Source organism: Methylobacterium crusticola, assembly GCF_003574465.1.
In the GTDB taxonomy this organism is placed as follows: Bacteria; Pseudomonadota; Alphaproteobacteria; order Rhizobiales; family Beijerinckiaceae; genus Methylobacterium; species Methylobacterium crusticola.
Map to the genome: position 1 here is coordinate 1 of NZ_QOWC01000029.1, position 49,950 is coordinate 49,950.

Here is a 49,950-nt window from a genome sequence, read left to right on the forward strand (position 1 = left end):
GGACGGGCGCCGGCGCCTCGGCGGCCGGCGCGGCGGCCGGGGGCGCGGGGGCGGCCGCCGGCGCGCCGCCGAACAGGTTGCCCAGGAGCTTGCGGTAGGAGGAGGCGTCGTCGTCCGCGCTCGCCACCGTGACGGGGCCGGCGAGGGCCTGGGCGGCCTCCTTGGTGGGAATCGGGGCCGGGGCGGCGGCGGGCGCCGCGAAGGCGAGCGCCGTCGGCCGGGCGCCCCTGCCCGGCGGAGCCTTGGCGGCGAGCCTGACATCCGCGGGCTTCGCGGCCCGGGCCTCCCCGGCCTGGGCCTCAGCGGCCTTGAGGTCGGCGGCCTTGGGCTCGGCGGCCTTGGCCTCCGCGAGCAGGATCGGCTTGCCCTTGGCGTCGACCGGGATCTCCTCCGGCCCGGCCGCCAGGGCCTCGGGCCGGCTCACCGTGCCGAGGGCCGGGCGGGGCGCCGCCTGCTCGGCGAAGAGCTGCGTGCTCGGCGAGGACTGGCTGAAGAACGGGTGCTGCCCGCCGTCCTGGTAGACCACGCGGGTCGCCGGCGTGCCCTTGGCGACGAGTTCGGCCACCTCCTGGTCGTCCTTCTGGCGCTTGGCGAGCACCACGGGCTCGACCTGCGGCGCGCAGGAGCCGGCGCCGGCGTCCTGGCCGCCGAAGACGTAGCGGCTGCCGCAGACCCCGACCCGGGGCTCCTCGTTCAGGGCCTCGAAGTAGTCCGACCCCTCCTTGAGGTTGCGCCAGAACGCGATGTTCGGGTCGTTGCGGAACTTGGCGAGGTTCTGCGCCGTCATCCGGAACGGGTAGGACTGGAACTGGAACGCCCGCTGCCCGCCCGCGAAGGCCTCGCGGGCGATGGCGTAGATCTCCGCGATGGCCTCGTCCGTCATGGCGAAGCAGCCCGCCGACGAGCAGGTGCCGTGCACCATCAGGTAGGTCCCGGTGCGGCCGTTCGCCCGGTCGAAGCTGTTCGGGAAGCCGGTGTCGAAGGACAGGTAGTAGGACGAGTTCGGGTTCATCTGGCCCGGGGTGATCGGGTAGAAGCCCTCGGGCGCCTGGCGGTCGCCCTGGCGCACCTTCGGGCCGAGCTGGCCCGACCAGCGGCAGATCGGGAAGGTCTTCAGGAGCGCGTAGCGGCCGTCGCCCCCGCGCTTCCAGACCTCCATCTCCGATTCCTTCTTGAAGGCCCGGATCAGGATCGGGTCGCGCGTCGACATGGCCTTGGTCGACATCAGCGCCAGGGTCTTCTGCGGGATCGGCGCCAGGTGGCGGGTCGAGCCGCTGCCCACGAAGCCGTTGTCCTGGCAGGCCGCGAGGGACAGCGCGAGCAGGACAGCCGCCGCCAGCACCGGACGCTTCGCCATGGGATCCCCGCTTCCTTCGCCACCGGCCGCCGGCCGCCCGACGCGGCGGACCGACACCTCCAACCCCATAGCTTCGTTAAACTTACCCACCCCTTACCGCAAGAACGGCCAAGGTTGCGCGGGCTCGCTCAACCGGGCTGCGCCGGGTTCGACTCCGGCTCGGCCCTGATCAGCTCGGCCACGAAGGCATCGTCGGCCTCTTCGGCGAAACGAAGGCCGAGCGACGGGGACCGGGTGTGGATGTCGTGGAAAGCGAGGGCGGCGCGGCCGAGATCGACGCGCCGGGCCGTCGTCCGGGCGGCGCCGGCCGTCACCTGCAGGACCGTGAGGTGGTTCCACGACGGCTGCCGCGATAAAGCGTCGCAGATGCCGCGCACGTCGTCGGGCGCGACCGTGAAGGTGGCGAGCAGGTAGTGCCGGTTGCGGGCCCGGGGATCCGCGAGGGCGGCGCGCAGGCGGCGCACGCCCTCCTGGAGGAAGCGGTAATCCGCCTCGCTCGTCGCCGGGTCATGGTGGTTGAAGACGCACGGCACCGCGTGGCGGTCGCGGTAGTAGCGGTGGCGGCAGCGGGTGATGTCCGGCCCGAGGCGCTCGGCCACCGGGACGCTCTCGTGCTCGGCGCGGTCGAGGAGGCGGGCGAAGTCGGTCTCGAGGCAGTCGCGCACCATGCCGGGCGAGGAGAAGAGCCAGTCGAAGGGCCCCGACCAGCCCCGCAGGCCCCGCACCTTGAGGAGGTGGGCCATGTGGCAGTGGCTGCCGAGGGAGATGTGGTTGACCCGGCCGGGCTCCCGCGGGCCCCTGAGGGCGCGCAGGCTGCGCCGCAGGCGGGCTCCCAGGCCCGCGGGCCCGCCCGGTGCCGTCACAGGCTCCGGCCGATCTCGAGGAACTTCGCGGCCCGGCGGTCGCGCAGGGCGGCGGCGTCGAGGCCCGACAGCGCGTCGAGGGCGGTGGCGAGGGCGTCGCCCGCGGAGCGGATCGCCGCGTCCCCGTCGCGGTGCGCGCCGCCGGTCGGCTCGGGCACGATGCCGTCGATGACGCCGAGGCGCAGCAGGTCCTGGGCGGTGATCTTCATGGCGGTGGCGGCGTCCTGGGCGCGCCCGGCGTCGCGCCACAGGATCGAGGCCGCGCCCTCGGGCGAGATCACGCTGTAGATCGCGTGCTCCAGCATCAGGACCGTGTTGGCGGTGGCGAGGGCGATCGCGCCGCCCGAGCCCCCCTCCCCGATCACCAGGGCGACGTTGGGCGTGCCGAGCCCCAGGCAGGCCTGCGTCGAGCGGGCGATGGCCTCGGCCTGCCCGCGCTCCTCGGCCTCGATGCCCGGATAGGCGCCGGCCGTGTCGACGAAGGTCAGGACCGGCAGCCCGAAGCGGTCGGCGAGGTCCATGAGGCGCACCGCCTTGCGGTAGCCCTCGGGCTTGGCCATGCCGAAATTGTGCCGGATGCGGGCCTCGGTGGTGGCGCCCTTCTCCTGGCCGATGACGCAGACCGGCCGGCCCCGGAAGCGGCCGAAGCCGCCCACCACCGCCTCGTCCTCGCCGAAGGCCCGGTCGCCCGCGAGCGGCGTGAAGTCCGCGATCAGGCCGGCGCAGTAATCGACGAAGTGGGGCCGCTGGGGGTGGCGGGCGACCTGGGTCTTCTGCCACGGGGTCAGGCCGGCGTAGAGCTCGACGAGCGCCGCCGCGGCCTTGGCCTCCAGCCGCCCGACATCGTCGCTGATCGCCACCGCGCCGTCGCGGGCGCCCAAGGCCCTCAACTCCTCCAGCTTGGCCTCGAGCTCGGCGACGGGCTTTTCGAAATCGAGGTAGGAGCGCATCAGGTCCTGTGCAGTCTCGGGACGCCGCCGCCGCGGGTCCGACGGCAGGTCGTCGTCAGCCGTGCCGGCGTGGCAGCCGGCTTGCTTCGCGCCCGGCCGTGCGGCGCGGAGGCTTGGCGGAGGCCCCGTCCCGTGTCAACCCGCGCGCCGGGCGGCCCGCGCCCCGCACGGGCCGGGGTTGCCCTCGGTCACGGCCGCGTCATCATCGCGGCGGAAGACGGGCCCGGCCGCCCGTCATGGGCGGACGACGGGCACGATCGCCCGTCACGGGCGGACGACGGGCACGATCGCCCGTCACGGGCGGACGACGGGCACGATCGCCCGTCACGGGCGGACAACGGGCATGGCTGCCCGTCATGGAGGACCTGTCGATGCCGGAACGGGACGAGAGCCGGGTGCTGGTGCTGCAGGGCGGCGGCGCGCTGGGCTCCTACCAGGCCGGCGTGGCCGAGGCGATGCAGGAGGGCGACCTCGCTCCCGACTGGATCGCCGGCATCTCGATCGGGGCGATCAACGCCGCCCTCATGGCCGGGAACCCGCCCGAGCGCCGCATCGAGCGCCTGCGCGCGTTCTGGGAGCGGGTCTCGTCGGGCATCCGGGTCACCCCGTGGTGGCCCGGGGAGCAGGCCCGCGAGATGTTCAACGCCTGGAGCGCCGCCTGGGGCGCCACCGTGGGCGTGCCGGGGTTCTTCGCGCCCCGCGTCCCGCCGGCAGCCCTCTACCCGGCGGGGGCGCCGGAGGCCCTCAGCCACTACGACACCGCGCCCCTGCGCGAGACGCTGGAGAGCCTGATCGACTTCGACCGCATCAACCGGCGCGAGACCCGCCTCAGCGTCGGGGCGGTGAACATCCGCACCGGCAACTTCGCCTACTTCGACAATCACCGCCAGCGGATCGGCCCCGAGCACGTCATGGCCTCCGGCGCCCTGCCGCCCGGCTTCCCGCCGGTGGAGATCGACGGCGAGCACTACTGGGACGGGGGCCTCGTCTCGAACACGCCGCTGCAATACGTCCTCGACGAGGAGCGGGTGCGCGACCTCGCGATCTTCCAGGTCGACCTGTTCAGCGCCCGCGGCCCGATGCCCCGCACCCTCTCGGAGGCCTCCGAGCGCGAGAAGGACATCCGCTACTCCAGCCGCACCCGGCTCAACACCGACGACCAGATCCAGATCCACAAGGCCAAGACCGCCTTCCGGCGCCTCGCCGAGAAGCTGCCGGCCGAGCTGGCGCAGGACCCCGACGTGGCCTTCCTGTCGGAGGTCAGCCACGAGAACGCGGTGACGATCCTGCAGCTGATCTACCGGCGCAAGAACTACGAGAGCGATGCCAAGGACTACGAGTTCTCGCGCCAGACCATGCTGGAGCACTGGGCGGCGGGGCGCAGCGACGTGCGCCGCTCCCTGCGCCACCGCGACTGGCTCGCCCGCTGCCGGCCCGACCAGGGCGTGGCGGTGTTCGACCTCACCCGCGACGCCCGCGACTGAGGGCCTGCGGCACGACCCCTTCGCCGAGGAGTGGATGCACGATGAACCGCGACGAGATCCTGGCGGCCCCCTCCATGCCCGCCTTCAGCCCGAGCTACCCGCGCGGGCCCTACCGCTTCATGCGGCGCGAGTACCTGATCATCACCTACGAGACGGATCCGGACGCCCTGCGCGCCGCGCTCCCCGAGCCCCTGGAGCCGGCGCCCGGCAACCTCGCCTTCTACGAGTGGATGAAGATGCCGGATTCCTCCGGCTTCGGTGACTACGAGGAGAGCGGCTCGGCCATCGTGGCGACCTACAAGGGCGAGCCCTGCAACTACTCGGTCCAGATGTACCTCGACGACGAACCCCCGATCACCGCGGGCCGCGAGATCTGGGGTTTTCCGAAGAAGTACGGCGTGCCGCGCCTCAAGGTCACGAAGGACACGCTCACCGGCACCCTGCACTACGACGAGGAGCGGGTGGCAATGGGCACCATGACGTACAAGCACCGGAGCCTGGGAGACCAGCTCGACAAGGTCCGGGAGGGGATCGGCCACCTCAACGTCAACCTGAAGCTGCTGCCGGACGTCGACGGCGGCGTGAAGGTGGCGCAGCTCGTCGGCTACCGGCTCCAGGACGTCACGGTGCACGGCGCCTGGGAGGGCGACGCGCGGCTGCACCTGATCCCGCACGTCAATTGCCGCGTCGCCGACCTGCCGGTGCGCCGGATCGTGCGCGGCCGCCATCAGATCGTCGACTTCACCCTGCCGTACGGCCACGTGCTGCACGACTACCTCGCCTGACGCGCCCAGGCCCGCCCGACGCATCCCTGGAGGCTCCATGACCCTTGCATCCAACACCGCCCTCGCATCCAAGACCGCCCTCGCATCCAAGACCGCCCTCGTCACCGGCTCGACGAGCGGCATCGGCCTCGCCATCGCGCGGGGCCTCGCCGCGCAGGGCGCCAACGTGGTGATCAACGGCTTCGGCCAGCCCGAGGAGATCGAGCGCGCGCGGGCCGCCATCGAGGCCGATCACGGCGTCAGGGCGCACTACTCGGGCGCCGACATGACGCAGCCCGAGGAGATCGCCGGGATGATCGCCGAGGCGGAGCGCGCCTTCGGCGGGCTCGACGTGCTGGTCAACAACGCCGGCATCCAGTTCGTCTCCGCCATCGAGGCGTTCCCGGTCCAGAAGTGGGACCAGATCATCGCCATCAACCTGTCCTCGGCCTTCCACACCATGCGGGCGGCGATCCCCGGCATGAAGGCGCGGGGCTGGGGCCGGATCATCAACACCGCCTCGGCGCATTCCCTCGTCGCCTCGCCCTACAAGGCGGCCTACGTGGCGGCCAAGCACGGCATCGCGGGCCTGACCAAGACCGCGGCGCTCGAGCTCGCGACCCACAAGATCACCGTCAACTGTATCTCGCCGGGCTACGTCTGGACGCCGCTCGTCGAGGCGCAGATCCCCGACACCATGAAGGCCCGCGGGCTCACCAAGGATCAGGTCATCGACGAGGTGCTGCTCGCCGCCCAGCCGACGAAGGAGTTCGTCACGGTGGAGCAGGTGGCCGCCATCGCGGTGTTCCTGTGCTCGGACGCGGCGAGCCAGATCACGGGGGCGAACCTGTCCGTGGACGGGGGCTGGACGGCGCAGTAGGCGGCGCGTCCCGCGTCCCCGGCGCCGGACCGACATCGGCCGAACGGTTCTTTCCAGGGCTCCGGGCCGCCGTCGGGCGCTCCGGGACCCGGTGGGCTGGTCCTCGGGCCGGCGCCCGCCCGGCGGAACTCCGGAAGGAGGCGCGGAGCCTGTCCGCGCCTCCCGGGCGGTCCCGTGAGCGATGTCCGGCGACGCGGCGGCCGCTTCGTCGCGGAGCCGGCGGCCCCACGAAGGCGCGGCGCCGGCTCCGAGGTCGCGGTCGGGACCGGGGCCGCTCAGCGGCGCCCGTGGACCAGCAGGGCGAGGCCGTAGCCGACGGCTCCCGCGATCATCAGCGCGACCAGGGGGCTCTCCTCCACCTGGTGCGTGACCGTGCGGGCGCCGTGCCGGAGGCTGCGCCGGCCGCGCGCGTAGGCGTCGCCGGCGTAGTCCGCGGCGTCGTCGGCGACGTCCCGCAGGGCATCCCGCGCCTCGCCGACGAGGCTCTCGCCGCGGCCCTGCGCCGCGCGGAACCGGCCCTCGAGCCCGGCCCGGTGGTCCCCGACGAGGTCGCCGACCGCGCCCTGAACCTTGCCGCCGATCTCGCGGGCGGCGCCCGTGATGCGATCCGTGTCGACCATGTGTGCTGCTCCATCGCGTGAGGCCCCCCGGCGGCGAGCCGCGGGGCACGGGTCGGGCCCCGGCCAGGCCTCCGCACGCGGCGGGCCGACCCGCCGGGCCGTCACGCGGCACCAGATGGTGTGCGATGTGATCGTCGCAATAGTTAATCTGCACTAGTCGATCGGGTATTTCGGACCAGTCGGCCCGCGGCCGGACCGGGCCGGGGCGCGCCGGGGAGCGCCGATCCCGGGACGCGGGTGCCCGGGAGGGCGGCGAGGCGCGCGAGCCGTCGCGGTGCCTCCCCGCGGCCCCGGCACCGAGGGTTATCGTGCGGGGCGGGGCCGGTCAGGCCTGGGCGGGGGCGGGCCTGCCGCCCTCGTCGCCGTCGAGGCCGGTCTGGGCCGGGAAGCCGCGCTCGCGCCCCCAGATCACCGCCTCGCTGCGCCGGTGGACGCCGAGCTTGTGGTAGAGGGCCGCGACGTGGTTGCGCACGGTGTTGTGGGCGAGCGACAGGCGCTTGCCGATGAGGGCGTCGCTCAGGCCCTGGCAGATCAGCCCGAGCACCTGCCGCTCCCGGGCCGTGAGGGCGTCGAGGCGCGCGTCCGGAGCGGTGCGGCCGGGCTGGCGCAGGGAGGCGAGCTTCTCGATGATGCTGCGGCTGAACCAGGAGGTGTCGGCCATCACGGCGTCGATGGCGGCGATCAGCTCCCGCTCCGAGCGCTTGCGGGCGGTGATGTCCTGGATGACGCCGAGGACGCAGACCTCGCCCGCGATGGTGACGGTCTCGGCCGCCACCAGGCAGTCGAGCTCGCCGCCGTGGCGCGGCGTCAGGCAGACCTCGGCGTTCTGCACGCCGCCGTCGCGCAGGATTTCGCGCTCGAAGCGCCCCTGCGCCTTGCCGTCGACCCAGAGGCCGAGTTCGCCGGGGCTGCGCCCCAGGGCCTCGGTGGCGCCGTAGCCGAACACGGCCGTGAAGGCCTCGTTGATCCCGAGGAGGCGGAAGCCGTCGCGCCGCGCCAGCAGCATCGGCACCGGGGCCATGCGGAACGCCGTCTCGAAGCGCTGCTCGCTCGCCCGCAGCGCCGTCTCGGCCTTCCGGCGCGGCTCGAGGTCGGCGAAGGTGAACAGCATGCAGGGGTCGTCGGCGATCTCGATCGGCTGGCCGGCGACGATGACCGCCCGCTCCGCCCCGTCCGCGCCCCGCAGGGACGCCTCCATCTGCGGGATGGTCTGCCCCGCCTTGAGGCGCTCGACCGCCCGGTCGCGGTCGGGGGCGCCGGCGAGCACGTCGACCTCGTAGAGCGTGCGCCCGACCAGGTCGTCGCGGGCGTAGCCCGTCAGCTCCGAGAAGCCCTGGTTGAGCTTGACGTAGCGCAGGTCGGCGAGCCGGCAGATGATCGCGGGTGCCGGGTTGGCCGCGAAGGTGCGCTCGAAGCGCTCCTCGGCCTCGAACCGCTCGGTGACGTCCTGGACGATCATCACCAGGGTCTCGGGCGACCCGTCCGGGGCGGTGGTGACGAGGCTGCGGATGCGGTGGACCCAGGTGGTCTCCCCGGCGCCGGGATCCGCTGGAGCCGGGGAGGCCGCCCGGGCGGCCCGCGCGACGTCGACGTAGACGTCCTCGAACACCTCGCCGGCCGCCGCGCGCTCGATCGGGTAGCGGTCGAGGCTGACCGGGTGGCGGTTGCGGTAGCGCAGGACGAACAGGTCGCGGTAGCCCGTCACCGTACCGCCGAGATCCTCCAGACGGGCCGCCCCGTGCATCGCGAGCGCCGCAGGGTTCGCCCAGCTGATGCGGTGGTCGGGCGTGATCAGGATCACCCCGTCGGTCAGGTTGGCGATGATCTGGTGCTGCTCGGAGCGACCGATATCCTGTGTCAAGACGGCTCCGACGCGCGACGAACGCCCGCCGCGCTGCCGCCGCGGGCAGAATCCACAACACGCCCGCGGACGGGAAGTTCAGCCGCGGACGGGCCCGCGCGCCTCGGCCGCGCCGCGCCGCGCCTCCACGGTGAGCAGGCGCGCCACCTCCGCGAAGGCGGCCGCGAGGCGGTCCTGCGCCGCCCGGGCGCCCGCCCGCGGCGGGAGCGGGATGTGGAGGAACAGCACCGGCACCGGCTCGGCGAGGGCCCGGTAGTAGGCGGCGTTGCAGAGGTAGCGCCCGGCATCCCGCGACAGGCGCACCCGCAGGCCGTGCCGGCGCAGCAGCGTCGCGGCCTTCCGGGCGAGGGCGCCGGCGCGGCGCAGGAGCGGACCCTCCGGGTCGAGGGCGAGGCCGGCCGGGAGGCGCCCGGACGCGTCCGGGAAGAGCCGGCTGCCCCGGTTGAGCGCCCGGGCCTCGACGCGCACCGAGCGCGCCCGGCCGGCGACCCCGAGCATCAGCACGGCCCCCGGCCCCGCGGCGAGCGCCGGCGCGAGCGCGCCCTCGACCGACGCGTAGGCGGTGCGCAGCACGAGGAGGTCCGGCCGTCCGCCGAGGGCGAGGGCGAGGCGCCGCGAGGCCGCGAGCCGCTCCGCCAGGGCGGCGCTCGGGTTGACCGGCACGCGGGGGAAGGGCCCGAAGCCGGTGATCAGCAGGCGGGACGGGGTCGGCATCGCGCTGGGGTCTCCCGCGTTCGGTGGTGCGGGCCGGCGCCGCGCCGGCCGCGGGTCCGCCGCGGGCGACCGCGTCCCGGCCGGGGACCGGGGCTGCGCCTCAATCCCGGTCGAGGATCTCCTTCGTGGCGACGGTGGTGTCGTCCTTGAGGCGGTAGACCAGGGGCACGCCGGTGGCGAGTTCGAGGCCCGGGATCGTCGCGGTGGTCAGCCCGTCCAGCACCATCACGAGGGCGCGCAGCGAGTTGCCGTGGGCCGCGACGAGCACCCGCTCGCCCCGCATCACCCGCGGCAGGATCTCCCGCATGGTGTAGGGCAGCACCCGGGCCACCGTGTCCTTCAGGCTCTCGCCCCCGGGCGGGGGCACGTCGTAGGAGCGGCGCCAGACGTGGACCTGCTCCTCGCCCCACCGGGCGCGGGCATCGTCCTTGTTGAGCCCCGAGAGGTCGCCGTAGTCGCGCTCGTTGAGCGCCGCGTCGGCGACGGTCTCGAGGCCGGGCTGGCCGAGCTCCTCCAGGATCAGCGCGCAGGTGGCCTGGGCGCGGCCGAGCGCCGACGTGAAGGCGATGTCGAAGCGGACGTCCCTCGCCTTCAGCCGCCGCCCCGCCGCCCGGGCCTCCTCGACGCCGAGGGCGGTGAGCCCCGGGTCCTTCCAGCCGGTGAACAGGTTCTTGAGGTTCCACTCGCTCTGGCCGTGTCGCGCGAGGACGAGAAGGCGCTCCATGATGCGTATCGCTCCGTTGTCGGGAAGGGGGTGCTCAGAGCCCCAGCACGTCGTCCATGCCGTAGAGGCCGGGCTCGCGCGGAAAGGCCCAGAGGGCGGCCCGGAGGGCGCCGGCGGCGAACAGGCCCCGGTCGCTCGCCCGGTGGGTCAGCTCGATGCGCTCCCCGCCGCCCGCGAAGATCACGCTGTGCTCGCCCACCACGCTGCCGCCCCGCAGGGTCGCGAAGCCGATGTCGCCGGGGCGGCGCGGGCCGGTCTGCCCGTCGCGCACCGCGACCTTGCGGGCGTCGAGCGCGACGCCGCGGCCCTCCGCCGCGGCCTCGCCCAGGAGCAGCGCGGTGCCGGAGGGCGCGTCGACCTTGTGGCGGTGGTGCATCTCCAGGATCTCGATGTCGAACCCCTCGTCGAGCGTCGCCGCGACCTTGCGCACGAGGCTGGCCAGCAGGTTGACGCCGAGGGACATGTTGCCGGACCGGACGATGCGGGCGTGCCAGGACGCGGCCTTCAGCTTGGCGAGGTCCTCCTCCGACAGGCCGGTGGTGCCGACCACGTGCACGATCCGTGCCTGCGCGGCGAGCGCGGCGTAGAACACGCTGGCGGCCGGAGCCGTGAAGTCGAGGACGCCGTCGGCGTCCGCGAAGGCCGGGAGCGGGTCGTCGCCGACCGGGACCCCGAGCGGCGCCAGGCCGGCGAGGATTCCGGCATCCTGGCCGAGGACGGGGGACCCCTCGCGCTCGATCGCCCCCGCGAGCGTGCAGCCCTCCGCGCCGGCGACCGCCTGGATCAGCATCCGGCCCATGCGCCCGGAGGCGCCGACGACGACGAGACGCATGGGGCTCGGGCCTCCTGGTGGCGGCGGCTCGGGTGGACCGCCCGCGCCTCCTACAGGCCGCGGGCGGTGCTGCCAAGGCGCAACGGACGCCGCGCCGCGCCGGAGCGCTCAGCCCCTGCGGCCGGCCAGGAGCGGCCCGAGCACGTCGACGACGCCCGTGACGGTGATCTGGGTGCCGACGCACAGGAGCAGGAAGGCGGCGAGCCGCCCGAGCACCCGCACCCGGGCGTGGCCGAGGCGCGCGACCAGCCGGTCGGCGGAGGCGTAGGCGAGGAGCACCAGCACGGCGATGACGAGGGACGCCGCCGAGGCGCCCGCGAAGTAGCCGAGCCGGGCCGCCTCGCCCTCGGGCCGGCCGGCTCCGAGCGCGATCGCCACCGAGATGGTGCCCGGGCCGGTGGTGAACGGCAGGGTGAGGGGGAAGAACGCGATCTCGTCGAGGCTGCCGGGCTCGGGCGCGTCCTGGACGGGCTCGGCCTGGGCCGCCTTGCGGGCCTCGCGCTCCTCGGGGGCTGCGAGCAGGGTCCAGGCCTGGGCCGCCACCACGAGGCCCCCGGCGATGCGCAGGGCCGCGAGGGAGATCCCGAAGAAGCTGAGGACCGAGGCCCCGACCCAGAGCGAGACCAGCATCACGATCGCCGCGTAGAGGCCGATGCGGCGGGCGAGCATCACGCGCTCGCCGTGGCTGCGGTTCGCCGTGACCTGGGCGAAGATCAGCGCCGCGCCGAGGGGGTTGACGATCGAGAACAGGGCCGAGAGGGCGAGCACGAAGCCCTGGAGCGCCGCCTCGGCGCCGGGGACCGGCACCGGCTCACACCCCGCCCGGCACCGGCGCCGGGACCGGGGCCGGCACCAGCACCCGGGTGCTGAGCCGGGCGGCGCGGCGGGCCTGCACGGTGACCGGCCGGTAGAGCTGCTTCGTCGCGTCGACGACGTGCAGCCCCGCGAAGGGCAGCGACAGGCCGGTCCCGACCCGCTCCCAGGCGCTGGCGGTGCGCAGCGTCAGCCAGCTCTCGAGCGGCGGCACGTAGAGGGTCTCGGCCCAGTCCTCGGGGGCGAACAGGGTGTCGCGCATCAGCCGGCCGAGCTGCGAGCGGCTGTAGGGCTGGCCGTGCCCGAAGGGCGTGGCGTCGCGCCGGGCCCAGAGGCCGCGGCGGTTGGGCACCGCCACGATCAGGCGCCCGCCCGGGGTGAGGATGCGCCAGACCTCCTGCAACAGCTCGGCCGGGCTCTCGACCGCCTCGATGGCGTGGATCAGCATCACCCGGTCGACCGCGGCGTCGGGCAGCGGCATCATGGTGGGCTCGACGAGCGCCGAGGCCGAGCGTCCGGAGCCGGGCCAGTTCACCACCCCCTGGGCCGCCGGCATGAAGGCCAGCGTGCGCTCGGCGGCGTGCCGCACCGGCCCGAGATACGGCACCGCGTAGCCGAGGCCGAGCACCCGCAGGCCGGAGACCGAGCCGAGCATGCGGTGGACCGTGCGGCCGACGAGCCGCTGCGTCACCCCGCCCAGCGGGCTGGCGTAGAAGGCGCGCAGATCGGTGACGTCGAGGCTCATGACTTCCGGATCACGCTCACGCCCGCCGAGGGACCGGGGTGAACGCCGCGCCGTCCCGCCGGGTCCCTCCCGGGGGCCATCAATGGGGGCTGGCGGGCCTTGCGGCAAGGCGTCATCGTGCGGCGGCGGGCGGCCGCCCCCCGCTAATCCGGGGTGCGCCGGCCGGGTCCCCGCGGGCGCCCCAGCGCCCTAGGTTGAGGCACGAGTGCCGTTCCCAAGGCCGCGAGCACAGAGGCGAGGCGCCCATGTCCCTGACCCCCGAGACCTCCCCGAACTCCGAGACCTCCCGGGGCGCCGGGAAGCCCCCGAGCCCGGAGATCCGCGCCTTCCTGTGCCGGAGCGACAACATCGGCGTGCTGATGCGCGATCCCGCGACGGGCGCCTGCGCGGCCATCGACGTCCCCGAGGCGGCGGCGGTGCTGAGGGCGCTCGACGAGACCGGCTGGCGCCTCACCGACATCCTGGTCACGCACCGCCACCTCGACCACGTCGAGGGGATCCCGGAGGTGAAGGCCCGGACCGGCGCCCGGGTCACCGCCCCGGCCCGGGCCGGGGACGCGGTGCCGGAGGTCGACGCCCGCGTCTCGGAGGGCGACGTCGTGACGGTGGGGTCCCTGACCGGCACGGTCTGGGAGACGCCGGGCCATTGCGACGACCACGTCACCTACTGGTTCGAGCGCCAGCGCCTGGCCTTCGCGGGCGACACCCTGTTCACCCTCGGCTGCGGCCGGGTGGTGGAGGGCGCGCCCGAGGTGCTGTGGCGCTCGCTCTCCCGCTTCCTGCCCCTGCCCGACGAGACCGTGGTCTACTCGGGCCACGACTACGTGCTGGCGAACGCCCGGTTCGGCCTCGCCGCCGAGCCGGAGAACCGCAACCTCCGCGACCGGGCCGCCCTGGCCGAGCGCGCTCGCGCCGAGGGCCGCTTCCTCGTGCCGACGACGATCGGGGAGGAGAAGGCCACGAACCCGTTCCTGCGCGCGACCGAGCCGGCCCTCGCGCGCGCCGTGGCGATGGCGCCCGGCTCCGACCCGGCGGCCGTGTTCACGGCCCTGCGCGCCTGGAAGAACCGGTTCTGACATGCCCGCCGACTGGCGCCCCCGGGCCGTGCCGGACCTGCCCGACGGCCTGATCCTGTACGACGGCGTCTGCGTGCTGTGCTCGGGCTGGGTCCGGTTCGTGATCGCCCGGGACCGGGCCGAGCGCTGGCGCTTCGTGCCGATCCAGTCGCCCTACGGCCGCGACCTGGCGCTCCGGCTCGGCATCGACCCCGAGACCCCGCAGACGAACGCGGTCGTGCGCGACGGCGTCGCCTACCTGAAGCTCGACGCGGGCCTCGCGGTGCTGGAGGCCTGGCCGGCCTGGGCCTGGGTGCGGGTCCTCCGGCTGCTGCCCCGGCCGGTCCGCACCTGGCTCTACGACCGGGTGGCGCGCAACCGCTACCGCGTGTTCGGCCGCCACGAGACCTGCGGGCTGCCGCCGCCGCACCTGGCGCGGCGCTTCCTGACCCGCGCCCCGTGAGCGGCCCCTTGAAGCGCGTGCTGGTGGTGGGCGGCGCCGGCGCCTTCGGGCAGCGCCTCGTCGCGGGCCTCGCCGCCGGGGGGGCCTGCGCGGTGCTGGTGGGAGGGCGCGACCTCGCCCGGGCCGAGGCGGTCGCCGCCGGCATCGCGCGGGCGCATCCGGGGAGCCGGGTCGAGGCGGTCCGGCTCGACGCCGGGACGGTCACCGCGCAGGCCCTCGCGGACCTGCGCCTCGCCGGGGTGGTGGACGCGGCGGGACCGTTCCAGGAGGCCGCCGGCGGCGCGTCCTACGGGCTGGCGCGCGCCGCCATCGCGGCGGGGCTCCCCTACGTCGACATCGCGGACGGGCGCGACTTCGTCGCCGGCTTCCCGGCCCTCGACGCGGCCGCGCGGGCGGCGGGCGTCGCGGCCCTCACGGGCGCGAGCTCGACCCCGGCCCTGTCGAACGCCGTGCTCGACCGGATCACCGCCGGGTGGAGCGCGCTCGAGTCGGTCGAGGTCGTGATCAGCCCCGGCAACCGGGCGCCGCGGGGCCTCTCGGTGATGCGGGCGATCCTGTCCTACGCCGGGCGCCCGGTGCGGGTCCGGCGCGACGGCGCCTGGGAGGACCGGGCCGGCTGGGGCCTCCTGACCCGCACGCGCATCGCCGGGCTCGGGCCGCGCTGGGTGTCGCTGTGCGAGACGCCCGACCTCGACATCCTGCCGGCCCGCTCGCCCACGATCCGCACGGCCGTGTTCCGGGCCGGGCTGGAGCTCGGCGCCCTGCATCTCGGGCTCTGGCTCGCGAGCCTGCCCGTGCGGGCCCGGCTCCTGCCCTCGCTGGTGCCGTTCGCCGGCCTGTTCCTCACCCTCGCCGGGTGGCTCGGCGGCCTCGGGAGCGACCGGGGCGGCATGCGGGTGCGGGCGGAGGGGCGCGACGGGGCGGGCGCGCCGGTGCGGGCGACCTGGACGCTGGTGGCGGAGGCCGGCGACGGCCCCTTCGTGCCGACCCTGCCGGCGCGGGCGGTGGTGCGGCGCTGGCTCCACGGCCCGCCGATCCCCCCCGGCGCCCGGGCCTGCCTCGGCGTGGTCGATCTCGCGGCCCTCGAGGCCGAGATGGCGCGCCACCGCATCGCGACCGCGACCGCCCGCGAGGCGCCCGGCGCCCCGCTCTTCGCCCGGGCGCTCGGCCCCGCCTTCGCGGACCTGCCGGCGCCCGTGCGGGCCCTGCACGGCGGGGACGGCCCCGGGACGTGGTCGGGGCGCGCCGCCGTGACCCGGGGGACGAGCCCCCTCGCCGGGCTGGTCGCGCGGGTGGTCGGTCTGCCGCGGGCCGGCGCCGACCAGCCGGTGCGGGTGAGCGTCGCCCGCCGCGGCGCCGACGAGGTCTGGACCCGCGACTTCGCCGGCCGCCGCTTCCGCAGCCGGATGCGCCCGGCGGGACCGGGCGCGGTGATCGAGCAGTTCGGCCCCCTCGCCTTCGTGCTCGCGCTGCCGGCGGACGCGGAGGGTCTCGGCATGCGCGTCGCGGGCTGGCGCCTCGGGCCGCTGCCGCTGCCGCGCGCCCTGGCGCCGGTCTCGGCGGCCCGCGAGTCGGTCGACGCCGAGGGGCGCTTCCGCTTCGACGTCGCGGTGCGGCTGCCCCTCGCCGGGCTGCTCGTGCATTATCGCGGCTGGCTGGCGCCCGACCCCGTGCCGGCCCTGCCCGCCGACAGCCCGAGGGATGCCCCGCCGTGATGCCTTCCGTGCCGGCCACGCTCACCGCCGCCGAGGTGGTGCGGCTCCTCGCCCTGAGGCCGCACCCGGAGGGCGGGCACTACCGCGAGACCTTCCGGGACACCCGGGAGGTCGACGGGCGCGCCGCCTCGACGGCGATCTACTACCTCCTCGACGTCGGCGAGACCTCGGAGTGGCACCGGGTCGACGCCACCGAGGCGTGGTTCTGGCACGCCGGCGCCCCCCTGGTGCTGACCGTCAGCCCCAACGGCCACGACGCCGAGGCGCGCCACCTCGGCCCGGACCTCGCCCGCGGGCAGCGCCCGCAGATCGTGGTGCCGGCCGGGCACTGGCAGACCGCGACGAGCCTCGGCGCCTGGACGCTGGTGAGCTGCACGGTCGCGCCGGGCTTCCGCTTCGAGGGCTTCGAGCTCGCCCCGCCGGACTGGCGGCCGACGCCGCGGGCCTGAGGGAGGCGGCCGGGGCACCTCCCGGCGCGCTCAGGGCGCGCTCAGGGCGCGCTCAGGGCGCGCCGGGACCGCGCCCGTCCGCCGCCGCGTCGCCCCCGGGCCGCGGGTGCCCCGCCCGCGCCGCCAGGAGCGCGCCCGCGACGATGAGACCGCAGGCCGCCGCGAGGGCCCAGGTCGCCGGCGCGTAGCCGGAAGCGACCAGGATCAGGGTCGAGAGCACCGGCGCCGCGTAGGAGCCGACGCCGAGGAGCCGGATGTCGCCGCGCTTCACGCCGATGTCCCAGAGGTAGAACGCCGCCCCGACCGGGCCGAGGCCGAGCGCCGCCACCGCGGCCCATTGCGAGGCGCCCTCGGGCCAGGCCGTGCGCTCGAAGGCGAGGTGGCAGGCGAGGCTGAGCGCCGCCGTGGCGAGGCAGAAGCCCGCGACCGCGTCCGTCGGCACCACGCCGACCCGGCGCGACAGCACCGAGTAGCCCGACCACAGGAACGCACAGGCGAGCGCGGCCGCGTAGCCCGGCAGCGACGCCGCCTCGAAGCTCAGGGAGCCGCGGCCGAGGAACAGCGCCACCACCCCGCACAGGCCGAGGAGCGCCCCCGCGAGATGGGCCGCCCGCAACCCGCCCTCGCCCGGGAGCAGCGCCGAGAACAGCACGATCAGGAGGGGCCAGAGGTAGCTGATGAGCCCGGCCTCCGCCGGCGGCGCGAGGCGCAGGGCCGCGAAGTAGAGCGCGTGGTAGCCGAACAGCCCGACGATCCCGAGCGCCCAGACCGCGGGGGGCTGGCGCAGGGCCGACAGGCCGGACGGGCGCACGAGCCAGCTCGCGCAGCCGAGGAGCCCGCCGACCAGGAACGTCATGGCGGCGAGCTGGAACGGCGGCACCCGGCCCGAGGCCGCCGTGAAGAGCGCGAGCAGCGACCAGAGCAGGATGGCGCCGGAGCCGATCAGGGTGGCGGTGCGCACCGACATGGCGGCGGCGGGCTTGGCGGCGGGCTCGGCGGCGGGCTTGGCGGCGGGTCTGGCGGGGTTCATGGCCACGCCCCTACCATGCCCGCCTCCCCGCCTCACCCGCGAATCGGGTAGGAGGCGGGGAACCGCCACTGGAGTCCCGTCCTGATCGCACTCGCTCCCGGCCTCGTCCACCACCCGGGCTACCTCGACGCCGCCGCGCAGGCCGCCCTCGCGGCCGGCCTCGCGCACGTGCTGCGGGAGGCGCCCCCGTTCACGCCGCGGATGCCCCGGACCGGCGCGCCGCTCTCGGTGCGGATGACGAATTGCGGGCCCCTCGGCTGGGTCGCGGACCGCGCGGGCTACCGCTACCAGGCGAGCCACCCCGAGACCGGCCGGCCCTGGCCGGCGATGCCGGCCCTGCTCGGCGAGGCCTGGGCGGCGCTCGCGGGCGCCGGCGCGCCGCCCGAGGCCTGCCTCGTCAACCTCTACGCGCCCGGCGCCCGGATGGGCCTGCACCAGGACCGGGACGAGGAGGATGTCTGCGCGCCGGTCCTGTCCCTGTCCCTCGGCGCGACGGCCGTGTTCCGGTACGGCGGCACCCGGCGGGGCGACCCGACCCGCTCGGTCCGGCTCGCGAGCGGCGACGCCCTGGTGATGGGCGGCCCCTCGCGGCTGATCTTCCACGGCGTCGACCGCATCCTGCCGCCGGTGCCCGGCCTGCTGCCGGGGCTCCCCGGCGCGCCCGCCCTGCCCGAGGCGGTGCCGCCGGGCGGGCGCCTCAATTTGACCCTGCGCCGCGTCTCGCGGGCCGTCCCCGCTTGACAGCCCGCCTCAGCGGGCCGACGCATCGCCCCCGAATCGCGTCGCCCGGCCGGACCGGGCGCCCGGAGAGACGAGCCCCATGTCGTTGCGCGCCCTCGCCATCCTGTTGAGCCTCGCCGGTCTGCCGGCGGCGGCGCTCGCGGCCGAACCGGTCTACCCGCCGGGCTCGCGCCTGGGCTTCGAGCCCGCCCAGGGCATGGTGGTGTCGCGCCGCTTCACGGGCTTCGAGCGCGAGAGCGGCGGCGCGACGGTCTCGGTGGTCGAGCTTCCGCCCCAGGCCTACCAGGACCTCAACGCCAACTTCACCACCGAGAACCTGAAGAACCAGGGCCTGATCGTGAAGAACCGCGAGGAGCTGAAGCTCGCGGACGGGCACGAGGGCGTCCTGTTCAGCGGCGAGCAGCCCATCGACCAGCCCCCCGGCATGCCGCCGGTGCACAAGTGGGTGTTCCTCGTCTCCGACCGGACCGTGACCGGCATCGTCATCGGCCAGACCCTGCCGGGCGCCGAGACGGACGAGGCGATGCGGGCGATGCTCACGAGCGTGCGCATCCGCCCGGCCCTCAGCCTCGACCAGCAGGTCGCGGCCCTGCCGTTCCGGGTCACCGAGACCGCGGGCTTCCGGCCGGTGCGGGTGCTGGCCGGCAACTCGGTGCTCTACACCGAGGGGCCGAAGGACCAGATGCTGAACCTCGAGCAGCCGATCCTGGTGCTGGCCGAGGCGGTGCAGCCCGCGCCGTCCACCGACCAGCGCGACGCCTTCGCCAAGCAGGCCCTGTACTCGAACCAGACCATGAAGGACTTCGTCATCGAGCGGGCCCAGTCCTACCGCCAGAGCGGCGCCGACTGGCACGAGATCGTGGCCCGCGCCACCGACGTGCCGTCCGGCACGCCCGTGGTGGTGTCGCAGACCATCCGGTTCCAGCCCGACGGCTACTTCCGCGCCGTCGGCGTGGTGCGGGCGGCCGACCGCGAGGCGATGCTGCCGCGCTTCCGCAAGGTCGTCGACAGCGTGGCGTTCTGACGGGCCGGCGCCCCCGGCCGCCGGGGCTCCCGGCCGGGGGCGCCGGCCCGCCCTGCCCACCCGGGCAGTAGGCGCGCTCCCCGGGCCCGCGCAGAGTGCGGGACCAGCCAGGAGCCCGCCATGCCCGACACGCCCACCCCGCCCGCATCCCCGATCCTGTCCCTCTCCGGCGCGCTCCGGCACGCCGTCGCGGCGGCGGCCCCGAGCGTCGTGGCGGTGCACTCGCACCGCGCCCGCTCGAGCGGCTTCGTCTGGCGGCCCGGCCTCGTCGTCACCGCCGACGAGGCCCTGGCGGAGGAGGGCGACGTCGCCGTGACGGCGCAGGGAGGCCGCCGCCTCGGCGCCACCCTGGTCGGCCGCGACCCCAGCACCGACGTCGCGCTCCTGCGGATCGACGACGACGCCCTGCCCGCGGCCGCCCTCGCGCCGGAGCCCGTGGCGGCCGGGAGCCTCGCCCTCGCCCTCGGGTCCCAGGACGGGGCGCCGCTCGCGGCGCTCGGCCTCGTCGCCCTCGCGGGCCCGGCCTGGCGCTCGATGCGGGGGGGCGAGATCGACGCCCGGATCGAGCTCGACCTCGCCCTGCGGCGGCGCGCCGAGGGCGGGCTCGCCCTCGACGCCGCCGGGCAGGCCCTCGGCATGACGGTGTTCGGGCCGAGGCGGCGCGTGCTGGTGATCCCGGGCGCCACGGTCGCCCGGGTGGCCGAGAAGCTCCTCGCCCACGGCCGCATCCCGCGCGGGTATCTCGGGCTCGGCCTCCAGCCGGTCCGGCGCGACGACGGCGGCGCCGGCCTGATGGTGATGAGCGTGGAGCCGGGCGGGCCGGGGGCCGCGGCGGGCCTGCGGCAGGGCGACGTGGTGGCGGCCATCGACGGCGAGCCGGTCGCGGGGCTGCAAGCGCTCCAGCGCGCGCTCGGGCCGGGCAGCGTCGGGACGCCGGTGCGGCTCACCCTGCGGCGGGCCGGCGAGGCCGTGGAGGCGGCGCTGACGATCGGCGAGAGGCCGCATCCTTGAGCGAGGGCGACGATCCCGGGCCCGTCGTGATCGCCCTCTCGGTGGCCGACCCGGCCCTGGCCGACCGCCTCGCGGCGCTGCTCGCGGGCGTGCCGGGCCTGCGGCTCGCCGCGTCCGGGGAGCGGGCCGACGCCGCCCTCGTGAGCGCGCCGGGCGAGGCCGAGCCGGACGCGGCCCTGACCCCGCGCGAGCGCGAGGTGCTCGCCCTCCTGGCCGAGGGCGCCTCCAACAAGGCCGTGGCCCGGCGGCTCGGCATCTCGGTCCACACCGCCAAGTTCCACGTCGGCTCGCTGATCGACAAGCTCGACGCCACCGGGCGCACCGACGCGGTCGCGCACGCGGCCCGCCTCGGCGTGATCCACCTCTGAGCGGTCAGGCCCTGCGGGCGACCGGCCGGGCCGGGTTGCCCACCACCGTGGCGCCGGCCGCGACGTCGCGGGTGACGACGCTGCCCGCCCCGATGATGGCGTCGTCCCCCACCGTGACCCCGGGCGTCAGGATGGCGCCGCCGCCGATCCAGACGTTGCGCCCGATCCGGATGGGGCGCCCGAACTCGAGGCCGGCGCGGCGCTCCTCGGGGTCGCGCGGGTGGTCGGCGGTGAGGATCTGCACCAGCGGCCCGATCTGGGTGCCGTCGCCGATCGAGACCGCGACCACGTCGAGGATCACGCAGTTGAAGTTCAGGAAGACGCCGTCCCCGATGGAGATGTTGGTCCCGTAGTCGCAGAAGAACGGGGGCCGGATGACCGCGTCGGCGCCCACCGCCGCGAGGCGCTCGGCGAGGAGCGCGCGGCGCTCCGCCGGCGGCAGGCCGAGGGACGCGTTGTAGCGCACCATCCAGGCCTTGGCGGCGGCCGCGTCGGCCTGGATCTCCGCGTCGGCGGCCCGGTACAGCTCCCCGGCCAGCATCTTCTGCTTCTCGCTCCGTGCCATCCGGCCCGCCTCTCCCGCCCGCAACCGGCGCGACCCTAGGGCGGCACCCGATCGCGGTGCAATCCGCGCCGCCCTCAATTCTTGACCTGACGCGCTCGCCCGCGCCGGCCCGCCCGTGCCCGGAGGCTTCAGCGCAGCAGCAGGCCGCGGGCCGCGAGGTTGCGCATCAGGGCCGCCGCCCCGAAGGTCCAGGGCTCGCAATCCCCGCACAGCCGCATCCGGTTCACGAGGGCGCCGAGCTCCGGGCAGCGGATCGTGACCCGGTCGCCGACCTTGTGGGTGAAGCCCTGGCCCGGCGCGCCCCGGTCCTCGACGGGCGCGAACATCGTGCCGAGGAACAGCACCGCGCCGTCCGGGTACTGGTGCGTCGCGCCCATCATGGCCGCCACGAGGTCGGCCGGGTCGCGGCTGATCTCGGAGAGCGGCGAGGTGCCCGAGAGGCGGAAGCCGTCCTCCCCGTCGACCTCGAGGCCGACCACGGTCCGCCGGACGTGGTCGAGGGTGAAGCCGCCGTCGAAGAGCCGCAGGAACGGCCCGAGGGCGCACGAGGCCGCGTTGTCCTTCGCCTTGCCGAGGAGCAGCGCCGAGCGGCCCTCGAAGTCGCGCAGGTTGACGTCGTTGCCGAGCATCGCCCCGACGATGCGCTGGTCCGAGGCGACCGCGAGGGCCACCTCGGGCTCCGGGTTGTTCCAGCGCGAATCCGGGTGCAGGCCGGCATCCTGGCCGCAGCCGACCGACGAGAGCGGCTGGGCCTTCGTGAAGATCTCGGCGTCCGGCCCGATGCCGACCTCGAGGTACTGGCTCCAGGCGCCCTGCGCCACCAGCACCGCCTTGAGGTCGCGCGCCTCCGGCGAGCCCGGCCGCAGGCGCCGCAGGTCGCTGCCGACGAGGCGCTCGACCTCGCCCCGGATCGCCGCCGCGGCGTCGGCGTCGCCGCGGGCGCGCTCCTCGATCACCCGCTCCAGCATCGACACCGCGAAGGTGACCCCGGCCGCCTTCACGGCCTGGAGGTCGACCGGCGCGAGGAGCCAGGGCCGGCCCGGGTCGCGCGCCCCGGGCGGCGTGTTGGCCAGCACCGCGTCGAGGCTCCCCAGGGGCTCCCCGGGGGCGGATTGCAGGGCCGCGGCGGGGTCGCCGGCCTCGCAGAGGTCGCGGACCGTCGCGAACGCCGCCGTGACGTCGACGAGGGCGGGCGCGCCGTCCTGGCCCGGGCGCACCGCCACGACGCTCGGGCCCCCGGCGTCGGGGCGCCAGGCCCGGCCCACGAGCGCGCCGGCGCAGCCGTCGGCCGGGAGGATGGTGCGGGCGTCGAGGTGCTCGGCTGTGAGGGTCATGGCGTCCTCCCGTGTCTCCGCGGATGCTTTACGGCGGCGGCGGCCGTTCGTCGACGCGCCCGGCGCCGCGGCCGGTTCTCACGCAGGCTTGAACGCGCGGCCGCCCCGCCGACCTTGCCGGTCCCACGATCCTTGCATCTATCCCGGTGCGGGCGCGGGCCTGCGACGCCAGGACCGAGAACGGCCGTGCAACGCCGGGTCGTCCCGGCCCGTTCTCGTGCGTCGGGAGAGATGAATGGGCCTCGTCCAGTACGCGCTGAAGTTTCGGATCAGTTTCTACGTGCTCGCGATCCTGATGGTTCTCGGCGGAGCCGGCGCCATCATCGTCGCGCCCAAGGACGTGCTGCCGGCGGTCGACATCCCGGTCGTGGTGGTGGTCTGGACCTATACGGGTCTCGACACCACCGAGATGGCCCAGCGCATCACCACCTACAGCGAGTTCGCGCTCTCCAACAACGTGAACAACATCCAGCGCATGGAGAGCACGACGCTCCAGGGCGTCGCCACCGAGCGCATCTACTTCGACAAGTCGGTCAGCATCGACCTCGCCATCACCCAGGTCGTGTCGGCGATGAACTCGATCCGGGCGGTGATGCCGCCGGGCGTGCAGCCGCCCGTGATCATGCGCTTCTCGGCCTCGGCCGTGCCGGTGATCCAGCTCGCCCTGTCCTCCGACAAGGACAGCCTGACCAAGGTGTTCGATTACGGGCAGTACCGCATCCGCCAGCGCCTGACCCAGGTGCCGGGCTCGACCCTGCCCTCGCCCTACGGCGGCGCCCCCCGGCAGGTGATGGTCGACCTCGACCTGCACGCCCTCCAGGCCACCGGCCTGACGCCCCTCGACGTCACCAACGCCATCACGGCCCAGAACCTCACGGTCCCCTCCGGCCTCGCCAAGATCGGCGAGCAGCAGTACCCGATCCGCCTCAACGCCACCCCGGAGGTGGTCGAGGCCCTCAACCAGATCCCGGTCCGGGTGGTGGCGGGCCAGCCGATCCTGGTGCGCGACGTGGCCCAGGTCCGGGACGGGGCGCCGCCGCAGATCAACGTGGTGCGCTCGGACGGCCAGCACGCCGTGCTGATGCAGATCCTCAAGAACGGCACCGCCTCGACCCTCGAGGTGGTCAACAACGTCAAGCGGGCGCTGCCGGACATCCGGGCCGCGGCGCCCGAGGGGATGCGGATCGAGACGCTGTTCGACCAGTCCGTCTTCGTCTCGGACGCGATCAAGGACGTGGTGCGCGAGGCCGTGATCGCGGCCGGGCTGACCGGGCTCACCATCCTGCTCTTCCTCGGGTCCTGGCGCTCCACCATCGTGGTGCTGATCTCGATCCCGCTCTCGATCCTCACCGCCCTCGCGGTCCTGGCCGCCCTCGGCGAGACCATCAACATCATGACGCTCGGGGGCCTCGCCCTCGCGGTCGGCATCCTGGTCGACGACGCCACGGTGGCGATCGAGAACACCTACCGTCTGTTCGAGGAGGGCGAGCCCTTCCGCAAGGCGGTGGTGGAGGGCGCGGCCGGCATCGCCAAGCCGGCGCTCATCTCGACCCTGTCGATCTGCTCGGCCTTCGTGTCGGTGTTCTTCCTCACCGACACGCCCCGCTACCTGTTCACCCCGCAGGCGATGGCGGTGGTGTTCGCGATGCTGACCTCCTACCTCCTGTCGCGCACCCTGGTGCCGATCCTGATCGACGTGCTGGTGGCGCGGGAATACGCCGCCCACCACGGCGGTCCCGGGGAGCCGGAGCGCCCCGCCGCCGGGGCGCCCCGCACGAGGGCCGGGCGGGCGCGCGCGGCCCTCGGCCGCGGGCTCGCGCGGGCCGGCGCGCCGCTCCTGCGCCTCGCCGGCCGGTTCCGGGCCGGGTTCGAGGCGCGCTTCGCGCGCTTCCACCGCGGCTACGTCGGGCTCCTGCACGTGGTGATCGGCCACCGCCTCGCCACGGCCGCGACGGTGCTCGCCGTGCTCGGCCTCAGCGGGATCCTGTTCACCTTCGTGGGCCAGGACTACTTCCCGCAGATCGAGTCGAGCCAGATGACCCTGCACGTGCGCACCCGGCCGGGGATGCGGATCGAGACCGCCGAGCAGGTCTTCGCCGAGGTGGAGCAGGTGGTGCGCGAGGTGGTGCCCGAGGACGAGCTCGGGATGATCCTCGACAACATCGGGCTGCCGGCCACGAACTACAACTTCGCGTTCCTGGACGCCTCGTTCGTCGCCTACAACGACGGCCAGATGCTCATCACCCTGAAGGGCGAGCACAAGCCGATCTCGGTCTACCAGAAGGCCCTGCGCGAGCGCCTGCGCGCGTCGTTCCCGGAGGTGATGTTCTACTTCCAGCCGGCCGACATCATCACGCAGATCCTCAACTTCGGCACGCTGGCCCAGATCGACGTGCAGGTCAGCGGGCGCAACGCCGAGAAGGACCTCGCCGTCGCCCGGAACCTGGAGCGCCGCCTCACGGGGGTGCGCGGCCTCGTCGACGTGCACCTGCACCAGATCACCGACGCGCCGCAATTCTTCGTCGACGTCGACCGCCGGCTCGCCTCGGAGATCGGGCTCACCGAGCAGCAGATCGCCCAGAGCGTGAACGTCTCGCTGGCCGGCAGCTACCAGGTGAACCCGAACTTCTGGACCGACCCGAAGACCGGGATCCCCTACCAGCTCTGGGTGCAGACGCCGGAATACCGCAACGACTCGCTCACGGCCCTGCGCAACACGCCGCTCTTCGTGACCGGGGCGACCGGGACCCAGCCCGGGGTGCTGGCGCTGCTCTCGAGCGTCGCCACCTTCCACCGCGTCTCCGAGCAGACGGTGGTCAACCACGTCAACACCCAGCCGACCTACGACGTCTACGCCAGCGTGCAGGACAGCGACCTCGGCACCGTGCGGCGGGAGATCGACCGCATCGTGCAGGAGGAGCAGCGGGGCCTCCCGGCCCCCGACAGGATCGTGGTGCGCGGCCAGATCGAGGCCATGGATTCCGCCTTCTTCCGCCTGGAGATCGGCCTCGGCATCGCGCTCGTGGCCGTCTACCTCCTGATGGCGGTGAACTTCCAGAGCTGGGGCGACCCGTTCGTGGTGCTGGCCGCCCTGCCGCTCGCCTTCTGCGGCATCGTCATGAGCCTGTTCATCACCGGGACGACCTTCTCGATCCCGTCCCTGTTCGGCGCCATCATGTCGGTGGGCGTGGCCTCGGCGAACTCGATCCTGCTCGTCACCTTCGCGCGCGAGCACCGGGAGGCCACGGGCTGCGACGCGGTCGAGGCCGCCATCGCGGCCGGCGAGACCCGGCTGCGGCCGGTGCTGATGACCGCCGGCGCGATGTTCATCGGCCTGATCCCGATGGCGCTCGGGCTCGGCGAGGGCTCGGAGCAGAACGCGGCGCTCGCCCGCGCGGTGCTCGGCGGCATCGCGGTGGCGACGGTCTCGACGCTGGTCTTCGTTCCCTACCTGTACACCCTGCTGCGGCGCGCGCCCGTGCGGCGCCTCGAGGACTACGCATGAGACACCCGACGGACGACCACCCGGAGGGTGGAGCGCGCGCGGCGGGCGCGCCGCGCGACCACGATGCCCGCCACGAGGATGCCCGCCGGGACGACGCGGGCCGGGAGGATGCGGGCCCGGACCGGCCGCACCGGCAGGACCCGCACCGGCAGGACCCGCACCGGGAGCGCCCTCGCGGGGAGGACGCGCCACCCGGAGAGGCGGGCGGGTCCCCCCGCGCCGTGCCGCCCCCGCCGCGCAAGCGCGGCTTCGTGCTGGCGGCCCTCGTGCTCGCCGCCCTCCTCGGCTGGGGCGCCTACGGCCACTGGCAGAAGAGCGCCGCCGCCGCGCAGACGCAGCGCCGGACGCTCGACTTCGTGCCCCAGGTCCGCACGGTGCGAGCCGAGCTCGCCGACAAGCCCGTGGAGCTGACGCTGCCCGGCCAGACCGAGGCCTTCGAGACCACGGCGATCTTCGCCCGCGCCACCGGCTACGTCGCCGAGCGCCGGGCCGACATCGGCACGCGGGTGCGCCGGGGCGACCTCCTGCTGCGGATCGGCGCCCCCGACCTCGACCAGCAGCTCGCCCAGGCGGAGGCCCAGCTCGGCCAGCAGCAGGCGCTGCTGGTCCAGGCCCGCGCCAGCGTCGACCAGGCCCGCGCCAGCCTGAACCTCGCGAACGTCACGAATTCCCGCACCTCGACCCTCGCCGTGCAGGGCTGGGCGAGCAAGCAGAACGCCGACACCTCCCAGGCCGGGGTGCTGACCCAGGGCGCCACCCTGGCGGCCGCGGAGGCCGGCGTGAAGGTGGCGGAGGCCAACCTCAAGGCCCAGGGCGCCACGGTGGACCGCCTGCGGGCGCTCACCGCCTTCGAGCGGGTGACGGCGCCCTTCGACGGCGTCGTCACGGCCCGCAACGTCGAGGTCGGCAACCTCGTCAACGCCGACCAGGGCACCGGCACGCCCCTCTTCACCATGGACCGCGACGACGTGCTCAGGGTCTCGGTCCAGGTGCCCCAGAACGCCGCCGTCGGCGTGCGCGACGGCATCGCCGCGCAGGTCGCGGTCCCGCAGATGCCCGGGCGCCGCTTCGCCGGCCACGTGGCGCGCAGCTCCGTGGCGCTCCGCTTCGCCTCCCGCACCCTCGTGACCGAGGTCGACGTGGCGAACCCGGACGGCCTCCTGCGGCCCGGCCTCTACGTCTCGGTCACCCTCGCGGTGCCCCGGGAGCAGCCCCGCGTGAAGGTCCCGGCCGAGGCGCTGGTGTTCAACCAGAACGGCCTCCAGGTGGCGGTGGTGCAGGACGACCAGACGGTCCAGCTGCGCAAGGTCGAGGTGGAGCGCGACTACGGCACCACGATCGAGCTGCGCGACGGGCTCGAAGGCCACGAGCGCATCGTGCTGGCCCCGCCCGCGACCCTGCGGGACGGCAGCAAGGTCCAGGCGCCGGACGAGCCGGCCAAGAGCGCTTCCCGTTGACGTGCGCTTCCCGGTAGCGGGCGCCCTCGGGCTCAGTGCGGCTCGGCCGCGAGCGCCTTCGCCCGGCGGAGGTCGCCGACGAACGCCGCGTAGGCCTCGTCCTTGGCGTCGTCGGGCAGCCGCAGCAGGTAGGAGGGGTGGACGGTCAGGAAGCCGCGGCAGGGACGGCCCTCGAGCGCGAGCGGGCCCCGCGCCCGGGTGATCGGGACCTGGCGGCCGGTCAGCGCCAGCGCCGCGGTCGCGCCGAGCGCCACCACGAGCCTCGGGGCCACGAGGGCGATCTCGCGGTCGAGCCACCAGCGGTAATGGGCGACCTCGCCGGCGGTCGGCTTCTGGTGGATGCGGCGCTTGCCCCGCGCCTCGAACTTGAAGTGCTTGACCGCGTTCGTCAGGTAGGAGGCGGAGCGGTCGATCCCGGCCTCCGCCATCGCGCGCATCAGCACCTGCCCGGCCGGCCCGACGAAGGGCCGGCCCAGGCGGTCCTCTTGGTCCCCGGGCTGCTCGCCCACGAAGGCAATCGCGGCGCCGAGGGGGCCCTCGCCGAGCACGGCCTGGGTCGCGCCGGGCACCAGGGGCTCGGCGCGCCGGATGATCGCGTTCAGGGCCTCCAGGGAGCCCGGCTCCCGGTCGGCCATGGCGGCGAGGGCCCGGGCGGGAACGCGCTTGGCGGGCGCGGCGGGCTCCCGCTCGATCATCGCGGCGACCCGGGTCACCGAGCCGCGCACCAGACCCGGGATCGCGGCCGTCTCCGGCAGGTTGCGCCAGTACTTCTTCGGCATCTCGGCCCGCATCGCCGCGAGGTTGGTGCGGGCCGGGTTGAAGGTGCTGGCGTAGTAGCCGCACCAGCCGGCCTCGAACGCGTCCGCGGCCGGCGCGTCCTCGCGCCGGCCCGGCGGGCCGAGGCGCAGGGCCGCGCCGTCCCAGTGGGCCGAGCCGTCCGGGGTCAGGATCGACCAGTCGAAGGAGGGGAAGCGGGCGACGAAGAAGGGCGCGGCCTCGGCCAGGATGTGGTGCTCGGGCTCGAACCAGGCGACGAAGCGCTCCCGCGGCCCGGCCCCGGCGGCGCGGCGGAAGCGCAGGAAGGCGTGCATCTTGTGGAGGTCGCGCGCCACCGCCTTGCGCATCAGGGCGAGCCGGTGGACCAGGGGGTCGCTGGCGATCTCGGCGAGGTGCCGCTCGCCCCGCACCACCCGCCAGACCAGGCGGTAGAGGAGGCCGTAGCGCTCGGGGTCGCGGTGGGGGATCACCGCCGGGATCAGGCCCGCGACCGCGCGGGGCAGCGCCAGGGGCGGAGCCTCCCCGCAGCAAAGCGTCCCGGCCGCCGGGGCCTCGCCGAGCAGCGCCGGCGCTTCCCCGCTCACGAACACCGCGGCGGCGGGCTCGATTCCCGCGGCGACGAGGCGCCGGGCGGCCGCGCGGAAGCCCGCGAGGTCGGCCCCGGGCCCGAGGCGGACCGGGCCCGGCCCGGGCTCGGGGGCCGCGCGCGTCACCCGAACAGGCTCAGCTGCCGGGGCGGCTCGGCGAGGCGCGCGCGCAGGTCGAGCCGGTCGCCGAGGCGGGCCGGGGTGTAGTCGGCGGCGACCAGGAACGGCCGGGCGCGCTTGAGGCCGGAGGTCAGGCGGCCGACGTCGTCGAGGCGAAGCCGGGCGTGCCGGCGCGCGGCCACGATCTTGTCGACGGCTCGCACGCCGAGGCCCGGCACCCGCAGCAGCAATTCCCGGTCCGCCCGGTTGACGTCGACGGGAAAGCTCGCCCGGTGGCGCAGCGCCCAGGCGAGCTTCGGGTCGACGTCGAGGGCGAGCATGCCGGACTCCGTCGCCTGCGCGACGTCGTCGGGGGAGAACCCGTAGTAGCGCAGCAGCCAGTCCGCCTGGTAGAGCCGGTGCTCGCGCTGGAGCGGCGGGGCCTTGAGCGGCAGGATCGCGGCGCCGTCCGGGATCGGGCTGAAGGCCGAGTAGTAGACCCGCCGCAGCCCGAACGCGCCGTAGAGGCGGGCGCTCGTGCGGATCAGCGCCTCGTCGGTGCTGGCATCGGCGCCGACGATGACCTGCGTCGACTGCCCGGCGGGCGAGAAGCGCCGGCGCTCGGCCTTGGCCTCGGCGATGCGCTCGCCCATCTGGCCCATCGCGGTCTCGATGGCGGCGCCGTCCTTCTCGGGTGCCAGGCGCTCCAGGCTCGCCTCGGTGGGCAATTCGAGGTTGATCGAGAGGCGGTCGGCGTAGAGGCCCGCCTGCTCGATGAGCCACGGGCTCGCCTCCGGGATCGTCTTCAGGTGGATGTAGCCCCGGAAGCCGTGGCGCTGGCGCAGGGACTTCGCCACCCGGATCAGCTGCTCCATGGTGTGGTCGGGCGAGCGGATGATGCCCGAAGACAGGAAGAGCCCCTCGATGTAGTTGCGCTTGTAGAACTCGACCGTGAGGGTGACGACCTCCTCGACCGAGAACTTCGCCCGCCGCACGTTCGAGGAGCGCCGGTTGACGCAGTAGGCGCAGTCGAACAGGCAGTAGTTGGTGAGCAGGATCTTGAGCAGCGAGACGCAGCGCCCGTCCGGCGTGTAGGCGTGGCAGATGCCCGCCCCCGTGGTCGAGCCGAGTCCGCCCGGCTCCGCCTTGCGCTTCGGCGCCCCGGAGGAGGCGCAGGAGGCATCGTACTTCGCCGCATCGGCCAGGATGCCGAGCTTCTTCGCCAGGGTCTCGTCCATGCCGGCACCATGGCGGCCGTTCGTGTTTTGTTCAAGCGCGCGGGGGCCGCCGTCCCGTGGTCGAGTGCCGCATCGCCGGCCCCGCCCCGGCAAGGGAACCGCCCTGCGCCGCCCGGGGTTGAAGGGTTGATTGGAAGCTTTCTAAATCACCAGCCTCGGGAGACACCAGCATGGCGACGAACCCCTCAGCGGCTTGCCGGAGCTGCCGCTACTTCGACGACCACAAGCTCAACGGCGCCGCCGCCCAGGGCGACGAGGGCCTGTGCCGCTTCAACCCGCCCGTGAGCCAGCCGGAGCCGCAGGGGCACGGGCTCTGGCCGGTGGTGTCGGCCCAGGATTGGTGCGGCCACTTCTCGCCCGAGATGATGGCGGGCGAGTAGCCGGAGGCCGGCGCCCGCGCCCGGCGGGGCCGACGGAGCCGGCCCCCGGGCTGCGTCCCCCGGCCGCGCCCGGAACCGTGGTTCCGGGGGCACGTTGCGAAGGCTCTGACACCGCGAACCGACGAGCGGAGCCTCATGCCGGACGACGTCCTCACCCTCTCGCGCCGGTCCCTGATGGTGGCCGGGGGCGCCACCCTGGCGGGGATCGGCGGCGCCGCGGCGGCGCCCGGCCCCCAGGGTCCGGTGGATACCGGCAAGGTCGAGAACGGGCGGGTCACGTTTCCGAACTGGCGCGGGCCCGCCGACCGGCCGGCGCCCCCGCCCCCGGCCCCGCTGCCGCCCGGCGAGCGCGTGGGCTTCGCCGTCGTCGGGCTCGGGCGCCTGACGCTCGAGGAGATCCTCCCGGCCTTCGGGGAGAGCCGCAAGGCGCGGCCGGTGGCGCTGATGTCGGGCAGCCCCGAGAAGGCCCGGGTGGTGGCCGCGCAGTACGGCATCCGGCCCGAGGCGGTCTACGGCTACGACGGCTGGGACGCCCTGGCCCGGAACCCGGAGGTGCGGGCGGTCTACATCGTGACCCCGAACGCCGTGCACCGCGACCAGGTGATCGCCGCGGCCGGCGCCGGCAAGCACGTGCTCTGCGAGAAGCCGATGGCGGCCTCGGCCGCCGAGGCGCGGGCGATGATCGACGCCTGCGCCCAGGCGGGGGTCAAGCTGATGATCGCCTATCGCTGCCAGTACGAGCCGCACAACCGCGAGGTCGTGCGGCTGGTGCGCGGGGCCAAGCACGGCAAGGTCAAGCTCATCGAGGCCGTGAACACCCAGACCATGAGCCTCCCCGAGCAGTGGCGGATGCGCAAGGCCCTCGCGGGCGGCGGCGCGCTGCCGGATATCGGCCTCTACTGCCTGAACGGGGTGCGGGCGCTGACCGGCGAGGAGCCGGTCTCGGTCCAGGCGCAGATCCACTCCGCCGAGGATCCGCTCTACCGCGAGGTGGAGGAGACGGTCGCCTTCACGCTGCGCTTCCCCTCGGGCGCCCTCGCCCTGTGCTCGACGAGCTACGGCGCGCACGAGACCCGCACCCTCACGGTCCAGGGCGAGAGCGGGGCGATCCAGCTCCAGAACGCCTTCGCGTACGAGGGCCAGCGCCTGATCCTGACGCACCGGGAGGGCAAGGCCGTGGCCCGGGAGGAGCGGGTACTCGGGGCGAGGAACCAGTTCGCCCTCGAGCTCGACCACATGGCGACCTGCGTCCTGGAGAACCGCGAGCCCCGCACGCCCGGCGAGGAGGGCCTGCAGGACCAGATCCTCATGGAGGCGATCTACGAGGCTGCCCGCACCGGCGCGACCGTGGCGCTGAAGGCGCCGGAGCGCACGGTGACGAAGGCCGGCGGGGCGAAGGGCGACGCCAAGGGGCTCGACGTCACCCGGGGCCCGGAGCCGGAAGAGGTGGGCTGAGGACCCGCGGCGCGGCCGCGGGGCGGCTTGCGCGGCGGCCCGGGATGCCGGCTTGGCAGGACGCCCGCGTTCCGGCTCAATGCGGGCCTCGCGTCCGTGCCGGAGAACTCCATGGCCCACGAGCTGACACGCCCCTCCGCCCCCGCGACCCTGCGCAACGCCCGCCTCGACGGCGAGGAGGTGGTGCAGGCGCGCATCGACCTCGCGGCCTGCTTCCGGATGGCGGCGCGGCTCGGCTTCGAGGAGGGCATCTGCAACCACTTCTCGGCCCTGGTGCCGGGCACGAACGACCTGTTCCTCGTCAACCCCTACGGCTGGGCGTTCCGGGAGATCACGGCCTCGCGCCTGCTGATCTGCGACTTCGCCGGCAACGTGGTGGCGGGCGAGGGCCGGCCGGAGGCGACCGCCTTCTACATCCACGCCCGGCTGCACGCCCGGATGCCCCGGGCCACGGCGGCCTTCCACACCCACATGCCGAACGCGACGGCGCTCAGCATGACCGAGGGCCCGCCGCTGGTCTGGGCCGGGCAGACGGCCCTGAAGTTCTACGGCCGCACCGCCGTGGACGAGGATTACAACGGGCTCGCCCTCGACGAGCGCGAGGGCGACCGCATCGCCGCCGCCATGGGGGAGGCCGACGTGGTGTTCCTGAAGAACCACGGCGTGATGGTGGTGGGCCCGAGCATCGCGGAGGCCTGGGACGACCTCTACTACCTCGAGCGGGCGGCCGAGGTGCAGGTGAAGGCGATGAGCACCGGCCGCCCCGTGCGGCCGGTGCCCGAGGCGGTGGCGGCCAGGACCTACGCGCAGATGCGGGACGGGGACGCCGAGAGCGCCCGCCTGCACCTCGAGAGCGTGAAGCGGGTGCTGGCTCGCGAAGAACCCGACTTCGCCGCCTGAGGGCGGGGCCGCGCCCGATCACGCGAACGCGATTCGGGCGGCCTCGCCACGGCCGCGGACTCGGCCTAGAGCAGCGGGGCGGGGACGGGATCCGGGCCGCCGCTCGAGGCTTCTGACGTGCGCCAGCTCCTCCGAACCACGCTGTCCCCTGAGGCGGGGAACGCTCTGACGGGAGCCGTGCCGGTGGTCCTGCGCCGCGCGCCCGTCGCCCTCGCGGCCCTGCTCGCCGCGGCGGGCGCCGCCGCCGCGCAGGCGCCCCGCCCGTCGAAGTACGCCGACCTCGTGCGGGCGGAGCTGGTGGCGGAGCCGGGCGCGCTGGCGCCCGGCCAGCCCTTCGCGGTCGGCCTGCGCCTGACCATGAAGCCGGGCTGGCACGTCTACTGGCGCAACCCCGGCGATTCGGGCCTGCCGCCGGAGATCGCCTGGAGCCTGCCCGCGGGCTACGCCGCGGGGCCGGTCGCCTGGCCGGCGCCCGAGCGCATCCCGGTCGCGGACCTGATGAACTTCGGCTACGAGGGCGACGTGCTGCTCACCGCCACGGTGACGCCGCCGGCCGCCCTCGGGGCCGGGCCGGTCGCCCTGCGGGCCAAGGTGTCCTACCTCGCCTGCGAGCGGGAATGCGTGCCGGGCGAGGCGAGCGTGGCGGCGACGCTGCCGGTCGCGGGCCCGGGCGCCAGCGTGCGGCCCGACCCGCGCACCCGCGACCTGTTCGGCGCGGCGCGGGCGCGCCTGCCGGCGCCCTCCCCCTGGCCCTCCCGCGTGACGCGGGAGGGCGACGCCCTCACCCTCCACCTCGACGCCCCCGGGCTGAGGCCGGAGGCAATCCGCGACGTCGCCTTCTTCCCGTACTCCGAGACCGCGATCGAGCACGCCGCGCCCCAGACCGCCACGGTCGACGCCGCCGGCCTGCACGTCGCCCTGACCCGCAGCAGCCAGGCGCCCCCGGGCGAGCCGGCCTGGCGCCTCGACGGCGTGCTGACGCTCACGGAGGAGACCGGAGGCGGCCCGGTCCGCCGCGCCCTCGCCCTCGGCGAGGAGCCCGCGGCCCCGGCCCAGCCGGACCCGGCCCGGCCGGCCCCGCCCGCCCCGGCGGCGGACGCGCCCGAGGGGCTGTGGCAGGCCGCCCTGCTGGCGTTCCTCGGCGGCCTCCTGCTCAACCTGATGCCCTGCGTGTTCCCGGTCCTGTCGATCAAGGTGCTGAGCCTGGTGCGGCATTCGGGCGAGAGCCCGGGGCGGGTGCGGCTGCACGGCCTCGCCTACGCGGGCGGCGTGATGGCGACCTTCCTCGGGCTCGCCGCGATCCTGATCGGCCTGCGGGCCGGGGGGGCCCGGGTCGGCTGGGGCTTCCAGCTGCAATCGCCCCTGGTGGTGGCTTGCCTCGCCTACGGGCTCTTCGCCATGGCCCTCAGCCTGTCGGGCGTCGTCCCCATCGGCACCCGCGCGGCGGGGCTCGGCGACGGCCTGACCCGGCGGGCGGGGCTCCAGGGCTCGTTCTTCACGGGCGTGCTCGCGACCCTGGTGGCGACGCCCTGCACGGCGCCGTTCATGGGCGCGGCGGTCGGGTTCGCGCTGACCCAAGGGGCCGCCACCGGCCTCGCGGTCTTCGCGGCCCTCGGCCTCGGCCTCGCCCTGCCGTTCTGCGCGCTCGCGGCCTGGCCGGCGGCGCTGCGCCGCCTGCCGCGGCCCGGCGCCTGGATGGAGATTCTCAAGGGCCTCCTCGCCTTCCCGCTCTACGCCACGGTGGCGTGGCTCGTCTGGGTGCTGAGCCAGCAGGTGGGCCCCGGCGGCCTGCTCGCGGCCCTGATCGGGCTCGTGCTGGTGGGCTTCTGCGCCTGGGTGCTGGAGCGGGCCCGCGACGCCGGCCCGGCGGGCCGCCGGATCGCGCAAGGGGCGGCGCTCGCGGGCCTCGTCGCCCTCGGCGCCACGCTGCCCGGCCTCGAGGGCGACCGCGCCGGCCCGGCCGCGGCGGTGGCGGGGGGCCCCGAGCCCTTCAGCCAGGCCCGCCTCGACGCGCTCCTGGGCGAGCGCCGGCCGGTCTTCGTCAACATGACGGCGGCGTGGTGCATCACCTGCCAGGTCAACGAGCGGGCGGCCCTCGCCGGGGCGGCCGTGAGGGCGGGGTTCCGCGCCCACGACGTCACGTATCTCAAGGGCGACTGGACCCGCCGCGACCCGGAGATCACCCGGGTGCTGGAGGCCCACGGCCGCTCGGGAGTGCCGCTCTACCTGCTCTACGACGGCCGGGGGGCGGTCGCGGTGCTGCCGCAGATCCTGACCGAGGCGACGGTGCGGGATGCCCTCGCGGCCCTCCCGGCCGCGGACCCCGAGCGCCGCGCCGCCGCCGCCGACTGACCGCCCGCTCGAGGCGGCCTCGACGCCGCCGCGGATGCCCCGCACGGGCCGTCGGGACGCGGCGCGAGCGCGCGGGCCGCAACCAGGACCTCGCTCGCCGCGGCGCTGGTCCCGCCGGCCCCCTCGCGCACCTCTCCCCGGCCGCCCGCTCTCGCTTCCGGCACTCGGGGTGGGTACGCTGCCGCTCGCACCCGTTCCGGCCGGGCGACCGGCGCCCGTCCCCTCCCCTCGCCGCTTCCAGGAGTTCACCCGACGATGGCCGACCTCGACGCGATCGCCTCACGCCACGGCGTCGGCGTGGACGCCGCCCGCCACCTCCTGGACGCGCTCGCCCGCGGCCACGGCCGGGCGGCGCAGTTCAACCACCCCGACCTCGGCGGGATGGGCCAGTGGCATGCGGGCGGCATGACCATGATCGGCGACATGTTCAATGCCGGCCTCAAGGCCCGGGTCGCGGCCCTCTGCGACGACCTCGCGCCCCTCGCGGCCGCGATGCCGGCCGGCGGGGGATCGGGCGGCGCGGGTCCGGGCGGCGGCTGGTGGCCCGAGGGGCTCGGCGAGCCCGCCACCGCCGGCGCGCAGAACGACGCCCGCTACGCCTACTTCCCCGAGACCCGGCGCCTGGCGGTCGAGCGCGGCGGGCGCCTGACCCTGTACGACACCGCGGACCACCGCATCGGCGGCGTCTCGCAGCAGCAGGGGCCGGACCGCTCGCTCGGCTTCACCAGCCAGCACGGCCCGGTGCGGCTCGAGGACCTCGCCGTGGTGGACGCGCCCGGCAGGACCCCGCCGCAGGAGGCCGAAGCGCCCCGGGCGCCGGAACCGGCGCCGCGCGCGCAGCCCGCCCCGGAGCCGAGGGCGCACTCCGCTCCCCCGGCCGCGCCCTCCTCTCCGGCCGGCGGCCCGCCCGGGGACATACTGGCGATGATCGAGCGGCTGTCGGAACTGCACCGCAAGGGCGTCCTGACCGAGGCCGAGTTCGCCGCGAAGAAGACGGACCTGCTGGCGCGGCTCTGAGGGCGTCCCCGCCTCGGCGGGGGGACGTCGAGGCCCCGGCGGGGGCCGCGCGCGAAGGGGCGGGGCGCGAACCGGGCGCTCGGGGGCCCCGCTCGCGCGAGGTCGGCCACCCGGGCGGCCTTTGCGTCAGGCGGCTCCCGGTGCGCTCCAGCCGTACTCGGCCGCGTCCGTCACGCGCCGGTGGAACGCGAGCTTGCGGTCGTACTCGAGGGGGTCCTTCGGCCGCACGAGCGCGCCCGGCGGCACGTTGAGCCAATCGACGAGGCGCGTCAGCATGAAGCGCAGGGCGGCGCCGCGGCAGAGCAGCGGCAGGGCCGCCACCTCCCGGGGCTCGAGGCGGCGCTCCGCCTGGTAGGCGGCGATCATCGCCTGCCCCTTGGTGCGGTTGTAGGCGCCGTCCGCCTCGAAGCACCAGGCGTTGAGGCAGATCGCGAGGTCGTACGCGAAGGCGTCGGTGCAGGCGAAGTAGAAGTCGATCAGCCCCGAGACCGCCTCCCCGAGGAAGAAGACGTTGTCGGTGAACAAATCGGCGTGGATCACGCCGCCCGGCAGGTCCGTGGGCCACGCCCCCTCGAGGGCGGCGAGGTCCTGGCGGGTGCGCGCCGCGAGGTTCGGGGCGACCCGGTCGGCCTGGGCCTCGGCCTGGGCGAAGAGCGGCCCCCAGGCCGCGACCGAGAGGGCGTTCGGCCGCCGCATGGCGAAGTCGGCCCCGGCGGCGTGCAGGCCGGCGAGCGCGCTGCCGAGCGCCCGGCAATGGGCCGTGCCGGGCCGGCGCACCGACACGCCCTCCAGGAAGGACACGACCACCGCGGGGCGGCCGCAGAGCCGGCCGAGCGCCGCGCCGGCCCGGGTGCGGATCGGCTGCGGGCAGGCGAGGCCGCGGGAGGCCAGGTGCTCCATCAGCCCGAGGAAGAAGGGCAGGTCGCCCTCCGCCACCCGCTTCTCGTAGAGCGTCAGGATGTAGGCGCCCGTGGTGGCGTGCAGGATGAAGTTGGTGTTCTCGACGCCCTCGGCGATCCCCTTGTAGGAGAGCAGGGTGCCGATGTCGTACTCGGCCAGGAAGGCGCCGAGCGCCTCGTCGGGAACCTCGGTGTAGACCGCCACGGTCGTGTTTTCCGCTGGAGAACGAGGTGCGGGACGCGGTCGGGTGCGCCTCGGGCGCGGGGCGCGCGGCGCCGGGAGGCTCGCGCCCGGCGCAGGGCCCCGCGTGGCGCGGGAGACCGGCCGGCCTACTCGGCGGCCTCGCTGCGCAGCTCGCGCGGCAGCGGGAAGACCATGTCCTCGGTGGTGGTCGAGACCGTGTCGACCCTGACGTCGTAGCGGGTCGCGAAGGCGTCGATGATCTCCTCCACCAGCACCTCGGGGGCCGAGGCGCCGGCGGTGAGGCCGAGGCGGCGGATGTTCTGGAACGCGTCCCAGTCGATCTCCTCGGCCCGGAGCACCAGGCGGGTGATCGGGCAGCCGACGCGCTCGGCCACCTCGCGCAGGCGCTGCGAGTTCGAGGAGTTCGAGGAGCCGACCACGATCAGGGCGTCCACCAGGGGGGCGATCTGCTTGACGGCCTCCTGCCGGTTGGTGGTGGCGTAGCAGATGTCGTCCTTGTGCGGGCCGACGATCTTCGGGAACTTCTTCTTCAGCGCCTCGACGATGTGGTGGGTGTCGTCGACCGACAGGGTGGTCTGCGTCACCCAGGCGAGGTTCTCGCTGTTGGCCGGCTCGAGGGCGCGGATCTGCTCGATGTCCTCCACCAGCGTGATCGAGCCCTTGGGCAGCTGGCCCATGGTGCCGACCACCTCCGGGTGGCCGGAATGGCCGACCAGCAGGACGTGGCGCCCGCGCTTGTGGTGGATCTCGGCCTCGCGGTGGACCTTGGTCACCAGGGGGCAGGTGGCGTCGATGGTGGTGAGCCCCCGGGCCTCGGCGTTCTGCGGCACGGTCTTGGCGACGCCGTGGGCGGAGAAGATCACCGGGGCGCTGCCGTCCGGGACCTCGTCGAGCTCGGCCACGAACACCGCGCCCTTCCGCTTCAGGCTCTCGACCACGTACTTGTTGTGCACGATCTCGTGCCGGACGTAGACGGGCGGGCCGTAGAGCGCGAGGGCGCGCTCGACCACGTCGATGGCCCGCACCACGCCGGCGCAGAAGCCGCGCGGGGCGCAGAGCAGGATATCGAGGGGCGGCTTCGCGGGCGCGGCGGCGCCGGCGTCGATCTGGTTCACGGGAACGCTCATGGTAGGCGGGATGTGGCGAGGCGGGGCGGCCCCTGTCAACCTATTGTGCCACGCAATCGCGGCGATCAACAGGCCGAGTCCGGCCGGCCGGGGGTGCGGGCCCGCGGGCGCTCCCCAGAATCCTCGGGTTGCCGCCTCCCAAGATGCCGCCTCCCAAGATGCCGCGGGGCGCGGCGGGGCCCGGCGGCCTCGCCCGACGGGCGGGCGCAGGTTAAGGGTGGGGCCGACATCCGCGAATCCGGGAGCCCGCCGCCCGATGGCGACCAGCGCCGACCATGCCAGCTTCCTGCCGCCGGTCCTGACCTTCCTGTCGGCGGCGGTGATCGGCGTGCCGATCTTCCGCCTGCTCGGGCAGAGCGCGGTGCTGGGCTACCTCGTGGCCGGCGTGGTGATCGGGCCCTCCGGGCTCTCGCTCATCACGGAGCCGGAGACGGCCCGCAGCGTCTCCGAGCTCGGGGTGGTGCTGCTGCTGTTCATCGTCGGGCTCGAGCTCGAGATCTCGCGCCTGATCTCGCTGCGGCGCGACATCCTCGGGCTCGGCACCCTCCAGCTCGGCCTCTGCGCCCTGGCGCTCGGGGGCCTCGGGCTCCTCGCCGGCCTCAAGCCGGGGGCCGCGACGGTGATCGGCATCGCGCTCGCCCTCTCGGCGACCGCGGTCGCGCTGCAACTCCTGGAAGAGCGGCGCGATCTCGCGGCGCCCTACGGCCAGCGCGCCTTCGCGGTGCTGCTGTTCCAGGACCTGTCGATCGTCGGCATCCTGGCGCTGCTGCCGCTGATCGCCCAGACCGGCACGGGCGCGGGCGAGGCCTGGCTCGGCGAGGCCCTGCAATCGGCGGGCCTCGCGGTGGCGGCGGTGCTCGGCGTGGTGCTGGTCGGGCGCTACGGCCTCAACCCGTTCTTCCGGATGCTGGCGGCGAGCGGCGCGCGCGAGGTGATGACCGCCGCCGCGCTCCTCGTCGTGCTCGGCACCGCGCTGATCATGGAGGAGGTCGGGCTCTCGATGGCCATGGGGGCGTTCCTGGCCGGGCTGCTGCTGGCGGAATCGAACTTCCGCCACCAGCTCGAGGCCGACATCGAGCCCTTCCGCGGCATGCTGCTCGGCCTGTTCTTCATGAGCGTCGGCATGTCGATCGACCTCGCGCTCGTCGGGCAGCACTGGGTCGGGCTCTTCCTCGCCACCGCGACGTCGATCCTGGTCAAGGTGGCGCTGGTGGCGGCGCTGTTCCGCCTGTTCGGCTCGTCCTGGCTCGACGGCCTGCGGGGGGCGGCCGTGCTGGCGCCGGCCGGGGAGTTCGCCTTCGTGCTGCTCCCGGTCGGCCAGGAGCTCGGGCTGATCGACCGGGAGGCCGGGCGCCTCGCCATCGCGATCGCGGCGGTCACCATGCTGCTCGGGCCTCTCGGCGCCAAGGCCCTCGACACCGTGCTGGCGCGGCGCGCAGCCGCTCCCCTCGAGCCCGCCTTCGACGTGGTGGAGAACGCCGAGGCGCGGGTGCTGGTGGTCGGGTTCGGGCGCTTCGGCCACATCCTCAACCAGGTGCTGCTGGCCCAGGGCCTGAGCGTCACGGTGATCGACAAGGACGTCGAGCAGATCCGCAGCGCGGCACGCTTCGGATTCCGGGTCTATTACGGCGACGGGACGCGGCTCGACGTGCTGCGGGCCGCCGGCGCGGGCCGGGCCGAGGTGATCTGCATCTGCATCGACGACCAGGAGGCGACCCTGAAGGTGGTCGACCTCGTCCACGCCGAGTTTCCCACCACCCGCACCTACGTGCGGGTGTTCGACCGGGTCCAGGCCATCGAGGCGATGAACCGGGACGTCGACTACCAGGTCCGCGAGACCTTCGAATCCGCCCTCGCCTTCGGGCGCGCCACCCTGGAGGCCCTCGGGATCGGGCCCGGGGAGGCGGCCCGGGTCGTCGACGACGTGCGCAAGCGCGACCTCGCCCGGCTGGTGCTCCAGCAGGCGGGCGACCCCCTCGACCGCACGGACCCGCTGCGCAGCTTCCTGCGGATCAAGCCCGAGCCGCTGACCGCGCCGCTGCGCTCCTCGCGGGCGCTCAACGCGGAGACCGAGGACATCATCGCCCGGGAGCGCGCGGGCGCCAAGGAGCAGGCCCGCCTCAAGGAGCCGGCCCTCGCGGAGGCCGACGAGGGCGACGAGACCCCCGATGCGTGAGGCTCCCCCGCCCGCGGGACCGGTGCCGGCGGCCGGCCCCGCGCCGCCGGCGTACTTCGTCACCGGCTCGACCCTGCGCCACGTGCTGGTGATGGCCGCCACCGGCTCGGTCGGCCTGATGGCGATCTTCGTCGTCGACCTCCTGTCGCTCCTCTACGTGTCCTGGCTCGGCGACCCGACGCTCACCGCGGCGGTGGGCTTCGCCACCATCGTCCAGATCTTCGCGGTCTCGATCAACATCGGCATGATGATCGCGATCGGCGCCCTGATCTCCCGGGCGCTCGGCAGCGGCGACGTCCCGGGCGCGCGCCGCCTGGCGGCCTCCGCGATGATGCTGTCCCTCGCGGGCTCGGTCCTGGTGGTCGCCGGGCTGCTGCCGCTGCTCGACCCCGCCCTCGCGCTGATCGGCGCCGGGCCCGACACCGTGCCGGTGGCCCGGACCTTCCTGTGGATCGCCCTGCCGTCGAACCTCGCCATGGCGGCCGGGATGGGGTTCTCGGGCGTGCTGAGGGCCCTCGGCGACGCCCGGCGGGCGATGTACGTGACGCTCGCCGGCGCCGCCGTCACGGCGATCCTCGACCCGGTGCTGATCTTCGGCCTCGGGCTCGGCGTCGAGGGCGCCGCCGTCACGGTGGTGCTCGCCCGCCTCGCCTTCGCGGCCGTGGGCTGGTCGGGTGCCGTCGGCGTGCACCGGATGGTGGCGCGGCCCGCGGCGTCCGCCATCCTGGCGGATGCGGGCGTGATCCTGCGCATCGCCCTGCCGACGGTGCTGACGAACCTCGCGCCCCCGGTCGCCAGCGCCTACCTGACCCACGTGATGGCGGGCTTCGGCACCGCGACGCTCGCGGGCAATGCCGTGGTCGAGCGCCTGATCCCGGTCGCCTTCGGGGGCCTGTTCGCGCTCTCGGGCGCGGTCGGGCCGATCCTCGGCCAGAACTGGGGCGCGGGGCGCTTCGACCGCATGCGCGCGACGCTCCGCGACGCCGCCCTGGTGACGGGGCTCTACGTGCTGGTCGTCTGGCTCGCCCTCGTCCTCGGCCGGGACGCCCTGGTGCGGCTCTTCGCCCTCGACGGCGCGGCGGCGGACCTCCTGGTCTTCTTCTGCCTCGTCGGCGGCGCCGTCTGGTTCTTCAACGGGCTCCTGTTCCTCGGCAACGCCTCGTTCAACAACCTCGGCTTCCCGCTCCTCTCGACCGCCTGCAACTGGGGCCGGGCGACCCTGGGCACCATGCCGTTCGCGCTCGCCGGCGCGCGGCTCGCCGGCCCCGAGGGGGCGCTCGCCGGGACCGGGTTCGGCTCGGCGATCTTCGGCGTGGCCGGCCTCGCGGCGGCGTTCCGGGTGGTCGGGGTGCTCGAGGCCCGGGCCGCCGGGCCGCGGGGCGACGCGGCCGCGGAGCCCCCGCGGAGCCCCGGACCCGGCCGAGCCGTCGCGCCGGGCCTGACGCGCCGGTCCTGAGCGGGACGGCCATCCGGGCCGGCGGGGAGCGCCCTAGGGCAGCATCCGATCACGCTGCGAACGGCCGCTGCCCTAGGTCTTATGATTCTGCCGCATTGTCCGCGGCGAACCGGTGTCCGCTTCGCCGGAAAATGCTCTAGAAGGCCGGGTCCCGCCGCACGCTGCGGCCGTCGCGCACGACGATGCGCACGCTCACGGGCGGCGGCGGACGCAGGCCCCGCGAGCGCCGTCGGTCCACGAGCGGCAGGGTCGGGTCGCTCAGGAACGGCATGTCGAGCACGCCCATCACGTCGCTGCGGGTGAGCCCGATGTCCTTGAGCGCCCGCTCGTCGAGCTCGGCGAGGCGATGCACGGCGCGGCGGTGGGTCCAGATCTGGATGAGGCGGGCGAGGATCCGCACGGCCTTGCGGGACAAGCCGTAGACCAGCGAGAGAACGCCGAAGGGTGCGAAACCGACCGTCATCGTGACCTCCTGCGGGAGCGGGTGGCGAACCTCTTCTGCGCCTGCGAAGCTCTCCGCCCGCTCCTCATAGCGCGGTTCGGTCGATGCGTTGAGCGAATGCTTGAGATGTGTCACATCACGGATCTTGATGCAGGAGCCGGCAGGATGCACCCCCTCGACATCGACCAGCTCCGGACGCTCGTCGCCATCGCCGACAGCGGCTCGTTCACCCGGGCGGCGGAGTGGGTGCACAAGACCCAGTCGGCCGTCTCGATGCAGATGAAGCGGCTGGAGGAGCGGGTCGGCCGCGAGGTCTTCTCCAAGGCCGGCCGCGGCACGCGCCTCACGGACGACGGCGAGCGGCTGCTCGACTACGCCCGCCGCATCATGCGCCTCCAGACCGAGTGCCTGGCGACCTTCGAGGCGGGCGACCTCGCCGGCCGGGTCCGGCTCGGCCTGCCGGACGACTACGCCGACCGCTACCTGCCGGAGATCCTCGGGCGCTTCGCGCGGGCGCATCCGCGCGCCGAGGTGACGGTGATGTGCGAGCCGACCGACATGCTGGCCGAGCGCATCGCGGCCGGCGAGATCGACCTCGCGATCGTCACGGAGGCGCGCCAGCGCGGCGGCATCGAGACGGTGCGGACCGAGGCCCTGCTCTGGGTCACCTCCAGCCGCCACGCCGTGCACGAGGATACGCCGATCCCCCTCGCCCTCGGCCGGCCGGCCTGCGTCTGGCGCCGTGCCGCCACGGAGGCCCTGGAGCGGGGCGGCCGGGCGAGCCGCATCCTGTTCGTGAGCTGGAACTCGACCGCCGTCGGGGCGGCGGTGCTGGCGGGGCTCGCGGTCTCGGTGCTGCCCGAGAGCGCCCTGCGCCCCGGGATGCGCATCCTCAGCCCACAGGACGGGTTCGCCGCCCTGCCCTCGTGCCGGATCGGCCTGATGCGCCATCGCTCGCCGGAGCCGACCCCCCTGGCCGACATCCTGGCCGGGCAGATCCGCCAGTCCCTGAACAATCTCGGCCCCGGAAGCCTCGGCTTCGCAGCGGAGTAGGCCAGCGGCGCAGGCCCGGCGGGCGGGCGGGCGCAGGCTCGGCCGGCAGGCGCCATCTCGGGGCCCGCTCGCCGGGCGCCGTCCCGGGGCCCGGTCACGATCCGAACGCGGCCACGACCTTGTTGGTGAGAGTGCCGTACAGCCCGCCGGTGGCGCCGCCGAAAGTACCCAGGCTGATCAGCAGGGCGACGACAATCATGGCCAGCAGCAGAGAATACTCGATCGCCGTCGCGCCGGACCGGTCACGGAGCAGAGCGCGCCACGAGCGGGTCCTATGCCACTTGCCAGACACGCCGCACTCCCCCGCTCGACCGGCGGGAAACTACACGCGGCTTCCTCACCAGTCGTTAAGGCGAAGTGCGAATCTGGTGCGGGCCGGCTCCGCTGCTGCGGAACCGGCCGGCCTCCTCAGGCTTTGCCGGTCTCGTGGCGCAGCGCGTCGATGCGCTGGGACGCCTCGGCCTTGTCGAGGTCCGGGTCGAAGGCCTCCTCGTCCTTGGCCTGCTCGGCCAGGGTCTTGAGGTAGGAGGCCTGGGCACCCGTCATCGGCTCGGACCCCGTGGTCCAGTCCTTCGGGTCCTTGATCTGGTTCGAGGTGTCCTTGGGGTCAAGCTTCGGGTTCTCGGAGGGTGTCTGACGGGCCATCGGGCTCTCCTGGCGTTCCTGATATGTTCCGAGCGGAAACGTGGGAGCCGGCCGGTGGTTCCCGCGGCGTCGGGACCATCGGCCCGGGCGGGCGCGGCCCCGGACGGTCGCCCGCCCGGGGCCGCGCCCGCGGGGCCTCAGGCGGCCCTGGCGCGGGGCTGCACCTCGGCCGTGTAGTCGTCCATCAGGGTCCGGGTCATCGCGCCCGGCTGGAACCGGAACTCCGCGATCTCCGACACCGGCGTGACCTCGGCGGCCGAGCCGGTGATGAAGCACTCGGCGAAGCCCGAGAGCTCCTCGGGCCGGATGCGGCGCTCGACCACCTCGTAGCCGCGGCGGCGGGCGAGATCGATCACGGTCTGGCGGGTGATCCCGTCGAGGAAGCGGTCGGCCAGGGGCGTGTGGATCACGCCGTCGCGGATGAAGAACACGTTGGCGCCGGTGCACTCGGCGACGTTGTCCTCCCAGTCGAGCATCAGGGCATCGGCGTAGCCCTTCTTCTCGGCCCGGTGCTTGGAGATCGTGCAGATCATGTACAGGCCGGCCGCCTTGGAGGCGGAGGGCGCGGTGCGGGGGTCGGGCCGGCGGTAATCCGCCATGTCGAGCCGGATGCCCTTCATCTTGGTCGCCGGGTCGAAGTAGCTCGGCCATTCCCAGGCCGCGATGGCGAGGTGGATGGTGTTGGACTGGGCCGAGACGCCCATCATCTCGGAGCCGCGCCAGGCCACCGGCCGCAGGTAGGCGTCCGCGAGGCCGCTCGCCTTGAGCACCAGGTCCTTGGCGGCGTCGATCTCCGCCACCGAGTAGGGGATCTCGAAGTCGAGGAGCTCGGCCGAGCGGCGCAGGCGCGCCGAGTGCTCGGTGCTCTTGAACAGGGCGCCGCCGTAGGCGCGCTCGCCCTCGAACACGCAGGAGCCGTAGTGCAGGCCGTGGCTGAGTACGTGAATCTTCGCGTCCGCCCACGGCACCATGCGGCCGTCGAACCAGATGTGGCCATCACGCTGGTCGAAGGGAATGACGGACATGACGATGATCCTCGCGATGCGTTCGTTTCCGCCCGGCGGCCCGCCGCGCAACGTTCGTGCTTGTTTGCGGCTGGCGACGTTCGTTCGTTTCGCCGGCGGGGTTGACGCCTATCAACGGTACTGAGATATGTCAACAAGACTGACATAAATGGCGCGCCCCGTCGCGCCGCCCGCCGACGAGAGGGTACGACCTTGACCCAGGCCGCCCGGCCCCGCCCGGTCCCCATCGCCCCGGACGCCGCCAACGAGGACCGGCCCGAGACCGGCCCGGCCTACGAGCTGATCGAGCTCCTGTTCTTCGCCTACCGGGACTTCGTCGCCGACCCGGACCGGATCCTGGCCGAGTACGGCTTCGGCCGCGCCCACCACCGGGTGCTCCACTTCGTCAGCCGCAATCCCGGCCTCACCATCGCCGAACTCCTGGATATCCTGCGCATCACGAAGCAGAGCCTGAACCGGGTGCTGAAGGAATTGATCGAGCAGGGCTACATCGAGCAGCGGGCCGGCACGAGCGACCGCCGCCACCGCCTCCTCACCTGCACGGCGCAGGGCGAGGGCCTGGCCCACAGGCTCGCCGGCGTCCAGGGCCAGCGGGTGCGCCGGGCCCTGGCGGAGGTCGGCCCCGCCCTGCGCGGGCCGGCGAGCCGCTTCCTGCTGGCGATGATCGAGCCCGAGGAGCGGGCGGCGGTGACCCGGCTGATCGCCGCGCAGGGCCGGACCCTGCCGCTCGCCCTGGACGAGCCCGGCCCATGAGCGCCGGCATGAGCGCCAATGCCGCCCCGGCGCCGCGGGCCGAGCTGCCCGACCACGCCCCCCACATCCTCGTCGTTGACGACGACAGGCGCCTGCGCGAGCTCCTCACGCGCTTCCTCCTCGAGCACGGCTACCGCGTCACCGCGGCGGCGAGCGCCGCCGAGGCCCGGGCCAAGGGCCGCAGCCTCGTCTTCGACGCCGTGGTGCTCGACGTGATGATGCCCGGCGAGACGGGCTTCGACTACGCGCGCCAGATCCGCCTGACCTCGCAGGTGCCGATCCTGATGCTGACCGCGCGCTCGAACCCCAACGACCGCGTGACCGGGCTCGAGATCGGCGCCGACGACTACCTGCCCAAGCCCTTCGAGCCGCGGGAGCTGATCCTGCGCCTCAACAACATCCTGCGCCGCAGCGCCCGCGGGCCCTCGGAGGCCGGGGCGGCGCCCCTCGACGCGGTGCGCTTCGGCCCGTTCCAGTTCCGGATCGAGCGGGGCGACCTCACCCGCGACGAGGAGGCGATCCGGCTCTCCGAGCGCGAGCGCGAGATCCTCACCATCCTGGCGCTGGCGCGGGGCGCCAACGTCGAGCGCGAGGCGCTCTCGGGCGCCAACGCCGCCGCCAACGAGCGCACCATCGACGTGCAGATGAACCGCCTGCGCCGCCGGATCGAGGACGACCCGGCCAATCCGCGCTACGTGCAGACCGTGCGGGGCGTGGGCTACCGGCTGGTCCTGGACTAGCGCGGGTGCCCGCCGCCCGTCCCCTCTCCCTCGCCGGGCCGCTGCCGACCCCCCGGCGGGCCTGGCGGCGGCTCGGGCGCGTGATCGGCGACCGGCTGCCGAAGGGGCTCTACGCCCGCTCGCTCATCATCATCATCGCGCCCGTCGTGCTGCTGCAGTCGGTGATCGCCTACACCTTCATGGAGCGGCACTGGCAGCTCGTGACCCGCCGCCTCTCGGCCGCCGTGACGTCGGACGTGGCGGCCCTCATGGACATCTACGAGAGCTATCCCCAGGACCGCGACGCCGCCACCCTGGAGCGCATCGCCAGCGAGCGCCTCAACCTCGACATCGACATCCTGGAGGGCGCGAAGCTGCCGCCGCCGGGGCCGCGGCCGTTCTTCTCGCTCCTCGACGAGGCGCTGACGGACGAGATCCGCCGGCAGATCGCCCGGCCGTTCTGGATCGACACCGTCGGGCGCTCCAGCCTGATCGAGATCCGGGTCGAGATCCCCGGCGGGGTGATGCGGGTGATCGCCCGGCGCAGCCAGGCCTACGCCTCCAACTCGCACATCTTCCTGCTCTGGATGGGCGGCTCGTCGCTGGTGCTGCTCGGCGTCGCGATCCTGTTCCTGCGCAACCAGATCCGCCCGATCCTGCGGCTCGCCGACGTGGCGGAGAGCTTCGGCAAGGGCCGCGAGCTCGATTTCCGCCCCCGCGGCGCCCGCGAGGTGCGCAAGGCCGGCCACGCCTTCATCGAGATGAAGCGGCGCATCGAGCGGGCGATGGAGCAGCGCACCACGATGCTCAACGGCGTCAGCCACGACCTGCGCACCATCATCACGCGCTTCCGGCTCTCGCTCGCACTCCTGGAGCAGACGCCCGAGATCGAGGACCTGCGCCGCGACGTCGACGAGATGAGCCGGATGCTGGAGGCCTACCTCGCCTTCGCGCGGGGCGATTCGGGGGAGCCCGCCGCCGCCATCGACCTGCGCGCGCTCCTGGAGGACGTGCGCACCGACGTCGAGCGCCTGGGGGGGCACGTCTCGGAGGTCACCGTGGAGGGCCAGAGCACCGTGACGGTGCGGCCCGACGCCTTCCGGCGCTGCCTGTTCAACCTCGCGGCGAACGCCGCCCGCTACGGCGACACGATCGCCATCACGGCCCGCCAGGAGACGCGCTGGCTCGCCGTCTCGATCGACGACGACGGCCCGGGCATCCCGCCCGAGCAGCGCGAGGAGGTGTTCAAGCCCTTCGTGCGCCTCGACGACGCCCGCCAGGACGCCGGCGGCTCGGGCCTCGGCCTCGCCATCGCCCTCGACATCGCCCGGGCCCACGGCGGCGACGTCTCGCTCCACGACAGCGCGCTCGGGGGCCTGCGGGCGACCGTGCGGGTGCCGGCCTGAGGCGGGCCGGGGCCGGCGTCAGAAGTCCAGCGGCGCGTCGTCCACCACCTCCTTCATGACGAAGAACGTCCGCGTCTGGCGCACGCCCGGCAGGCCGATGAGCTGCTCGCCGTGGATGCGGTTGAAATCCGCCATCTCGCCGACGCGGATCTTGAGGAAGTAGTCGAAATCCCCGGCCACGAGGTGGCAGTCCAGGATGAAGCGGAGCTTCGCGACCGCTCGCTCGAAGGCGCCGAAGCTCTCGGGCGTCGAGCGGTCGAGGACGACGCCGACCATCACGAGGGCGCCGCGGTCGACCGCGCGGGGCGCCACCCTCGCCCGCACGCCCCGGATGGTGCCCTGGGCGATGAGGCGCTGCGTGCGCCGGTGGCAGGTCGCCGGGCTGACGCTGACCCGCTGCGCCAGTTCCGCGTTCGTGAGGCGGCCGTCCTCCTGCAGGAGGCGCAGCAGCTTGATGTCGATCCGGTCGAGCCCTGCGGGCATGAGAGAAGCTTCCGTGACGGGGCCGTTCGATGACCGATTCTTGCAGCGCGGCGGCCCGGGCGCGCAAGACCCGCCGGCGCGGGCCCGGACTTCGGGAGCACCTTCCGGCCGGCGGGTGGTAGCGTTCCGCATCGTAACCGCCAGGACGAGAGGACCATCCATGCTTGAGGCATTCGCACGCTACCCGCTCACCTTCGGGCCGACGCCGATCGAGAGGCTGGACCGCCTGGGGGCGCATCTCGGCGGCCGGGTCGAGCTCTACGCCAAGCGGGAGGATTGCAACTCGGGGCTGGCCTTCGGCGGCAACAAGCTGCGCAAGCTCGAGTACATCGTGCCGGACGCCATCGCGTCGGGCGCCGACACGCTCGTCACCATCGGGGGCGTGCAATCGAACCACACCCGCATGGTGGCGGCGGTGGCGGCGAAGATCGGCATGAAGTGCCGCCTCGTGCAGGAGGCCTGGGTGCCCCACGAGGACGCGGTCTACGACCGGGTCGGCAACATCATGCTGAGCCGGATCATGGGCGCCGAGGTCGAGCTCGTGGACGAGGGCTTCGACATCGGCCTCCGCGAGAGCTGGCGCAGCGCCATCGAGGACGTGAAGGCCAGGGGCGGCCGGCCCTACGCGATCCCGGCCGGCGCCTCGGTCCACCCCCTGGGCGGCCTCGGCTACGTCGGCTTCGCCGAGGAGGTGCGCGACCAGGAGCGGGCCCTCGGCTTCGCCTTCGACTACATCGTGGTCTGCACCGTCACCGGCTCGACCCACGCCGGCATGCTGGTCGGCTTCGCCAAGGACGGCCGCGAGCGCAAGGTGATCGGCATCGACGCCTCCGCGACGCCGGCCCGGACCAAGGCGCAGGTGCTCGACATCGCCCGCGCCACCGCCGACCGGGTCGGCCTCGGCCGCGAGCTGTCGGCGGACGACGTCGTGCTGGTCGAGGACTACGCCTACCCGATCTACGGCGTGCCCTCCGCCGAGACCAAGGACGCCATCCGCCTGTGCGCCCGCCTGGAGGGGATGATCACCGACCCGGTCTACGAGGGCAAGTCGATGCAGGGCATGATCGACCTCGTGCGCAAGGGCTCCTTCCCGGCCGGCTCCAGGGTGCTCTACGCCCATCTCGGCGGCGCGCCCGCCCTCAACGGCTACGGCTACGCCTTCCGCAACGGGTGAGGGCCGCGAAGGCCCGGGGCGCCGGCGCCCCTCACGCCGCGGCGACGGGCCGGGCCCGCGCGGCCGCCATCCTGTCGCGCGCCGCCTCCACGGCGAGGGTGGGGGCCTGCCGGCCGATCGCCAGCGCCTCGTCGAGGATCGCGGCCGCCTCGGCCCAGGCGCCGGGCCAGAACAGGGCCGAGGCCTCCGCGGCGTCGGCGGCGGTGCGGGCCTCGGTCTCGGCCGCGAAAGTGGCGGCCCGGGCCGCCGCGGCCGCGC

At 74.6% G+C, this 49,950-nt stretch carries 48 protein-coding genes and 1 pseudogene; 26 read left to right on the forward strand and 23 right to left on the reverse strand.

Annotated features, from left to right (window positions below):
- The 3 genes from DT057_RS14860 to DT057_RS14870 all read right to left on the reverse strand — a co-directional run.
- A partial coding sequence (locus DT057_RS14860; RefSeq protein WP_162501417.1) for a L,D-transpeptidase family protein occupies positions 1-1,357 on the reverse strand: 1,357 nt, incomplete at its 3' end.
- Positions 1,358-1,485: 128 nt separating this feature from the next.
- On the reverse strand, positions 1,486-2,220 hold the full coding sequence (locus tag DT057_RS14865) for a DUF1796 family putative cysteine peptidase (protein ID WP_128562882.1): 735 nt from the start codon (positions 2,218-2,220) through the stop codon (positions 1,486-1,488).
- Entirely contained in the window at positions 2,217-3,170 is a 954-nt protein-coding gene (locus DT057_RS14870; RefSeq protein WP_128562883.1) for an acetyl-CoA carboxylase carboxyltransferase subunit alpha, read from the reverse strand. The genes DT057_RS14865 and DT057_RS14870 overlap by 4 nt, the downstream gene beginning before the upstream one ends.
- Positions 3,171-3,541: 371 nt before the next feature.
- On the opposite strand from DT057_RS14870, the gene DT057_RS14875 reads away from it, so the two are divergent.
- Genes DT057_RS14875 through DT057_RS14885 form a run of 3 tightly spaced genes read left to right on the forward strand, consistent with a single transcriptional unit; the run spans position 3,542 to position 6,298 of the window.
- Positions 3,542-4,654, forward strand: coding sequence for a patatin-like phospholipase family protein (locus tag DT057_RS14875; protein ID WP_238313386.1), 1,113 nt, complete (start codon positions 3,542-3,544; stop codon positions 4,652-4,654).
- A gap of 41 nt (positions 4,655-4,695) precedes the next feature.
- A complete protein-coding gene (locus DT057_RS14880; RefSeq protein WP_128562885.1) occupies positions 4,696-5,439 on the forward strand; it encodes an acetoacetate decarboxylase in 744 nt (247 codons plus the stop codon).
- A gap of 37 nt (positions 5,440-5,476) precedes the next feature.
- On the forward strand, positions 5,477-6,298 hold the full coding sequence (locus DT057_RS14885; protein ID WP_128562886.1) for a 3-hydroxybutyrate dehydrogenase: 822 nt from the start codon (positions 5,477-5,479) through the stop codon (positions 6,296-6,298).
- 275 nt (positions 6,299-6,573) lie between these two features.
- On the opposite strand, the gene DT057_RS14890 is transcribed toward DT057_RS14885, so the two are convergent.
- The 7 genes from DT057_RS14890 to DT057_RS14920 form a co-directional block, all read right to left on the reverse strand.
- Positions 6,574-6,918, reverse strand: a complete 345-nt coding sequence (locus DT057_RS14890; RefSeq protein ID WP_128562887.1) for a CsbD family protein — start codon at positions 6,916-6,918, stop codon at positions 6,574-6,576.
- A 325-nt stretch (positions 6,919-7,243) separates the two neighbouring features.
- Positions 7,244-8,779, reverse strand: a complete 1,536-nt coding sequence (locus DT057_RS14895) for a helix-turn-helix transcriptional regulator (RefSeq protein ID WP_128562888.1) — start codon at positions 8,777-8,779, stop codon at positions 7,244-7,246.
- Positions 8,780-8,857: 78 nt separating this feature from the next.
- Complete coding sequence (locus tag DT057_RS14900; RefSeq protein ID WP_128562889.1) at positions 8,858-9,493, reverse strand: pyroglutamyl-peptidase I; 636 nt, start codon at positions 9,491-9,493, stop codon at positions 8,858-8,860.
- A 100-nt stretch (positions 9,494-9,593) separates the two neighbouring features.
- Positions 9,594-10,217 (reverse strand): 2,3-bisphosphoglycerate-dependent phosphoglycerate mutase, encoded by a 624-nt coding sequence (locus DT057_RS14905; RefSeq protein ID WP_128562890.1) that lies wholly within the window; start codon positions 10,215-10,217, stop codon positions 9,594-9,596.
- Positions 10,218-10,251: 34 nt separating this feature from the next.
- A complete protein-coding gene (dapB, locus tag DT057_RS14910; protein ID WP_128562891.1) occupies positions 10,252-11,049 on the reverse strand; it encodes a 4-hydroxy-tetrahydrodipicolinate reductase in 798 nt (265 codons plus the stop codon).
- Positions 11,050-11,157: 108 nt separating this feature from the next.
- Positions 11,158-11,856, reverse strand: a complete 699-nt coding sequence (locus tag DT057_RS14915; protein WP_128562892.1) for a MarC family protein — start codon at positions 11,854-11,856, stop codon at positions 11,158-11,160.
- A gap of 4 nt (positions 11,857-11,860) precedes the next feature.
- Positions 11,861-12,607: a class I SAM-dependent methyltransferase gene (locus DT057_RS14920; RefSeq protein WP_128562893.1), complete on the reverse strand. Its 747-nt coding sequence runs from the start codon at positions 12,605-12,607 to the stop codon at positions 11,861-11,863.
- Between the two features lie 245 nt (positions 12,608-12,852).
- Here DT057_RS14920 and gloB point away from each other — a divergent pair, with 245 nt between their 5' ends.
- Genes gloB through DT057_RS14940 form a run of 4 tightly spaced genes read left to right on the forward strand, consistent with a single transcriptional unit; the run spans position 12,853 to position 16,289 of the window.
- Positions 12,853-13,683 (forward strand): hydroxyacylglutathione hydrolase, encoded by an 831-nt coding sequence (gloB, locus tag DT057_RS14925; RefSeq protein WP_128562894.1) that lies wholly within the window; start codon positions 12,853-12,855, stop codon positions 13,681-13,683.
- 1 nt (position 13,684) lies between these two features.
- Complete coding sequence (locus tag DT057_RS14930) at positions 13,685-14,125, forward strand: thiol-disulfide oxidoreductase DCC family protein (protein ID WP_238313384.1); 441 nt, start codon at positions 13,685-13,687, stop codon at positions 14,123-14,125.
- The gene (locus DT057_RS14935) at positions 14,122-15,840 is read left to right on the forward strand and encodes a saccharopine dehydrogenase family protein (RefSeq protein ID WP_238313382.1); all 1,719 of its coding nucleotides are present in this window, start codon (positions 14,122-14,124) and stop codon (positions 15,838-15,840) included. The genes DT057_RS14930 and DT057_RS14935 overlap by 4 nt, the downstream gene beginning before the upstream one ends.
- On the forward strand, positions 15,840-16,289 hold the full coding sequence (locus DT057_RS14940) for a cupin domain-containing protein (RefSeq protein WP_128562895.1): 450 nt from the start codon (positions 15,840-15,842) through the stop codon (positions 16,287-16,289). Before DT057_RS14935 ends, DT057_RS14940 begins: the two co-directional genes overlap by 1 nt.
- A gap of 52 nt (positions 16,290-16,341) precedes the next feature.
- On the opposite strand, the gene yddG is transcribed toward DT057_RS14940, so the two are convergent.
- A complete protein-coding gene (gene yddG, locus DT057_RS14945) occupies positions 16,342-17,256 on the reverse strand; it encodes an aromatic amino acid exporter YddG (RefSeq protein ID WP_128562925.1) in 915 nt (304 codons plus the stop codon).
- Between the two features lie 144 nt (positions 17,257-17,400).
- Between yddG and DT057_RS14950 the strand changes: the two genes are divergently transcribed.
- The 4 genes from DT057_RS14950 (at position 17,401) to DT057_RS14965 (ending at position 20,463) form a co-directional block, all read left to right on the forward strand.
- Complete coding sequence (locus DT057_RS14950) at positions 17,401-18,060, forward strand: alpha-ketoglutarate-dependent dioxygenase AlkB (protein WP_128562896.1); 660 nt, start codon at positions 17,401-17,403, stop codon at positions 18,058-18,060.
- Between the two features lie 79 nt (positions 18,061-18,139).
- Complete coding sequence (locus DT057_RS14955; protein WP_128562897.1) at positions 18,140-19,084, forward strand: hypothetical protein; 945 nt, start codon at positions 18,140-18,142, stop codon at positions 19,082-19,084.
- Positions 19,085-19,204: 120 nt separating this feature from the next.
- Positions 19,205-20,095, forward strand: coding sequence for a S1C family serine protease (locus DT057_RS14960; protein WP_128562898.1), 891 nt, complete (start codon positions 19,205-19,207; stop codon positions 20,093-20,095).
- Complete coding sequence (locus DT057_RS14965) at positions 20,092-20,463, forward strand: response regulator transcription factor (protein WP_128562899.1); 372 nt, start codon at positions 20,092-20,094, stop codon at positions 20,461-20,463. The genes DT057_RS14960 and DT057_RS14965 overlap by 4 nt, the downstream gene beginning before the upstream one ends.
- Positions 20,464-20,467: 4 nt before the next feature.
- Here DT057_RS14965 and DT057_RS14970 read toward each other — a convergent pair whose 3' ends face one another.
- Together DT057_RS14970 and DT057_RS14975 are read right to left on the reverse strand one after the other, a co-directional pair.
- Positions 20,468-21,028, reverse strand: a complete 561-nt coding sequence (locus DT057_RS14970; RefSeq protein ID WP_128562900.1) for a maltose acetyltransferase domain-containing protein — start codon at positions 21,026-21,028, stop codon at positions 20,468-20,470.
- Positions 21,029-21,156: 128 nt separating this feature from the next.
- The gene (locus DT057_RS14975; RefSeq protein ID WP_128562901.1) at positions 21,157-22,362 is read right to left on the reverse strand and encodes a fumarylacetoacetate hydrolase family protein; all 1,206 of its coding nucleotides are present in this window, start codon (positions 22,360-22,362) and stop codon (positions 21,157-21,159) included.
- A 235-nt stretch (positions 22,363-22,597) separates the two neighbouring features.
- Here DT057_RS14975 and DT057_RS14980 point away from each other — a divergent pair, with 235 nt between their 5' ends.
- The gene (locus DT057_RS14980) at positions 22,598-25,867 is read left to right on the forward strand and encodes an efflux RND transporter permease subunit (RefSeq protein ID WP_128562902.1); all 3,270 of its coding nucleotides are present in this window, start codon (positions 22,598-22,600) and stop codon (positions 25,865-25,867) included.
- Positions 25,864-27,324 (forward strand): efflux RND transporter periplasmic adaptor subunit, encoded by a 1,461-nt coding sequence (locus tag DT057_RS14985; RefSeq protein ID WP_128562903.1) that lies wholly within the window; start codon positions 25,864-25,866, stop codon positions 27,322-27,324. Before DT057_RS14980 ends, DT057_RS14985 begins: the two co-directional genes overlap by 4 nt.
- Positions 27,325-27,356: 32 nt before the next feature.
- On the opposite strand, the gene DT057_RS14990 is transcribed toward DT057_RS14985, so the two are convergent.
- Together DT057_RS14990 and DT057_RS14995 are read right to left on the reverse strand one after the other, a co-directional pair.
- Positions 27,357-28,814 (reverse strand): UdgX family uracil-DNA binding protein, encoded by a 1,458-nt coding sequence (locus DT057_RS14990; protein WP_128562904.1) that lies wholly within the window; start codon positions 28,812-28,814, stop codon positions 27,357-27,359.
- On the reverse strand, positions 28,811-30,025 hold the full coding sequence (locus DT057_RS14995) for a putative DNA modification/repair radical SAM protein (protein WP_128562905.1): 1,215 nt from the start codon (positions 30,023-30,025) through the stop codon (positions 28,811-28,813). Before DT057_RS14995 ends, DT057_RS14990 begins: the two co-directional genes overlap by 4 nt.
- 170 nt (positions 30,026-30,195) lie before the next feature.
- On the opposite strand from DT057_RS14995, the gene DT057_RS15000 reads away from it, so the two are divergent.
- The 5 genes from DT057_RS15000 (at position 30,196) to DT057_RS15020 (ending at position 36,129) form a co-directional block, all read left to right on the forward strand.
- Positions 30,196-30,405 (forward strand): hypothetical protein, encoded by a 210-nt coding sequence (locus DT057_RS15000; RefSeq protein ID WP_128562906.1) that lies wholly within the window; start codon positions 30,196-30,198, stop codon positions 30,403-30,405.
- A 135-nt stretch (positions 30,406-30,540) separates the two neighbouring features.
- The gene (locus tag DT057_RS15005; protein ID WP_128562907.1) at positions 30,541-31,860 is read left to right on the forward strand and encodes a Gfo/Idh/MocA family protein; all 1,320 of its coding nucleotides are present in this window, start codon (positions 30,541-30,543) and stop codon (positions 31,858-31,860) included.
- 111 nt (positions 31,861-31,971) lie between these two features.
- Complete coding sequence (locus DT057_RS15010; RefSeq protein ID WP_128562908.1) at positions 31,972-32,760, forward strand: aldolase; 789 nt, start codon at positions 31,972-31,974, stop codon at positions 32,758-32,760.
- A gap of 183 nt (positions 32,761-32,943) precedes the next feature.
- Positions 32,944-35,112, forward strand: coding sequence for a protein-disulfide reductase DsbD family protein (locus DT057_RS15015; protein WP_407068097.1), 2,169 nt, complete (start codon positions 32,944-32,946; stop codon positions 35,110-35,112).
- A 255-nt stretch (positions 35,113-35,367) separates the two neighbouring features.
- Positions 35,368-36,129: an SHOCT domain-containing protein gene (locus DT057_RS15020; protein WP_128562909.1), complete on the forward strand. Its 762-nt coding sequence runs from the start codon at positions 35,368-35,370 to the stop codon at positions 36,127-36,129.
- Positions 36,130-36,255: 126 nt separating this feature from the next.
- Here the strand turns inward: DT057_RS15020 and DT057_RS15025 are convergent, their stop codons facing one another.
- Positions 36,256-37,233 carry a homoserine kinase gene (locus DT057_RS15025; protein WP_128562910.1) on the reverse strand — a complete coding sequence of 326 codons (978 nt, stop codon included), beginning with the start codon at positions 37,231-37,233 and terminating at the stop codon, positions 36,256-36,258.
- Positions 37,234-37,358: 125 nt separating this feature from the next.
- Entirely contained in the window at positions 37,359-38,360 is a 1,002-nt protein-coding gene (gene ispH / locus DT057_RS15030) for a 4-hydroxy-3-methylbut-2-enyl diphosphate reductase (RefSeq protein ID WP_128562911.1), read from the reverse strand.
- A gap of 256 nt (positions 38,361-38,616) precedes the next feature.
- Here ispH and DT057_RS15035 point away from each other — a divergent pair, with 256 nt between their 5' ends.
- Both DT057_RS15035 and DT057_RS15040 read left to right on the forward strand, forming a co-directional pair.
- Positions 38,617-40,536, forward strand: a complete 1,920-nt coding sequence (locus DT057_RS15035) for a monovalent cation:proton antiporter-2 (CPA2) family protein (RefSeq protein ID WP_128562912.1) — start codon at positions 38,617-38,619, stop codon at positions 40,534-40,536.
- The gene (locus tag DT057_RS15040) at positions 40,529-41,992 is read left to right on the forward strand and encodes an MATE family efflux transporter (RefSeq protein ID WP_128562913.1); all 1,464 of its coding nucleotides are present in this window, start codon (positions 40,529-40,531) and stop codon (positions 41,990-41,992) included. Before DT057_RS15035 ends, DT057_RS15040 begins: the two co-directional genes overlap by 8 nt.
- Positions 41,993-42,128: 136 nt before the next feature.
- Here DT057_RS15040 and DT057_RS15045 read toward each other — a convergent pair whose 3' ends face one another.
- A complete protein-coding gene (locus DT057_RS15045) occupies positions 42,129-42,455 on the reverse strand; it encodes a DUF1127 domain-containing protein (RefSeq protein WP_128562914.1) in 327 nt (108 codons plus the stop codon).
- 144 nt (positions 42,456-42,599) lie between these two features.
- On the opposite strand from DT057_RS15045, the gene DT057_RS15050 reads away from it, so the two are divergent.
- Positions 42,600-43,487: a LysR substrate-binding domain-containing protein gene (locus DT057_RS15050; protein ID WP_128562915.1), complete on the forward strand. Its 888-nt coding sequence runs from the start codon at positions 42,600-42,602 to the stop codon at positions 43,485-43,487.
- 94 nt (positions 43,488-43,581) lie between these two features.
- Here DT057_RS15050 and DT057_RS15055 read toward each other — a convergent pair whose 3' ends face one another.
- From DT057_RS15055 to DT057_RS15065, 3 genes are all read right to left on the reverse strand, one after another.
- Complete coding sequence (locus DT057_RS15055; RefSeq protein WP_128562916.1) at positions 43,582-43,779, reverse strand: Flp family type IVb pilin; 198 nt, start codon at positions 43,777-43,779, stop codon at positions 43,582-43,584.
- A gap of 116 nt (positions 43,780-43,895) precedes the next feature.
- The gene (locus tag DT057_RS15060; protein ID WP_128562917.1) at positions 43,896-44,132 is read right to left on the reverse strand and encodes a DUF3072 domain-containing protein; all 237 of its coding nucleotides are present in this window, start codon (positions 44,130-44,132) and stop codon (positions 43,896-43,898) included.
- 137 nt (positions 44,133-44,269) lie between these two features.
- Entirely contained in the window at positions 44,270-45,157 is an 888-nt protein-coding gene (locus tag DT057_RS15065; RefSeq protein ID WP_128562918.1) for a branched-chain amino acid aminotransferase, read from the reverse strand.
- Between DT057_RS15065 and DT057_RS37235 the strand changes: the two genes are divergently transcribed.
- The 4 genes from DT057_RS37235 to DT057_RS15080 all read left to right on the forward strand — a co-directional run bounded on the left by DT057_RS37235 (position 45,156) and on the right by DT057_RS15080 (position 48,035).
- A complete protein-coding gene (locus DT057_RS37235) occupies positions 45,156-45,281 on the forward strand; it encodes a hypothetical protein (protein WP_269153021.1) in 126 nt (41 codons plus the stop codon). The two genes, DT057_RS15065 and DT057_RS37235, sit on opposite strands and share 2 nt — an antisense overlap.
- Before the next feature lie 101 nt (positions 45,282-45,382).
- A complete protein-coding gene (locus DT057_RS15070) occupies positions 45,383-45,910 on the forward strand; it encodes a MarR family winged helix-turn-helix transcriptional regulator (protein ID WP_203236285.1) in 528 nt (175 codons plus the stop codon).
- Between the two features lie 8 nt (positions 45,911-45,918).
- Positions 45,919-46,650, forward strand: coding sequence for a response regulator (locus DT057_RS15075; RefSeq protein WP_128562927.1), 732 nt, complete (start codon positions 45,919-45,921; stop codon positions 46,648-46,650).
- 5 nt (positions 46,651-46,655) lie between these two features.
- Positions 46,656-48,035, forward strand: a complete 1,380-nt coding sequence (locus DT057_RS15080; RefSeq protein ID WP_128562920.1) for an ATP-binding protein — start codon at positions 46,656-46,658, stop codon at positions 48,033-48,035.
- An 18-nt stretch (positions 48,036-48,053) separates the two neighbouring features.
- On the opposite strand, the gene DT057_RS15085 is transcribed toward DT057_RS15080, so the two are convergent.
- The gene (locus DT057_RS15085) at positions 48,054-48,518 is read right to left on the reverse strand and encodes an Lrp/AsnC family transcriptional regulator (protein WP_128562921.1); all 465 of its coding nucleotides are present in this window, start codon (positions 48,516-48,518) and stop codon (positions 48,054-48,056) included.
- A 160-nt stretch (positions 48,519-48,678) separates the two neighbouring features.
- On the opposite strand from DT057_RS15085, the gene DT057_RS15090 reads away from it, so the two are divergent.
- The gene (locus tag DT057_RS15090) at positions 48,679-49,692 is read left to right on the forward strand and encodes a 1-aminocyclopropane-1-carboxylate deaminase (protein WP_128562922.1); all 1,014 of its coding nucleotides are present in this window, start codon (positions 48,679-48,681) and stop codon (positions 49,690-49,692) included.
- Positions 49,693-49,723: 31 nt separating this feature from the next.
- Here DT057_RS15090 and DT057_RS15095 read toward each other — a convergent pair.
- Positions 49,724-49,950, reverse strand: a pseudogene (locus DT057_RS15095) (hypothetical protein); the annotation flags it as partial.

Coding starts and splice junctions, on each gene's coding strand:
- DT057_RS14870 (WP_128562883.1), bottom strand. CDS start 3,170: ATGCGCTCCTACCTCGATTTCGAAAAGCCCGTCGCCGAGCTCGAGGCC.
- DT057_RS14875 (WP_238313386.1), top strand. CDS start 3,542: ATGCCGGAACGGGACGAGAGCCGGGTGCTGGTGCTGCAGGGCGGCGGC.
- DT057_RS14880 (WP_128562885.1), top strand. CDS start 4,696: ATGAACCGCGACGAGATCCTGGCGGCCCCCTCCATGCCCGCCTTCAGC.
- DT057_RS14885 (WP_128562886.1), top strand. CDS start 5,477: ATGACCCTTGCATCCAACACCGCCCTCGCATCCAAGACCGCCCTCGCA.
- DT057_RS14890 (WP_128562887.1), bottom strand. CDS start 6,918: ATGGTCGACACGGATCGCATCACGGGCGCCGCCCGCGAGATCGGCGGC.
- DT057_RS14900 (WP_128562889.1), bottom strand. CDS start 9,493: ATGCCGACCCCGTCCCGCCTGCTGATCACCGGCTTCGGGCCCTTCCCC.
- DT057_RS14905 (WP_128562890.1), bottom strand. CDS start 10,217: ATGGAGCGCCTTCTCGTCCTCGCGCGACACGGCCAGAGCGAGTGGAAC.
- dapB (WP_128562891.1), bottom strand. CDS start 11,049: ATGCGTCTCGTCGTCGTCGGCGCCTCCGGGCGCATGGGCCGGATGCTG.
- DT057_RS14920 (WP_128562893.1), bottom strand. CDS start 12,607: ATGAGCCTCGACGTCACCGATCTGCGCGCCTTCTACGCCAGCCCGCTG.
- gloB (WP_128562894.1), top strand. CDS start 12,853: ATGTCCCTGACCCCCGAGACCTCCCCGAACTCCGAGACCTCCCGGGGC.
- DT057_RS14930 (WP_238313384.1), top strand. CDS start 13,685: ATGCCCGCCGACTGGCGCCCCCGGGCCGTGCCGGACCTGCCCGACGGC.
- DT057_RS14940 (WP_128562895.1), top strand. CDS start 15,840: ATGCCTTCCGTGCCGGCCACGCTCACCGCCGCCGAGGTGGTGCGGCTC.
- yddG (WP_128562925.1), bottom strand. CDS start 17,256: ATGTCGGTGCGCACCGCCACCCTGATCGGCTCCGGCGCCATCCTGCTC.
- DT057_RS14955 (WP_128562897.1), top strand. CDS start 18,140: ATGTCGTTGCGCGCCCTCGCCATCCTGTTGAGCCTCGCCGGTCTGCCG.
- DT057_RS14960 (WP_128562898.1), top strand. CDS start 19,205: ATGCCCGACACGCCCACCCCGCCCGCATCCCCGATCCTGTCCCTCTCC.
- DT057_RS14970 (WP_128562900.1), bottom strand. CDS start 21,028: ATGGCACGGAGCGAGAAGCAGAAGATGCTGGCCGGGGAGCTGTACCGG.
- DT057_RS14975 (WP_128562901.1), bottom strand. CDS start 22,362: ATGACCCTCACAGCCGAGCACCTCGACGCCCGCACCATCCTCCCGGCC.
- DT057_RS14980 (WP_128562902.1), top strand. CDS start 22,598: ATGGGCCTCGTCCAGTACGCGCTGAAGTTTCGGATCAGTTTCTACGTG.
- DT057_RS14985 (WP_128562903.1), top strand. CDS start 25,864: ATGAGACACCCGACGGACGACCACCCGGAGGGTGGAGCGCGCGCGGCG.
- DT057_RS14995 (WP_128562905.1), bottom strand. CDS start 30,025: ATGGACGAGACCCTGGCGAAGAAGCTCGGCATCCTGGCCGATGCGGCG.
- DT057_RS15000 (WP_128562906.1), top strand. CDS start 30,196: ATGGCGACGAACCCCTCAGCGGCTTGCCGGAGCTGCCGCTACTTCGAC.
- DT057_RS15005 (WP_128562907.1), top strand. CDS start 30,541: ATGCCGGACGACGTCCTCACCCTCTCGCGCCGGTCCCTGATGGTGGCC.
- DT057_RS15010 (WP_128562908.1), top strand. CDS start 31,972: ATGGCCCACGAGCTGACACGCCCCTCCGCCCCCGCGACCCTGCGCAAC.
- DT057_RS15020 (WP_128562909.1), top strand. CDS start 35,368: ATGGCCGACCTCGACGCGATCGCCTCACGCCACGGCGTCGGCGTGGAC.
- ispH (WP_128562911.1), bottom strand. CDS start 38,360: ATGAGCGTTCCCGTGAACCAGATCGACGCCGGCGCCGCCGCGCCCGCG.
- DT057_RS15035 (WP_128562912.1), top strand. CDS start 38,617: ATGGCGACCAGCGCCGACCATGCCAGCTTCCTGCCGCCGGTCCTGACC.
- DT057_RS15040 (WP_128562913.1), top strand. CDS start 40,529: ATGCGTGAGGCTCCCCCGCCCGCGGGACCGGTGCCGGCGGCCGGCCCC.
- DT057_RS15045 (WP_128562914.1), bottom strand. CDS start 42,455: ATGACGGTCGGTTTCGCACCCTTCGGCGTTCTCTCGCTGGTCTACGGC.
- DT057_RS15050 (WP_128562915.1), top strand. CDS start 42,600: ATGCACCCCCTCGACATCGACCAGCTCCGGACGCTCGTCGCCATCGCC.
- DT057_RS15060 (WP_128562917.1), bottom strand. CDS start 44,132: ATGGCCCGTCAGACACCCTCCGAGAACCCGAAGCTTGACCCCAAGGAC.
- DT057_RS37235 (WP_269153021.1), top strand. CDS start 45,156: ATGACGATGATCCTCGCGATGCGTTCGTTTCCGCCCGGCGGCCCGCCG.
- DT057_RS15065 (WP_128562918.1), bottom strand. CDS start 45,157: ATGTCCGTCATTCCCTTCGACCAGCGTGATGGCCACATCTGGTTCGAC.
- DT057_RS15075 (WP_128562927.1), top strand. CDS start 45,919: ATGAGCGCCAATGCCGCCCCGGCGCCGCGGGCCGAGCTGCCCGACCAC.
- DT057_RS15085 (WP_128562921.1), bottom strand. CDS start 48,518: ATGCCCGCAGGGCTCGACCGGATCGACATCAAGCTGCTGCGCCTCCTG.
- DT057_RS15090 (WP_128562922.1), top strand. CDS start 48,679: ATGCTTGAGGCATTCGCACGCTACCCGCTCACCTTCGGGCCGACGCCG.